Origin of the sequence: Oxalicibacterium sp., from assembly GCF_035565035.1 — a bacterium.
Taxonomy (GTDB): domain Bacteria; phylum Pseudomonadota; class Gammaproteobacteria; order Burkholderiales; family Burkholderiaceae_D; genus Oxalicibacterium.
Genome location: NZ_DATMTD010000008.1, coordinates 1 through 51,101, shown reverse-complemented (window position 1 = coordinate 51,101; position 51,101 = coordinate 1). Strand labels below are relative to the sequence as shown.

Sequence of the window (51,101 nt, the reverse complement as noted above, 5' to 3'; positions counted from 1 at the left end):
ATCTTCGGCCCCACGCGCGAAGCCGCGCAACTGGAAAGCTCGAAGGATTTCGCCAAGGCCTTCATGAAGCGCCACGGCATTCCGACCGCCGAATACCAGACCTTCTCCGAGGTCAATGCCGCGCACGACTACATCAATCAGAAAGGCGCACCGATCGTGATCAAGGCCGATGGCCTCGCTGCCGGCAAGGGCGTGGTGGTCGCGATGACGCGCGAGGAAGCGCACGACGCGGTCGAGATGATGCTGTCGGATAACAAGCTGGGCGACGCCGGTGCGCGCGTCGTGATCGAGGAATTCCTGGCCGGCGAGGAAGCCAGCTTCATCGTGATGGTCGACGGCAAGAACATCCTGCCGCTGGCCACCAGCCAGGATCACAAGCGCCTGCTCGACAAGGACGAAGGCCCGAACACCGGCGGCATGGGCGCCTATTCGCCGGCCCCCATCGTCACGCCGGCGCTGCATGCGCGCGTGATGCGCGAGATCATCCAGCCGACCGTGCAGGGCATGCACAAGGACGGCATTCCGTTCACCGGTTTCCTGTATGCCGGCCTGATGATCGACGAAAAGGGCAATCCGAAAACGCTGGAATTCAACTGCCGCATGGGCGACCCGGAAACGCAGCCGATCATGGCGCGCCTGAAAACCGATTTCGTCACCGTGGTCGAGCATGCCATCGGCGGCACGCTGGATACGATCGAGCTCGAATGGGACCGCCGCACCGCGCTCGGCGTGGTGATGGCGGCGCATGGCTACCCCGATGCGCCGCGCAAGGGCGACATCATCACCGGCATCGCCGATGAAACGCCGGACAGCGTGACCTTCCACGCCGGCACCGTGCTGGAAGGCGACAAGCTGAAAGCTTCCGGCGGGCGCGTGCTGTGCGTGGTCGGCCTCGGCGACAGCGTGAAGACGGCACAAAAGAAAGCGTATGACGCGGTCGACCGCATCCATTTCGACGGCATGCAGTTCCGCCGCGACATCGGCTGGCGCGCGATGAAACGTCCCTGATGCTCCAGCGCGCCAGCGGAAAGACATTCCCGTGCGCGGCGCTGGCGTTTCTCCTTGCGCTGGCTGCTTGCGGCAAGCAGGCTGGGGAATCGAGGCTCGAGAATGCCGCAAGCGGCGACGCGATCGCCGGCAAGAAGGTGTTCAACACTTGCGCAAACTGCCACCAGGTCGGGCCGTCCGCGCGCGGCGGCTTCGGGCCGCAGCTGAACGGCATCATCGGCCGGCCGGCAGGATCCACATCGGACTACCGCTATTCGGCGGCAATGAAGGACGCCGGCTTCGTCTGGACCGAAGACAAGCTGCGCGCTTTTCTGCGCGATCCGGATACGGTCGTGCCGGGCAACAGGATGCGCTTTTTCGGCATCCGCAGCGAGCGCGACATGAAGGACTTGCTCGCCTACCTGCGCAGCGTTTCCTGACCGGCGCATGTGCGGCGCAGAGTACAATCGACGCGATAACGATCATCTTCCGAACACCGTGACACTCTCCCCCGTATCCGCCCAGGCCGTATTCGACTATCTGCAGGACTTGCAAACGCGTATCGTCTCCGCGCTGGAAGCCGTGGACGGCAAGCCCTTCCTGCGCGACCAATGGCAACGCGCCGAGGGCGGCGGCGGCATCTCGCGCATCATCGAGGAAGGCAATGTGTTCGAGCGCGGCGGCGTCGGCTTCTCGCACGTGCTCGGCAAGAACCTGCCGCCCTCCGCCGCGGCGAACCGCCCCGAGATCGCCGGCCGCAACTGGGAAGCGATGGGCGTATCGCTGGTGCTGCATCCGCGCAATCCGTATGCGCCGACCGTGCACATGAATGTGCGTTTCTTCATCGCCACGGCAGAAGGCAAGGAACCAATCTGGTGGTTTGGCGGCGGCATGGATCTGACGCCGTATTACGGCTTCGAGGAAGATGCGCAGCATTTTCATCAAACCTGCCGTGACGCGCTGCAACCATTTGGCGACGACCTGCATCCACGTTACAAGAAGTGGTGCGACGAGTATTTTTATCTGAAGCATCGCAAGGAACCACGCGGCGTCGGCGGCATTTTCTTCGACGACCTGAACGACGGTGGCTTCGAACGCTGCTTTGCCCTGCAACGCAGCGTCGGCGATCGTTTCATCGATGCCTATCTGCCGATTCTGGAACGTCGCAAGGACGCGCCTTACGGCGAACGCGAGCGCGATTTTCAGGCTTATCGCCGCGGCCGCTATGTCGAATTCAATCTGGTGTTCGATCGCGGCACGCTGTTCGGCCTGCAATCCGGCGGACGCACCGAATCGATCCTGATGTCGATGCCGCCGATCGTGAAGTGGCGTTACGACTGGCGGCCGGAAGCAGGTAGCGCAGAAGCACGCCTGTACTCCGATTTCCTGATTCACCGTGACTGGGTCTGATGTGCCGGCAGACATGAAGAATGCAGCGGGCGAAAAACGTTGCGTGGCGCTCCTGGGCGGCAGCTTCGATCCGGTGCATAACGGGCACGTCGCACTTGCCGATTATTTCGTCAATCTGTTGCAACCGGATGAACTACGCATCATCCCGGCCGGCGATCCGTGGCAAAAACATGGTTTGCAGGCATCCGGCAACGACCGGATGGAAATGGTGCGCCTTGCCTTCGATACGCAACAAGTACCGATCAGCATCGATCCGCAGGAAATTCTGCGCAGCAGCGCAACCTATACGATCGACACCTTGCGCGCCGTGCGTGCCGAACTGGGGCCCGACGTTTCCATCGTGTTCCTGATCGGTGCAGACCAGTTGCAACACTTGCATACCTGGCAGGAGTGGCGGGAGATGTTCGACTATGCGCACCTATGCGCGGCATCCCGTCCCGGCTTTGCGATGGATACCGCACATGTACCGGGTGATGTCATGCAGCAATTCGCATTGCATGCCGGTACGCCGGAGCAGATTCGCAACACGACACACGGGCTGGCCTGTCTTGCTCCCGATCTGGCGGTCGATATTTCGGCCACCGACATCCGCGCTGCGTTGCAGCGTGGCGACCACCCGATTTCGCTGGTGCCTGACAGGGTGCTAGACTATATCGAACAACACCATCTCTACAGAAACTAATGGACATCAAAAAACTGCAAGCACTGGTCATCGACGCGCTGGAAGACGTCAAGGCACAAGACATCCAACTGTTCGACACCACGCATCTGACCAGCCTGTTCGATCGGATTGCCGTAGCGTCCGGTACATCGAATCGCCAGACCAAGGCGCTCGCGTCATCCGTTCGTGACAAGGTCAAGGCCGCCGGCGGCAATATCGTCAGCATTGAAGGTGAAGACACCGGCGAATGGGTCCTCGTCGACCTGGGCGACATGATCGTCCACATCATGCAACCGGCCATCCGCGCCTACTATCGACTGGAAGAAATCTGGGGCGAAAAGGAAGTCAAGTTTGGTGCCGCAAAACGCACGTCCAAACGCGGTAACGACGAGGATGCGCCGAAAAAAACGACCGGCCGCCATCTGGCCGCCAGCCAGGCCTCACTGAACGACGACGAACCGAAAAAACCGGCGCGCAAAACAGCTGTGAAGAAATCGGCAGTCTCCGCAAAGAGCGCGGCGAAAAAAGCACCTGCCAAGAAAGCCGTCGGCAAAACCATCAAGGTTGCAGCGACCAAAACCGCCGCTGCATACAAAAAGGAAAAAGCGCCTGCCAAAAAAGCAGCTGCGAAAGCACCTGCGAAAAAAGTGGTCGCAAAACGCGCACCGGCCAAGAAATCAGCAGACTAAGCCGCCGTCATTGTCATGCAGCTCGTCATCGCTGCCGTCGGTCACAAGATGCCGGCGTGGATCGAAAACGGATTCGGCGAATATGCGAAACGCATGCCGCCCGACTGCCGCATTCTCCTCAAGGAAATCAAGCCCGTCGAACGTTCCGGCAGCAAGACTGCCGAAACCGTGATGGCGCTTGAACGGACGAAGATCGAGGCGGCGTTGCCAAAGGGGGCGCGCATTGTTGCGCTGGACGAACGCGGCAAGGACCTGACGACGATGCAGTTGTCGCAATCGCTGACGCAATGGCAGCAGGATGGCCGCGATGTCGTCTTCGTCATCGGCGGTGCCGACGGCCTCGATCCTGAATTGAAGCGCAATGCCGACATGCTGATCCGCATTTCCAGCATGACATTGCCGCACGGGATGGTGCGCGTATTGCTGGCGGAACAGTTGTATCGCGCCTGGTCGATCACGCAGAATCATCCTTATCATCGCGTGTAACGAACAAAACCAGCCAACAGACCGGTCGAAAACCACTGCGTACCATATGACGTCATGAAACCGATCCCGCAGAAAATCTACCTCGCCTCCAAAAGTCCGCGCCGGCGTGAATTGCTGCGCCAGATCGGCATCGAGTTCGAACTGCTGCTGTTGCGTGATCAAACGCCGCGCGGGCCGGAAGTGACCGAAATCGTGCTGCCGAATGAACGTGCCGAAGACTATGTCGCGCGCGTCACGCTGGAGAAAGCGCAGTTCGCGCAAAAGACGATGTGGTGGCGCAAGCTGCCGCTGCGTCCCATTCTTGCCGCCGATACCACTGTCGTGCTCGATGGCCGCATTCTCGGCAAGCCGGTCGATGCGACGGAAGCAACCGACATGATGCGTGCACTGTCCGGTCGCACACATCAGGTGCTGACACATATTGTCGTGCTGCACGACGACAAGACCTATCAGACCACACAGCGCTCGGACGTCGCCTTCACCGCATTGACCGACGAAACGATCCGCGCCTATTGCGCAACCGCAGAACCATACGACAAGGCAGGCGGCTATGGCATACAGGGCCAGGCCGCGCTGTTCATCCAGGATATCGCCGGCAGCTATTCGGGCATCATGGGCCTGCCGCTATTCGAAACCGGACAACTATTGAAGCAGGCTGGCCTGCACATCCTATGAGCGAAGTCATTCTCGTCAACGTTACCCCGCAGGAAACCCGCGTCGCACTCGTGTTGCAGGGTGCCGTGCAAGAACTGCACGTCGAACGCACGCTATCGCGCGGCATGGCCGGCAACATCTACGTCGGCAAGGTCGTACGCGTATTGCCCGGCATGCAATCGGCCTTCGTCGATATCGGTCTCGAACGCGCGGCCTTTCTGCACGTCGCCGACATCTGGGACGCGCGTTCACACGCCGGACCGCCGACCACACCGATGCCGATCGAACGCATGCTGCACGACGGTCAGTCGATCACGGTGCAGGTCATCAAGGATCCGATCGGCACCAAGGGCGCGCGACTGTCGACGCAGATCTCGATCGCCGGTCGCATGCTGGTTTATCTGCCGCAGGAATCGCACATCGGTATTTCGCAACGCATCGAGAACGAAGCCGAACGCGAAGCATTGCGTGAAAAAGTGCAAAGCCTGATGCAAGCCGGTGAAAAAGGCGGCTTCATCATTCGCACAATGGCAGAAGACGCGTCCGATGCCGATCTGCAAGCGGACATCGAATATCTGCGCAAGACGTGGAACAACATCACGCAACTGGCAAAAACCAAACCGGCACCGTCGCTGCTGTACCAGGATCTGGATCTGGCGCAACGCGTGATGCGCGATTTCGTCAACGATGAAACGGCGATCATCCAGGTCGATTCGCGCGAGAATTTTTTGAAGATCAAGGCGTTCGGCGAACTGTACACGCCGTCGGTGTTGTCGAAACTGGTTCACTATCCGGGCGAGCGTCCGCTGTTCGACCTGTACGGTGTCGAGGAAGAAATCCAGCGGGCCCTCGGTCGTCGCGTCGATCTCAAATCCGGCGGCTACCTGATCGTCGATCAGACCGAAGCGATGACGACCATCGACGTCAACACTGGCAGCTTCGTCAACGGTCGCAACTTCGACGACACGATTTTCAAGACCAATCTGGAAGCGTCACACGCGATTGCGCGCCAGTTACGGTTGCGCAATCTCGGCGGCATCGTCATTCTCGACTTCATTGACATGGAGAACGAGGATCACAAGACAGCCGTCTTGAACGAGCTGAACCGTGCACTGGCACGCGACCGTACCAAGGTGTCGGTATCGGGATTCTCTGCGCTGGGGTTGGTGGAAATGACGCGCAAACGTACGCGTGAATCGCTGTCGCACATTCTTTGCGAACCGTGCCCGGCATGCAGCGGCAAGGGACAGGTGAAAACCGCACGCACGATCTGCTACGAAATCCTGCGCGAACTGACGCGTGAAGCCAAACAGTTCAATCCGCGCGAATTCCGCATTCTCGCATCGCAGGTGGTGATCGACATGTTTCTTGAAGAAGAATCGCAGCATCTGGCAATGCTGAGCGACTTCCTCGGCAAGCCGATCTCATTGCAGGTGGAAACGATCTATCACCAGGAACAGTACGACGTTATTCTGTTGTAACGCTAGCCCTGTACTAAACGGCGGCGAACGACCGATTCAGTTACCGCCATAGCGTTCCAGTACCACATCAAGAAATGCCCGCAGACGACGCAGCCCGCGTAAATCGCGATGGTAGCCCAGCCATACATCGCGCCCCGGTGGCGACTCGCCGAGATCGATTCGTTTCAAATTCGGAATGAGATCGCCCAACGGACGCGGCAGGACGGCCAGACCGGCGCCCTGGGCGCACATCATGGCCTGCGCATCGCGGCTGTTGCTGCGAAACACGATATTTGCTTTCGGTAACAGCCGATGCAGCCACTGCACATCCGGAAAATCCTCGAACGCGCTGTCGAGCGTGATCAACGAACAACCGGTGCCCTCGTCTTTCAAGGGATTGTTCTGTCCGGCAGGTCCATACAACCCGTAATCGATGTGCATCAACTTGCGCTGAATGATATCCGGCTGATCGAACGGCTGGATACGAAAGACCAGATCGGCCTCCCGTCGGGATAAGTTGAACAAGCGTGCATCGGTCAGAAGTTCCACCGTGACATGCGGATGTGCAAGCGAAAAGGCGTGGCAAACCGGCGTCAGCATATGGACGCCAAACCAGTCGGACGAAGACACTCTGAGTACACCGCTCAGTTCATTGCGCTGCCCTGCCAGTTCTCGTTCGAACGCCAGTGTTTCCTCTTCAACACGCTCGGCATGCCGCAATACTGCCGCCCCTTCGTCGGTCAGGATAAAACCGTCACTGGTCCGCTGAAATAGCATGTGTCCGACTGCTTCCTCCAGAGCGCGCAAACGCCGCCCCATGGTCGGCTGCGTCTGGCCGGTCAGGCGCGCTGCACCGCCCAGCGTACCGGCACGCGCAATTGCCAGGAAAACTTTCAGGTCGCTCCACTCCATTTTCACCTCATTCATTTTTGAATGGACGTTATTCAATAACATCTATTTTCGAACAATTCTGCATGACATACGATGCAAACGTCAATCGACAAATAGTCAGCCGGAAAGTCCGGCAGCAGAACGAAAAAGGAAATCATCATGAACCACACCATGCGCGCACTGATTCTCGAACAGCATCAAAGCCCTTTTGCATTACGCACTGTTTCGCGCCCTGCGGCGGGAAAAGGCGAACTTCTGGTGCGCATCCATGCCAGCGGCGTCAATCCGCTTGACGTCAAAGTGCGTAGCGGCGCTGCCGGTCATGCGAAAACCACATTGCCCGCCATCCTGGGCATGGATGTCGCCGGTGTTGTGGAAGAAATCGGTGACGACGTGTCGGGATTTCGCATCGGCGATATGGTCTACGGCATGGCTGGCGGTATTGGCGGCATACCAGGTTCGCTGGCGGAATTCGGCGCATTCGATGCCAACTTGCTGGCAAGGAAGCCGGACAACTTCAGCATGCGTGAAGCGGCCGCTCTGCCCCTGATTTTCATTACCGCATGGGAAGGTCTGGTCGATCGCGCCAATGTGAAGGCCGGACAGAAGGTGTTGATCCACGGTGGCGCAGGCGGCGTCGGCCACATTGCGATCCAGATTGCCGTCGCACGCGGTGCAAAAGTGTATGCCACCGGTAGCGCAGCACAGAAGGAATTGATCGAAAGTCTGGGAGCGACCGCCATCGATTATCGCAACATGTCGGTGGAAGACTATGTGCAGCGCTATACAGATGGAGAAGGTTTCGACGTGATTTACGACACCGTCGGCGGCGCAACACTGGATGCATCATTTGCGGCGGCACGCGCTTACACCGGCCATGTCGTCAGCTGCCTGGGATGGGGAACGCATAGTCTGGCGCCACTGTCGTTCCGTGCTGCGAGCTACTCCGGCGTGTTCACGCTATTGCCGATTCTGAGCGGAAAAGGCCGCGCGCATCATGGAGACATCATGCGCGAAGCCACCGCGATGGCAGAAAAGGGAAAACTGCGGGTGATCGTCGATCCGACGCGCTTTGATTTCGACAATGCGACAGAAGCGCATATCGCTATCGAGAATCGCACCGCCAAAGGAAAACTGGTCGTCGAGATTGTCTGATCACTCCGTCGCGAACTGCAGGTTGTACAGGTTGGCATATACGCCGCCCTGTTCCAGCAGTTCGCGATGTGAACCGATTTCGACGATGCGGCCTTCCGACAGCACCGCAATGCGGTCGGCGCGTTCGATGGTCGACAAGCGATGCGCAATCACCAGCGTCGTGCGACCGCGCATCAATTCATCCAGCGCGGCCTGTACTGCACGTTCCGATTCGGAATCCAGTGCAGAGGTCGCTTCATCCAGAATCAGGATAGGTGCATCCTTGTAGATCGCGCGCGCAATTGCCAGACGCTGACGCTGACCGCCGGACAAACGATTGCCATTGTCGCCAACGATCGTCTCCAGTCCCTCCGGCAAACCGGCGATCACATCGTCCAGATGCGCTGCCTTTGCCGCGGCAACGATGCGATCGCGATCCGGCGTGGCATCACCGTAGGCAATGTTGGCCGCGACCGTGTCGTCGAACAGCACGACGTGCTGGCTGACCATTGCGATCTGTTGGCGCAAACTGATCAGTGCAATCTCTTCGATCGACACACCGTCAAGACGCAGTTCGCCATCCTTGATCGGGTAAAAACCCGGCACCAGATTGACCAATGTCGATTTGCCGCCGCCGGACATGCCGACGAATGCCACGGTCTCACCCGGATTCACGGTCAGGTTGATATCGTGCAGCGCACGTTGCTGATGGCCGGGATAGGAGAAGCCGAGCTTGCTGAACTCCAGCTTGCCGGCAGCACGTTCCGACAGAACGCGACCGTTGGTGCGTTCCGGCATTTCATCGATCAGGCCGAACACGGCTTCCGCCGCCGTCAAGCCGCGCTGCAGCGGGCCGTTCACTTCGGCAATGCTTTTCAGCGGCGACAGCAGCATCAGCATCGCCGTGATGAAGGAGACAAATCCACCAACCGTTGTCTGGTTGTCCCCCGACTGGATCAGCGCAATCACGATCACGATGGCGACAGCGCACGATGCCATGATCTGCGTCAGCGGCGTGGTGGCTGCGAGCGATGTCACCATGCGCATCGTATAGCTGCGCAACTTGTCAGCGCGTTTTTCAAAGCGATCCTGTTCGTATTGCTGACCGCCGAAAATCTTGATGACCTGGCTGGCGCGCGTGGTTTCCTCGATCACCTGCGTCAGTTCGCCATTGACCTTCTGGTATTCACGCGTCAGGCGACGCACGCGCTTGCCGGTCAGGCGTACGACCGTTGCGATCAGCGGCAGCAGCACGAACGCGACCAGCGTCAGTTGCCAGTTGAGCCAGAGCAGAAAGCCCAGCAGACCGATCACCGTCAACGTATCGCGGATCAGCGGCACCAGAATCTTGGTGATCATTTCGATGACCTGTTGTACCTCGAACATCATCGAATTGATCACGCGACCTACCGGATGCGCATTATAGAAACCCAGCGGCACGTCCAGCATGCGGTTGAACATCTGCTGGCGCAATGTGCTCAACAGGCGAGACGTGATCCACGTCATCGTGTAGTTGGTGGCGAACGTCGAGAGACCGCGCACAAGGAAGATGCCGACGATCGCCGCCGGTACCAGCCACAGCGAAAAGCTCGGCTTGCCGGTGAAACCCTTGTCCAGCAGCGGGCGCATGATCGCCGGGAACATCGGCTCCGTCGCTGCCGTGACGATCATGCCGAGAAAGGCCAGCACCAACCGGTTCCGGTAAGGCGTCAGCATGCCCAGCAGGCGTTTGATATGCGGAGGAAATTTCATGACTTGCGTCTCTCAGTACGGCTTGATTCCGGCGACGTCCGGATTCTGTTGTTATGGACAGGCACGTCAAACATGCCGTTATTCGTAAGCGATCTGCACGTTCTGTTCGGAATACAGATCGATGAGCTTTTGCCGGATGTTGTCGTCCGGATTGATGCGCCACTGTTCACCCAGGCGCAGTTCCGACACGCCTTTCGGATTACGGTATTGCACGACAACCGGACTGCCATCGGGACGGACCGCACCCTGCAGCGTCGCCATCAATGCCTTCACATCGGCTGTGGCCTGCAACGAAATGGTTACGGCCTTCGCATACTGGATGCGTGCCGAAGCGATATCCATCACCTTTTCCGCAGTGACACGCAGGCCGCCGGAGAAACGGTCTTCCGATACCTTGCCCTGCACAGCAAGGAATTCGTCTTCCTTGAACAGATTGCGGTTGGCGTCGTAGACCTCGTTATAAATGGTGATATCGACCGTCGCACTGCCGTCGTCCAGCGTGACGATCACCATGCGCCCGCGTTGCGTCATCTGCGTACGCAAACCCGAGATCACGCCGGCAATCATCCGCGGCTCGCGTGACGGCTCCAGATTCGCCAGCTTGGTACGCGCAAAACGTCGCGCCTCGTCCGCGTAGTAATTGAATGGATGGCCAGACAGATAAAAACCCAGTGCAGCCTTCTCTTCAGTCAGCTTTTGCTTTTCGCTCCAGGGCGCCGTCTTCACATATTCCGGTGGTGTTTCCAGATCGCTGTCATCGCCGCCAAACAGGCTGACCTGATTGGCCGCAGCTTCCGCCTGCTCCGCACCTTCCATCGCGAAGCTGACCGATGCCAGCAAAATGGCACGATCGACGTTGAAGCAATCGAACGCGCCGCCACGGATCAGCGATTCGATCGTGCGTCGATTGATCTGTTTCTTATCGACGCGTTTGCAGAAGTCGAACAGGTCGGTGAACGGTTTACCCTGCCGGGCCACCACGATTGCATCAATCGCACTTTTTCCCGAGCCTTTGACCGCACCCAAACCGTAACGGATCTGCGTGGCTTTCTTGCCCGGTACGCCGACCGGGGTGAAGCGATAATCGGACTCATTGATATTCGGTGGCAGCAGCGTCAGGCCGCAGACATCGATCGCGTCCTCGACGAGAATCTTGATCTTGTCGGTGTCGTCCATCGCGAGCGACAAGTTGGCTGCCATGAACGCGGCCGGGTGATGCGCCTTCAGATAGGCGGTGTGATATGACAGAAGTGCATACGCCGCAGCATGCGATTTGTTGAAACCGTAACCGGCAAATTTCTCCATCAAATCGAAAATCTCGTCGGCCTTCTCTGCCGACAGGTCGTTCTTCGCCGCACCTTCGCGGAACAGCTCGCGATGCTTGGCCATTTCTTCGGCCTTCTTCTTGCCCATCGCACGGCGCAGCAAATCGGCGCCGCCGAGCGAGTAACCGCCGATGACCTGCGCCATCTGCATGACCTGTTCCTGATAAACCATGATGCCGTAGGTCTCGGACAGAATGGCCTCGGTACGCGGATCCGGATATTCGAATTTTTCACCGTGCTTGCGTCGGCAGAAATCGGGAATCAAATCCATCGGACCCGGACGGTACAACGCCACCAGCGCGATGATGTCCTCGAACCGATCCGGACGTGCATCCTTCAGCATGCCTTGCATGCCGCGGCTTTCAAGCTGGAACACAGCGACCGTTTTGGCCTTGGTCAGCAACTCGTACGACGGCCGGTCGTTGAGCGGCAATTTCTCCAACGAGAAATCGGCCATCGCCGGATCGAGCTCCTTGATGTAACGCACCGCGCGATCGAGAATCGTCAGCGTGGTCAGCCCCAGAAAGTCGAACTTCACCAGGCCGACCGCTTCGACGTCGTCCTTGTCGTACTGCGACACCACGCCGGCATCGCCACCCTGCGTATACAACGGGCAGAAATCGGTCAGCTTGCCCGGAGCGATCAATACGCCACCCGCGTGCATGCCGATGTTGCGCGCAATGCCTTCGACCTGCTGCGCGAGATCGAGTAGTTGCTTGACCTCCTCTTCCTTTTCCATGCGCTCGGCCAGCATCGGCTCTTCCTTGATCGCATCGGAAATCGTCACCAGCTTGCCCGGCTTGAACGGAATCAGTTTTGAAATGCCATCGCAGAAGTTGTAGCCGAAATCCAGCACACGACCGACGTCACGCACCGCACCTTTCGCGGCCATCGTACCGAACGTCGCAATCTGCGACACGGCATCCTTGCCGTAGGTATCCTTCACGTACTGAATGACGCGATCGCGCCCTTCCTGGCAGAAATCGATATCGAAGTCGGGCATCGATACGCGTTCCGGATTCAGGAAGCGTTCGAACAGCAGGTTGTATTGCAACGGATCGAGATCGGTAATCAGCAACGAATAGGCGACCAGCGAACCCGCACCCGACCCGCGACCCGGCCCGACCGGCACGCCGTTGTTCTTTGCCCACTTGATGAAGTCGGCCACGATCAGGAAGTAGCCGGGAAACTTCATCTTGATGATCGTATCGGTCTCGAACTTCAACCGTTCCTGATAACGCGGTCGTTGCTTTTCGCGTTCTGCGGCATCGGGATACAGATGTTCGAGCCGCATCGCCAGACCGCGTTCGGCTTCCTGCACCAGGAATTCATCGATCGACACACCGCCCGGGGTCGGAAAATTCGGCAACTGCGGCTTGCCAAGTTCCAGCACCAGATTGCAGCGCTTGGCGATTTCGACGGAATTGCGCAACGCGTTTGGCATGTCGGCAAACAGTTCGGCCATTTCGGCCTGCGTGGTAAACCGCTGCTGTTCATTGAAGCGCTTGACGCGACGCGGATTGGCAAGGATTTCGCCCTCGGAAATACAGGTGCGCGCCTCGTGCGCAATGAATTCTTCCTGCGATAAAAACTGTACGGGATGCGTGGCGACAACCGGCAATCCCAATTTGGCGGCGAGGACGGACGCCTGCCGCACGTGCGCATCCATGTTCGGCTGCCCCGCACGTTGCACTTCAATATAGAAATGCCCGGGAAACAATGCCGCCCAGCGTTGCGCACAGCGTTCTGCGCCAGCCAGATTGCCATTGTCGATCGCAATGCCGACATCGCCGAAATGCGCGCCGGACAGGACGATCAATCCTTTTTCTGCAGCGGCTGCGATTTCTTCCAGCCATTCCGGCCTGATTTCAGCCCGGCCACGATGAATATTCGTCAGCCACGCACGCGACAGCAGATCGCACAGCTGCAGATAACCGTGACGATTCTTTGCCAGCAGCAACAGGCGCGACGGCTTGTCGCGATCGTTGTCGTTCGTGATCCAGACATCGCAGCCAACAATCGGTTTGATGCCTTTCGAGCGCGCTTCCTTGTAGAACTTGACCATGCCGAACAGGTTGGCCAGATCGCTGATCGCCAACGCCGGCTGGCGGTCTGCCGCGGCCGCCTCGATCACATCATCGATACGGACCAGGCCATCGACGATCGAATATTCGGAATGCAGGCGGAGATGAATAAATTGCGGTGAAGTCATGGCCGGTATTCTACCGCGCCCTCCCGACGATCCGGCAGTCTGCCCGCGGCAAAGTTTATAATGTCGCCTTGATTCAGCCAGACCAGGACGCCACACCGCCGGCACGCAATGTCGGAGGCACTGTTGTCCGAATCGCAAGGCGATCCTCACCGACTCACGCACCATGCAACCGACTTCTTCGTTCGTCAACATCGCGGCATACAAATTCGTCAGCTTCGACGACACGGCCGAAAAACGCCCTGCTTTTCTCGCCAAATGCAACGCTCTGGCGTTGAAAGGCACGATCCTGCTCAGCCCGGAAGGCATCAACCTGTTTCTCGCAGGCAGTCGCGCGGCGATCGACGATTTTCTGTCATGGTTGCGCGCCGACCGCCGTTTCAGCGACCTGGAAGTGAAGGAAAGTCTGTCCGGCGAACAGCCGTTCAACAAGATGCTGGTCAAACTGAAGCGCGAAATCATCACGATGAAGCATCCGCTGATCAAGCCGGAAGAAGGCCGTGCGCCGGCCGTCGACGCCGCCACGCTAAAACGCTGGCTCGATCAGCGACACGACGACAACGGCAAGCCGGTCGTCATGATGGACACACGCAACGCGTTTGAAGTCGATGTCGGCACGTTCGACAACACATTGGATTACCGCATCGAAAAATTCAGCGAATTCCCGGACGTGGTCGCCGCGCACAAGGACGAGTTGAACGACAAGACCATCGTCACGTTCTGTACCGGCGGCATCCGCTGCGAGAAAGCGGCAATCCACATGAAGAACATCGGCTACGACAGCGTGTACCAGCTGGAAGGCGGCATTCTCAAATACTTCGAGGAAGTGGGCGGCGACCACTACACCGGCGATTGCTTCGTGTTCGATCACCGCACCGCGCTGAATCCGAAGCTGGAGCCGAGTACCGCACCGACGACCTGCCCGACCTGCAACGCGCTTGTATCGCCACGCGAGCAGCTGGCACCGGAATTCGTCGCAGGCTCGTCCTGCGCGCACTGTAAAAAATAAACCGTTGCGCGCATGCGCAATCCATCGCAACACGACAACTCAAGAGACAACACATGATCAACATCGGTGACATCAAGGTCGATAACAGCCTGCCCTTCGTCCTGTTCGGCGGCATCAACGTGCTGGAATCGCGCGATCTGGCGATGAAGTCATGCGAAGAGTACGTGCGCGTGACGCAGAAGCTTGGCATTCCGTACGTGTTCAAGGCATCGTTCGACAAGGCCAACCGCTCATCGATCCATTCGTATCGCGGTCCGGGCCTGGACGAAGGTTTGCGCATTTTTGAAGACGTGAAAAAAGCCTTCGACGTACCGCTGATTACCGACGTACATGAACCGCATCAGGCTGCGCCGGTCGCGGAAGTGGTCGACGTGTTGCAACTGCCGGCCTTTCTCGCGCGCCAGACTGACCTGGTCGTCGCGCTAGCCAAGACCGGTCGCGTGATCAACATCAAGAAACCGCAGTTCCTGAGTCCGTCGCAGATGGGCAACATCGTCGAAAAATTCAGGGAAGCCGGTAACGAACAACTGATCCTGTGCGATCGCGGCAGCAATTTCGGCTATGACAATCTGGTGGTCGACATGCTCGGTTTCGGCGTGATGAAAAAAACCTGCAACAACCTGCCTGTGATCTTCGACGTCACGCACGCGTTGCAACAGCGCGATCCGGGCGGCGCGGCGTCCGGCGGTCGTCGTGAACAAGTGCTCGATCTGGCGCGTGCCGGCATGGGCGTCGGTTTGGCGGGCTTGTTCCTCGAAGCACATCCTGATCCAAAAGTCGCAAAGTGCGACGGCCCAAGTGCGCTGCCGCTGGCGAAGCTGGAGCCATTTTTGACGCAGCTGAAACAACTGGATGATTTGGTTAAGTCGTTTGAGCCGCTGGATATTGACGCGTAGTTTTTTCAGATGATCTGTAGTCAGTAACAGGCAAATAGATAAGCGCGGCGTCTTTGGACGTCGCGCTTTTTATTAAGTCCTATATGATTAGTTTTTGGTCGCAAATGTAGTTGCTGACCGACGCTCAGATGCCGGCAGCGCCCCCGAATATGAGCATCATTGATGAGACAGAATCAATCAATAAAAAGCGCGACATCTTGTGAATGCCGCGCTTTTTTTAGATCAAGGTTAATCAAACCAAATCGAATACCAGCACTTCCGCCTGCTGACCATTTGCAATCGTCAAGGTATCGGTATCCGACACCTTCAGCGCATCACCGGTACGCAACGCAACGCCATTTACTTCTACCGCGCCGCGTGCAACGTGCACATAGGCAAGGCGGCCTTCTGCCAGCCCCAGCGATGCGGTTTCACTGCCGTCGAACAACCCGGCATACAGCTTCGCATCCTGATGAATCAGTACCGATCCATCAGCACCATCGGAGCTAGCGATCAGACGCAGGCGACCGCGTTTTTCTTCCGCCGAAAAATGCTTTTCTTCATAACTCGGCGGAATCCCGTTCACGTTCGGCTGGATCCAGATTTGCAGGAAATGCGTCGTCTGATCCTGCGAATGATTGAATTCCGAATGCCGCACACCGCTACCGGCGCTCATGCGTTGCACATCGCCCGGACGAATCACGCTGCCGGTGCCCATGCTGTCCTTGTGCGCCAGTTCGCCTTCCAGCACATAGCTGATGATTTCCATGTCGCGGTGGCCGTGCGTGCCGAAACCCTCACCGGCGTTGACGCGGTCTTCGTTGATCACGCGTAGCGGGCCGAAACCCATATGCTCTTCGTCGTAGTAATTGGCGAACGAAAAGGTGTGATACGAATCCAGCCAGCCATGGTTTGCGTGACCGCGGTCTTCACTTTTGCGAATTTCGAGCATGATGTTTCCTTTCGTTGAGTTTTATTGCATGACATGCGTCACTGCATAAATCACACTATAGATGCTCGAAACGCTTTAAATAAGGGCATAATTCCGCATAAGTCATTCAAAATATTTGAATATTGGAAATCGACCATGAATCTGACACTGGAAGCCATCCGCATTCTGGACACCATCGACCGCAAGGGCAGCTTCGGCGCGGCGGCGGTTGCGCTGGACCGCGTGCCGTCCGCACTGACTTACAGCGTACGCAAGCTGGAAGAAGACCTCGATGTGCTGCTGTTCGATCGTCGCGGCCATCGCGCCAAGCTGACGCCTGCAGGGCAGGAATTGCTGAACGAAGGTCGCCATCTGCTGCGTGCCGCCAGCGAACTCGAACAACGCGTCAAGCGCACCGCCAGCGGCTGGGAAGTCGAATTGCGCATCGTGCTGGATGCGCTGATTCCTTTTGAAAACATGATCCCGCTGATCGACGAATGCGACTTGCACAGTGCCGGCACGCAGTTGCGTTTTTCGACGGAAGTATTGTCTGGCACATGGGAAAAACTGATCAATGGCGAAGCCGACCTGGCGATCGGCATCTCCTACGACGGCCCGGATCTGGTACGCGGCTCCGGCGGTTTTCGTGCGAAGCCGCTGGGCGATGTCGATTGGGTTTTCGCCGTCGCGCCACATCATCCGCTGGCAAACATGGAAGAACCGCTGGCGGCGAATATCGTCCAGCAGCATCGCGCGATCGCCGCCGGCGACAGCGGCCGTCTGCTGCCCAGCGTTACGTCCGGCCTGCTGACAGGACAATCGACGCTGACCGTGCCAACGGTGCGCGACAAACTGGCGGCGCAGGTTGCTGGCCTCGGTTGCGGTCATCTGCCGCGCAAATGGGCGCAACCGTATCTCGATAGCGGCGCATTGATCGAGAAGCAAACCAGCGAAACCAAACCCGACGGCGCCTTGCAATATGCGTGGCGCACCGATGCACGCGGCAAATGCCTGAAATGGTTTCTGGGCAAACTGGCCGATCCGGACGTGCATAAAAAACTACTTGCGGAGTAAGCAATGGCTAACAAGAAGAACAACAACTACACAGGCCGTTTCGCCCCGTCACCCAGTGGCCCACTGCATGCCGGTTCGCTGGTCGCCGCAATGGCCAGCTATCTCGATGCGAAATCGCATGACGGGAGTTGGCTGGTGCGCATCGAAGACATCGACGAGGCGCGTACCGTGCCCGGCGCGGCCGACGCCATCACGCAGGCGCTGTCGATATTCGGCATGCGGCACGATGGCGAGATTGTCGTGCAAAGCCGGCGCAAGTCTCTTTATCAAGCCGCATTCGATCGTCTTGCCGGACACACTTATGCATGCGGTTGCACCCGCAAGGAAATCGCCGATTCGCGTCTCGCCACCGGACTCAGATTCGCCGCCGATGGCGCAGCTATTTATCCGGGGACTTGTCGCAACGGATTAGGTGTCGGAAAAATTGCACGCGCCTTGCGTCTGCGCGTGCCGGAGATTGGCGAACAGAACGAATCAATCACATTCGACGACCGCTGGCTCGGCCCGTTGACGCAGCATCTGGCAACCGAGGTCGGCGACTTTGTGTTGAAGCGTGCGGATGGATTCTGGGCGTATCAGATCGCCGTCGTCGTCGACGATGCAGATCAGGACATCACGCATGTGGTACGAGGTACCGACCTGCTGGAATCGACCGGACGGCAGATTTACCTGCAACGTCTGCTGGGATTGCCGACGCCGTCCTACATGCACGTGCCGGTCGTTCTGAATGAGGTGGGAGAAAAGCTGTCGAAGCAGACGGGAGCGAAGGCGCTTGATCTGGACAATCCACTCAGCGAACTATTGCGCGCCGCGCGCTTTCTGCAATTGAATATCGATCATGCGGATTCGATTGCAGAATTCTGGCAAAAGGCCATCGCCGCCTGGAGACAGCGCTTCGTCGGAAACGACGGAAAGTAAACTGCGTATCAGCGCGTGTTATTCGCTGCAGCTTCGACCTGCGCAATATCGATCTTCGTCATCGACATCATCGCCTTCATTGCGCGTGCCGCCTTGCTCTTGTCGGGATCGGTAAACAACTCCATGAGGCGACGCGGCGCAGTCTGCCACGACACCCCGAATTTATCCTTCAGCCAGCCGCACTGACTGGTGCTACCGCCTTCCGACAGACGTGTCCAGTACATGTCGACTTCCTGCTGATCGGCGCAGTCGATGCTCAATGAAATCGCTTCGGTAAATGGAAAATCCGGACCGGCGTTCAATGCCAGTATCTGCTGTCCCTTCAATTCGAACAGGATGGTCAGCACCTTGCCATTGTGCGCAGGCACGGCCTCGCCGTAGTGCGATATCTCAAGAATGCGGGAATCTTCGAAGATGTCGAGATAATGCCGCACAGCTTCCTCGGCATTGAAGTCGAACCACAGGCAGGGAATGATTTTCTGGCGTTCCGTCATGATTGATCTCCTTGATTTCCTTGTTGATGAAGGCATACAGGGAACAACACTTCCGTACCGCTATTTGCGCCTTGCGGCGCACGTGTTCAGCGCTTGAATGCGCCGCCCAGCAACGCAGCAACTTTCTGCTTGCCCGGCTTGATCGATTTGTTGTCGGCCTGCTTGTTGTCGGTAACGGTACCGGCCGATGGTTCATACGGCTTGAGGAAGAACGGATCGACCGCTTCCTTGCGTGGCGCGCCGGCATAGGCGCTGCGACTGTGAACAGTCTTGTTGTCGTGCGACGTATTGCTGCGTTCGGAACGGCCACGCGAAGCTGAATCGTCACGACGTGGCGGACGATCGGACGACGAACGCTCGCGACCTGCTGCACGCGGAGCGAAACCGACGAGATCGCCCGGTACGCATTTCTGCTTGATCAGTTTTTCGATATCCACCAGCAGACGCGCATCCTTGTCGGAATACAGCGAGATTGCATCGCCGGTTGCACCTGCACGACCGGTACGACCGATGCGATGCACGTAGTCTTCCGCGTTGTACGGCAGATCGAAGTTGATCACGCACGGCAGTTCGGCAATGTCCAGACCACGCGCGGCGACGTCGGTCGCGACCAGCACTTCGATCTCGCCCTTCTTGAACTGCTCCAGCGCCTGCATGCGTTCACCCTGCGACTTGTCGCCGTGAATCGCAGACGCCTTGATGCCTTCGCTTTCCAGCTGGCGTGCGAGACGCGAGGCGCCGATCTTGGTATTCGAAAACACGATCACCTGTTTCAATCCGCGTTGGCGAATGATGAACGACACCGCATCGCGCTTGGCTTCCTCTTCCACCTTGTAGATGATCTGCGTGACATTCTCGTTCGTCGCATTGCTGCGCGCGACTTCGATCGTGACGGGATTCTTCAGGAAGGTGTTGGCCAGCTTCTTGATCTCCGGCGAGAAGGTCGCGGAGAACATCAGGTTCTGGCGTTGCTTCGGCAACAGGTTGATGATGCGCTGCAAGTAGGGCAGGAAGCCCATGTCCAGCATGCGGTCGGCTTCGTCCATCACCAGAATCTGCACCTGGCCGAGACTGATGTTTTTCTGTTCAACGTGATCCAGCAGGCGGCCCGGCGTGGCGATGACGATCTCGACGCCCCCCTTCAGGATCACGGTCTGCGGCTTCATGTCCATACCGCCAAACACCACGGTCGAACGCAGCGGCGTGTGGCGCGAATAGGCCTTGACGTTTTCCGCCACCTGATCGGCCAGCTCGCGCGTCGGCGTCAAAATCAGTGCACGCACCGGATGACGCGCAGGCGAAGCGCTGCTGTTCGCGTGCGCCATCAGCAACTGGATGATCGGCAGCGAGAAGCCGGCGGTTTTACCGGTACCGGTTTGCGCGGCACCCATCACGTCGATACCTTTCAGCACGACGGGAATCGCCTCGGCCTGGATCGGCGTCGGGTGCACATAACCCTGATCGTTCAGCGCGCGCAGGATTTCCGGCGCGAGACCGAAATCCTGAAAGCGGATGGCAGGTGCGGCTTCGGCCTGTGCGATTACCGTCGTTGGGAGAGCGGGCGTTTCTGACTGAATGTCGGACATGATGTACAGCAGGTCTTACGTATGGGGTACCGCTATTGGAGCATGGAAAAAAGTCACGCTCGTGACGATCCGGAAGAGACCTGACTCTTTCGATAGTTGAATAAATACAGAATGATCAGAAGCGGAATGCGTCCGTCGGCACCGACGACAAACTGCATCGTCTGGAGCGCCGCGCAATGCTCCGATGAAAGCCGACATTATACGCCTGACGGCAGAAACACGTGATTTATCAACGGCTTGGATGAAAATGGCAGGCTGTTGGCGAAATGCCATCGAAAGAATTGCCGAACGTTTCCGTCCGGTCTTCCTGTTTACGACGAGCAAAGCACTGCGATGCCGCGCCATTCTTCCAGCCCGTTCAAGAAGCCGAAATCGACAGCGTGTATCTCGACGACTCTCCACGAAGCGCCACGGCGCGATCGAGATAGATGCGGATGATGTATTTGCCGCCATCCTGGATCTGTTGCTGCCACGCTTTCCCGTCGTGCGTTTCACCGACGAACAATGCTTCGTCGCTTTCCTGCCGCACTAAATCGAAATAAGTCCATGAGAACTTGTCGGCGTCCAGCGCGACTGAAAGCGTCTGCCCTTTCTTCACATGCACGACATAATCGCGGGTGCTGTTGTCGGGTCCTTTCAACTTTCCCTTCAGTTTGTACAGCACTGCTGCCGGGCAGATCGATGGAATGGCTGGGGATGGCGCCTTGCGCAAACACCGGCTGGCTAAACATCAGCAAAAAGAAACTCGCCGTGGCAACCAGGATTTTTATCGAACGCATTTTCTTCTTTCGTATCAAATTCAATGCTTGCATCGATGCAAAACACGACAGGGTTCGCATGGATTGCAAGATTACCAAAACGCCTTTTTCCTTCCGGAAAACAATTTCTCGAAAGAAGCATTCCACACCAAATTATTTCCTTGATGCACTCATTTCACCCCTTTATTGAGATGAAATTACCCGATTTTTAATCAGGTAACGTTTTCTTACAAATTGTCGCGGCAGTGTCTGATTCGCCTTTTCAGCGCGGTTCGGTAAGGTGGACTCCCGAAACCAAACAACATGCAGCCCGCTCTTTTTCGCCGCCGCATTTTTCCAAGGGGAAAGTCAAATGATGCCGCAACCACGCGTTCTTCTCGTCACCTCAGAAGCAATTCCTCTTGTAAAAACAGGCGGATTGGCAGATGTCATCGGCGCACTGGCTTCCTCATTGTCCACGCTGGACGTCGACGTCACGATCCTGCTTCCCGGTTATCCGACAGCGGTTGAAAAGACAAGCGGCCTGAAAAAAATCGCCGACCTCGTCGGCCTGCCTGGTGGCGATGCCGAACTGTTTCTCGGCAAGATGCCGGACACCGGCGTCAAGGTATTGGTGCTGTGCTCACCGCTTTTCGACAAGCGGACAGTCAATCCTTACGTTGATCACACCGGTCACGAACTGGACGACAATGCAATTGCGTTCGCATCGTTGGCCCACGCTGCCGTGCGCGTGTGCGCCGGCAAGGCAAATTATCCGGTGCCGCACGTGGTGCAAGCCAACGACTGGCATGCCGCGCTGATTCCAGCATTGTTGAAACTGGAAAAAATCACCGACGTCGGTACGGCACTGACGATCCACAACCTCGCATTCCAGGGTAACTACCCGACCGATATTGCACCACAGATCGGCATTCCGGCCGAAATGATCGATGAGAACGGCATGGAGTTCTGGGGCAAGATGAGCTACCTGAAAGCAGGTATTGCGTACTCGGACAGCATCAGCACCGTCAGCAATACGTATGCAAAGGAAATCCTGACCGAACGCTTCGGCTACGGCTTCGAAGGCATCCTGAATCGCCGCAAGTCGGTGCTGCAGGCGATTCCGAACGGCGTCGATCTCGACGTCTGGAACCCGTCGACCGATCCGCTCATCAAGCGTAATTTCAGCGACGCCAACATGAGCGGCAAGGCTGCCTGCAAACGCGACCTGCAAAAACTGTTCAACCTGCCGATCCAGCAATTCACGCCATTGATGGCGATCGGCAGCCGGATCACGCACCAGAAAATGGCTGACCTGATTCTCGATGCGATGCCACGCATCCTGCAGGACCATCCGCATCTGCAAATCGCGATCCTGGGCTGCGGCGATCCGCAATACGAAAACCAGTTCAAGCAACTGGCAGCCGAGCATCCCGATCGTATCGGCGTCTTCATCGGCTACGACGAACATCGTGCCCATGCGCTGCATGCCGGTGCCGACATCCTGCTGCACCCGACGCGCTTCGAACCGTTCGGCCTGACGCCGATCTATTCGATGCTGTACGGCACGATTCCTGTCGCGTCGCGCGTCGGCGGTTTGTGCGACACCATCGTCGATGCCGGACGCGAACTGCTGCCTGCCGACGATGCCACCGGGATCCTGTTCGATGGCGAAGAAACCGACGACCTGGTCGACGCGATCGCACACGCATTGCGCCTGTATGCGCGTCCCGCCGCATGGCAGACGATGCAGCGTCGCGCGATGCAAGGCGATTATTCGTGGACCAATCCGGCACTGGCATACATCCAGATGTATTCGCGAATTGCGCCACCGACGGGAAGACAGCTGTTCCTCGACTTGCTCAAACCCAAGGCAAGCAAACCATCCGTCAATCCGAATCACTACAAGCTGACTGCATGAGGAGAAAAAGTCCGCAGCTTCCTGTATCAACGACGGTCGGTCCGCAGGATCGACCGATTGTTGTTGGCGGCCTTTCGCTTCACGTTGCAGCGCTGTTCCGTTCCACCTTTTTTCCATCAACTGAAACGGTCTGACCATGCAAAGCCGTACCGTTTCGGGCTGTTGCCCGCCGCGCATTCATTGCATCGCTGCCGCTGATATCGTTCGCGACGACGATTGGCAATCGCTGTTCGCTCGTGTCTCCGCCATGCAGTTCGATTCGATCCTGCTGGCCGGCTGTGCGTTATCGTCGTTCGGTGAACCTTCTGTCCAGGATGCAGGCGAGCAATCTGCGCTTGCCCGCTTTGCGCAAGCCTGTCGCAAGGCCGAACTGAAGCTGCTGCTCGATCTCGAAATAGACCGCTTCCCCGTTGCAGACCCTTTTCATGTCGCGCTTGAAGAAAACTTCTTCCTGCCGGAACAGGATGTGCACGCCCTGCCCGATCCGCGCTTCGGCACGGTCCAGCGGGACGATCGTCGCATGCAGCTGCGACTCGATGCGAATGGTACGCAGCTGGCACTCGCTTACTGGCAAACGCAACTGACACAATGGGTGAAAATCGGTGTGGGCGGTTTTCGCTGTCTCGGCATCGCACGCATCTCGCCTTATGTATGGCAGACGCTGATTGCACAAACGAAAGCGGCTGACCGGCACGCGCCGGTTTTTCTCGCCTGGACGCCCGGCTGCACGCCGGAACAATTGACGGCGATCGCCGATTGCGGCTTCGATGCCGTATTTGCATCGGACGCATGGTGGGACTATCGCTCCAGCTGGCTGGCAGAAGAACATCGTCGACTCTCCGCCATCGCACCCGTCATCGCCGCACCGGAAGATCCGTTTGGCAGCCGGCTGGCTCATCGCCTGCATCTCGACGATGCCGATGCAGTTTTTCGCGCCAGCCGGCGTGCCGTGCTGGTGGCGGCCATCGTCGGCGACGGCATGATGCTGACGGAAGGATTTGCGCAAGGTGCCGACGCCGTGCTCGCGGACCTGCATCGGGACAGGCGTTGGCTGCTGCAACCGTTATTCGATCTGACTACAGTCATTGCCGACGCGAACCAGCGTCTGCACGCCAGCGCCGGTGCCGCCGAACTGCGTCAACCGTTGCACATGCTGTCCTCGCCGCACGCCGATGTCGGCTTGCTGTTGCGCCAGACGGAACCGTTTGCTTCGTCGTCGGCGCTGCTGACGATCGTCAATGCAGACAGCCACCATGAACATGCAATTTCCGCCGCACTGTTGCGTGATCGCCTGAACGACTGGGCATTGCCGCAATCGCTGATGCAATCGGGCGCAATGCTTGCGCCATCCGATGTGCAGTTCGTTGTGCTGCAACCGGCCAGGCCGGTCATCGTTCCCACGCCGGCCGGCAAAACCGCCGTAAAGCGCGCAGCGAACAGCGCGCGCATCGCGATCGAACAGATTGCGCCTGCCGTCGAACACGGACGCTTCGCCGCCAAACGGATTGCCGGCAGCCTGATCGATATCGAAGCGGACATCTATAGCGACGGCCATGACAAACTGGCTGCAGCCGTATTGTGGCGCCCCGCCGATGAAAAGGAATGGCAGGAAGTGCCGATGCAGCCGACCGTCAACGATCGCTGGCATGCGGTCCTGCCGTTGCAGCGGGTCGGTCGCCATGTCTTTGCCGTTGCGGCCTGGCGCGACGACTTCGCGACCTGGCGCGATGAATTGCAGAAAAAACTGCAGGCGGGCCTCGACGTTTCGCTGGAACTGCAGGAAGGCCGCCTGTTGCTGGACAATACGCTCGCCGGACAGGATGAGGGCAGTCCGCATGCAAGCGCACTGAAAAAACTGCTGAAACAGTTGCCGGCGAAAAGCAAAAAGAAAACGGCAGAGACCGGTCGCGACACGTATCGCGACGCCATCGACCTGTTGCTATCCGCCGAGACGACGCGACTGATGCATGTCGCCGACCTGCGCAGTTTTTTCACACGCAGCGACGACTATCCGCTCGACGTCGAACGACGACAGGCCGAATTCGCCAACTGGTACGAACTGTTCCCGCGATCGCAAAGCGGCGACCCGTCCCGTCACGGCACTTTCGACGATGTGATCCGGCGCCTGCCCGCAATCCGCGACATGGGATTCGACACTCTGTATTTCCCGCCCATTCACCCGATCGGCAGCAAGAACAAGAAAGGCAAGAACAACAGCCTGACGCCCTCGGAAGACGATCCCGGCAGTCCGTACGCAATCGGTTCCCCCGAAGGCGGTCACGATGCGATTCATCCGCAACTCGGCACGCTGCAGGATTTCCGTCGCCTGCTGGTCGCCGCCGCCGAACACGGCATGGAGATCGCGCTCGACTTCGCGATCCAGTGTTCGCCCGATCATCCCTGGCTGCAACAGCATCCGGAATGGTTTGCATGGCGACCTGACGGCACGATCCGCTACGCGGAAAATCCGCCGAAAAAATACGAAGACATCGTCAACGTCGATTTTTACGCGGAGGATGCGATTCCGGACTTGTGGATTGCATTGCGCGATGTGGTGCTGCTGTGGGTGCGCGAAGGCGTGCGCGTGTTCCGCGTCGACAATCCGCATACCAAGCCGCTGCCGTTCTGGGAATGGATGATCAACGATGTGCGCAGTCGTGCGCCGGACACGATCTTCCTGTCGGAAGCGTTTACGCGACCGAAGCCGATGTACCGGCTGGCTAAAGTCGGCTTTTCGCAGTCGTACACCTATTTCACCTGGCGCCACACCAAGCAGGAATTTATCGACTACCTGACCGAACTGACGGCAACGGGGCCCGGCGCACCGCGCGAATTCTTCCGGCCGCATTTCTTCGTCAATACACCGGACATCAATCCGCGTTTCCTGCAGCGATCCGGGCGCCCGGGGCATTTGATTCGCGCTGCGCTGGCAGCGACATTGTCCGGCCTGTGGGGCGTGTACAGCGGATTCGAACTGTGCGAGGCGCAGGCTGTCACAGGAAAAGAGGAATATCTCGATTCGGAAAAATACGAAATCCGTGCGTGGGACTGGAATCGCCCCGGCAACATCGTGCGCGAAGTTGCCCTGCTGAATCGTCTGCGCAACAGCAACCCGGCATTGCAGTCCCATCTGGGAATCCGTTTCCTGCAGGCGTCGAACGAGCAGATTCTGTATTTCGCCAAATCGACACGCCACGAGAACGACGGTGAACGTTTTGGGGACAACACGTTGCTGGTCGCCATCAATCTCGATCCGTTTGCCGCGCATGAAGCGGCGATCGATGTGCCGCTGTGGCGCTTCGGTCTGCCCGATGACGGAAGCGTGCAGGTGGAGGAACTGACGAGCGATGCGCATTTCAGCTGGCAGGGCCGACAACAGTTCATCCGGCTTGATCCGCAGCAACTACCTTTCGCCATCTGGCGCATTCGTCCCGCATAACGCGAACGTAAAACAGAACACGACTCGCAGCAACGCGACCGCAGAAGAACAGGAAAAACATGACGAACCCGCTCACTGCACAACTGGCCGAACAAGATATCGCCGCGCCGTCGATGCCGTTCACCGACGACCCGTTGTGGTACAAGGACGCGGTCATCTATCAGTTGCACATCAAGTCCTTCTTCGATGCGAACAATGACGGTGTCGGCGATTTCGCCGGGCTGATCGATCGCCTCGACTACATCGCGCAACTCGGCGTCAACACGATCTGGCTGCTGCCGTTCTATCCTTCGCCGCGTCGTGATGACGGATACGACATCGCCGCCTATATCGGCGTCCATCCTGATTACGGCACGATGGAAGATGCACGCCGCTTCATCGACGAAGCGCACAAGCGCGGCCTGCGCGTCATCACCGAACTGGTCGTCAATCACACATCGGACCAGCATCCGTGGTTCCAGCGTGCGCGCAATGCGCCGGCCGGCTCGCCGGAACGCGATTTTTACGTGTGGGCGGATACCGATGTCGGCTACGAAGGCACACGCATCATCTTTCTCGATACCGAAAAATCCAACTGGACCTGGGACCCGGTCGCCAACCAGTACTTCTGGCACCGCTTCTATTCGCATCAGCCGGATCTGAACTACGACAATCCGGAGGTGCTGAAAGCCGTACTGGAAATCATGACCTACTGGCTCGATCTCGGCGTCGATGGCCTGCGCCTTGACGCAGTGCCGTATCTGATCGAACGTGAAGGCACCAGTAACGAGAACCTGCCGGAAACGCATGCCATCCTGAAAAAAATCCGTGCACACATGGATACGCATTTTCCCGATCGCATGCTGCTGGCCGAAGCCAACATGTGGCCGGAAAGCGTGCAGCAGTATTTCGGCGACGATGACGAATGCCACATGGCCTTCCACTTCCCGCTGATGCCGCGCATGTACATGGCGCTGGCGCAGGAAGACCGTTTTCCGATTACCGACATCCTGCGGCAGACGCCGGACATTCCGGCCGACTGCCAGTGGGCGATCTTTCTGCGCAATCACGACGAGCTGACGCTGGAAATGGTGACCGACCGCGAGCGCGATTACCTGTGGAATCACTACGCATCCGACAAGCGCGCACGCATCAATCTCGGCATTCGTCGCCGCCTCGCGCCGTTGCTGGAACACGATCGACGCCGCATTGAACTGCTGCACAGTTTTCTGCTGTCGATGCCGGGCACGCCGGTCATGTATTACGGCGATGAAATCGGCATGGGCGACAACATCCATCTCGGCGACCGCGACGGTGTACGTACACCGATGCAATGGACCTCGGATCGCAACGGCGGTTTTTCGCGCGCCAATCCGCAAAGCCTGGTGCTGCCGGCGATCATGGATCCGCTGTACGGCTTTCAGGCAATCAATGTCGAAGCGCAGAACGACGATCCGTATTCGCTGCTGAACTGGATGCGTCGCATGCTGCAGGTGCGCAGCAAGCACCGCGCGTTCGGCCGCGGCTCGCTGCGCCTGATGTATCCGAACAATCGCAAGATCCTTGCCTACCTGCGCGAATACGATGCCGGAGAAGGCATGGAAACCATCCTGTGCGTCGCTAACGTGTCGCATGCATCGCAGGCAGTTGAAATCGATCTGTCCGCTTTTGCCGGCAAGGTACCGGTCGAAATGCTGGGCGGCGTCGCCTTCCCACCGATCGGTCAGTTGCCGTATTTGCTGACACTGCCGCCTTTCGGCTTTTACTGGTTCATGCTGGCGACGGAAACCAGCATGCCCGGATGGTATGTGCCGCAATCGACACCGTTGCCGGATTACCAGACGCTGGTGTTGCCGAACGGCGCAGCCGATCTGGTACGCGGTGCGGCGCGCATGACGCTGGAACGGGACACGCTGCCGCAGTATCTGCAACTGCGCCGCTGGTATGCCGGCAAGCAAAAAAAACTGGAATCGGTGCAGATCGCATTGGCAACCGCACTGCCGGTGCCAAGCGGCAGCGCGCCGATGATGCTGACCGAACTGGTCACCGGTTCCAACGGCGACAGCGACCGCTATTTCCTGCCGCTGGGTGTGTATGCCGACGACGGCGGGACGTCCGGCCTGCCGCAACAACTCGCACTGGCCCGCGTGCGGCGCGATCGACGCGTCGGCATGCTGACCGATGCCTTCTCGCTCGACACCTTCGCGATGCTGATCCTGCATCTGATCCGCGAACAGGCCGTCATCGAAACAGCGGACGGCCAGATCCGCTGCAGTACCACACCGCTGATCGAAAAAATCGACATGCCGCCGCAGGCCGAGGTACGCCGCATGTCGGTCGAGCAGTCGAACAGTTCGCTGACGATCAACGACACCGTTGTCGTGAAGGTCATTCGCCACCTGACAGCCGGCATTCACCCGGAACTGGAAATCGGTCGTGTGCTGACCGCGCGCGGCTATGCAAATGCGCCGACGATTCTCGGCGACATGACACGCGTCGCGGCCGACGGCACACCGCATACCCTGATCGTGCTGCAGGGCTTCATCCACAGTCAGGGCGATGCGTGGCGCTGGACGCTCGACACGCTGGCGCGCACCGCCCAGCAATCGGACGATACGGAAAGGGAAACGCCGGAAATGTCGGAGATGGCCGATCCGATCATCGACCTGCTGGATTTTGCGGGCAAGCTCGGCACGCGTCTCGCCGAACTGCACGCAGTGCTGGCGCAACCCTGCGACGACCCGGCATTCTCTCCGGAACGCGCGACCGAAGCCGATTGTGCGCATCTCGCGCAATCGGTACGGCAGCAGCTTGATCGCGCACTGTCGGTATTGCAGGACGGCAGCAGTCATATCGACGACGTCGATGACATGACGGCGCGGCTGGTATTGCAGAAGGACGCGCTGTATGAATTGATCGATCGCCTTGCCGCGAGTGCGGTCGGTGCACTGCGTACACGGATTCACGGCGACTTCCATCTTGGTCAGGTGCTGGTGTCGTCCGGCGATGTCTACCTGCTCGACTTCGAAGGCGAACCGGCACGCACGCTGGAAGAACGCCGCGAGAAAAACAGCCCGTGGCGCGATGTCGCCGGTTTGTTGCGTTCCTACGATTACGCCGCCTATTTTTCCGCCAACAGCGCACCGCCCGATCTCGGCGAAGTGGCACGCGCACGCCGCCAGAAAATCCTGCAGCGTTATGTGCCGGAATCCCGCGATGCATTCCTGTCCGCCTATCGTGCCGCGGCGCCCGACGTCACCGCATGCGATGCGTTGCTCGATCTGTTCACGCTTGAAAAAGCGACTTACGAAATCTGTTACGAAGCGGCAAACCGGCCGACCTGGCTGCCGGTCCCGTTGCGCGGACTGACCGAACTGGCAGCGCGCCTGCTGCACCCCGACAGGAAAGAAGGATGAAGATGCCTGATGTATCCACCGTATTCCCCGTATCCACACCTCATCGCGAGGACGCATGCGACGAGACGATTCGCGCATTGACGCAGGGTCGCCTCACCGATCCGTTCGCCTTTCTCGGGCCGCATCAAGTTGACGACGCCATCGTCGTTCGCACCTATCAACCTGGTGCATCGAGCGTATGGCTGTGTACCGGTTCCGGCAAACGGGAAATGAACCGCATCGGCGACAGCGAGGTATTCTCGGACGTGCTGTGCGGCGTCAAAGAGAAGCGCCCTGCCTACACGCTGCAGATCTCATGGCCTCAAGCGGATGGCAGCCAGACCGTGCAGCAGACGGAAGACCCGTACGCATTCGGGCTGCTGCTCGGCGATCTCGACCTGCATCTGCTGGCCGAAGGCCGGCATCGCGAACTCGGCCGTTGTCTCGGTGCGTTGCCGATGACGATCGACGGCGTTGCCGGCACGCGCTTTGCGGTGTGGGCACCGAACGCACGTCGCGTCTCCGTCGTCGGCAATTTCAATGCGTGGGACGGCCGTCGTCACCCGATGCGCCTGCGCCAGTCGGCCGGCGTGTGGGAGTTGTTCATTCCAGGCATTGTTGCCGGCGAACGCTACAAATACGAACTTCTCGACGCGCACGGTCATTTGCTGCCGCTGAAGGCCGATCCGGTCGCACGCGCTACCGAACTGCCGCCGGCCACCGGCTCCGTCGTTGCACCGGCCACTCCGTTCCGCTGGAACGATGACGCATGGATGAAGGCGCGCAACGAACTGCGCCCCTATTCGGCGCCTCTCTCGATCTACGAAGTTCACGCCGGTTCCTGGCTGCGTGTACCCGAAGAGGAATGCCGCAACCTCGACTGGCACGAACTGGGTGACCGCCTGATTCCGTACGCGGTGGAAATGGGATTCACGCATCTGGAATTCCTGCCGGTGATGGAACATCCGTTCGCCGGTTCGTGGGGTTATCAACCGCTGGCGCAGTTCGCGCCGAGTGCGCGTTTCGGCACGCCGGCAGCCTTTGCCAATTTTGTCGACCGCTGTCATCAGGCCGGACTCGGCGTGATCCTCGACTGGGTACCGGCGCACTTCCCGTCCGATGCGCACGGCCTCGCGCAATTCGACGGCACGCATCTGTACGAACATGCCGATCCGCGCGAAGGTTTTCACCAGGACTGGAACACGCTGATCTACAACCTCGGCCGCAACGAAGTGCGCGGCTTCCTGATCGCCTCTGCACTGGAATGGCTGGAACATTTCCACGTCGATGGCTTGCGTGTCGATGCGGTGGCGTCAATGCTGTATCGCGACTACAGTCGCAAGGAAGGCGAATGGGTGCCGAACGTCTACGGCGGTCGCGAGAATCTGGAAGCCGTTGCCTTCCTGAAGGAACTGAATGAAACGGTTGCTGCACGCTGTCCTGGTGTGCTGATGATCGCGGAAGAGTCGACCGCATGGCCCGGCGTTACCGCACCGGTGAAAAACGGCGGCCTCGGTTTTTCGTACAAGTGGAACATGGGCTGGATGCACGATACATTGCGCTACATCGAATACGACCCGATCCACCGTCGCCATCATCATCACGACATGACGTTCGGCATGGTGTATGCCTATTCCGAACATTTCGTGCTGCCGATCTCGCACGATGAAGTCGTCCACGGCAAGGGTTCGATGTACGGCAAGATGCCGGGCGACGACTGGCAGAAACTGGCCAACCTGCGCGCCTACTTCGGTTACATGTGGGCGCACCCGGGCAAGAAACTGCTCTTCATGGGTAACGAGTTCGGTCAGGTCGGCGAATGGAATCACGACGCCTCGCCGGAATGGCATCTGCTCGACGACCCGCGTCATCGCGGAATGCAACGCTTGGTACGCGACCTGAATCGCCTCTATGTGGGCGAACCTGCGCTGCACGAAAGTGATTGCGAACCGACAGGATTTCGCTGGCTGATCGGCGACGACATGAAGAACAGCGTGTTCGCCTTCCTGCGTATCAGTGCAAATGCCGCGCCACTGATGGTTGTCTGCAACATGACGCCGGTGCCGCGCAGCGATTACCGGATCGGCATTCCCGAACTGTTCGACAGTTCGCACGCCGACGACGCCCATTCCGGTACATGGAAGGAAATCCTGAACACCGACGCCGCCGTCTATGGCGGCAGCAATCTCGGCAACGACGGTTGTGTCGAGATGACATCCCAACCAGCCAATGGCCATCCGCATTCGATTTCGCTGATGCTGCCACCGCTCTCCACCCTAGTCTTCAGAAAGGATGCCTGATATGGCGCAAGCCCAGCAACGCACGCGCATCCAGACCGGCGCGCCTTATCCGCTTGGCGCCACGCCGGACGGATTCGGTACCAACTTCGCCATCTTCTCGGCCAACGCAGAACGTATCGAGCTGTGCCTGTTCGACGCTGCAGGTCGCCATGAAATTGCGCGCCATACGCTGCCGGAATGCACGGATGAAATCTGGCACGGCTATCTGCCCGGCGTTCAGCCGGGACAGTTGTACGGCTATCGCGCGCATGGTCCGTATCAACCGGAACACGGACATCGTTTCAATCCGCACAAACTGCTGCTCGATCCTTACGCCAAACGATTGCACGGCCAGTTGCGCTGGACCGATGCGCTGTACGGCTATCGTGTCGGCTCCACACGCGCCGATCTCACCTTCGACCGACGCGACAGTGCACCGGCGATGCCGAAAGGCGTGGTGGTCGACGACGCGTTCAACTGGGGCAGCGACAGTCCGCTGCACACCTCGTGGGACCAGACGGTTTTTTACGAGGCGCATGTGAAAGGCCTGACGATGAAGGCCGATGCGATTCCCGCGCATGAGCGCGGCACTTTCGCCGCCCTCGCCGATCCGTATGTCATCGATCATCTGCTCAAGCTCGGCGTGACCTCGCTAGAACTGCTGCCGGTACACGCGATCGCGCAGGACCGGCGTCTCATGGAAAAGGGATTGCGCAATTACTGGGGTTACAACACCTTGTCGTACTTTGCGCCGGAACCATCGTATCTTTCCGACGGTTCGCTGAACGAAATGCGCCGTGCCATTCGCCAGCTGCATCTGGCCGGCATCGAAGTGATTCTCGACGTCGTCTACAACCACACCTGCGAAGAAAGCGAACTCGGGCCGACGCTGTCGTTCCGCGGACTCGACAACGCAAGTTATTACCGTCTGCTGCCGGACAATCCGCGTCACTGCATCAACGACACCGGTTGCGGCAACACGGTCAACATGTCGCATCCGCGCGTGATCCAGATGGTGATGGATTCGCTGCGCTATTGGGTACAAGCCTTCCATGTCGACGGCTTTCGCTTCGATCTGGGTGTCACGCTGGGTCGCGAGGCAACCGGTTTCGATCCGGGCTGCGGCTTCTTCGACGCCTTGCGACAGGACCCGGTACTGTCGCGCACCAAGCTGATTTCCGAACCATGGGACATCGGTCCCGGCGGCTATCAGATCGGAAATCATCCGGCCGGTTTTGCCGAATGGAACGGCCGCTTCCGCGACGATGCACGACGCTTCTGGAAAGGCGACTCCGACTTGCGGCCGGCCATTGCATCGCGCATGCTCGGCTCGGCCGACCTGTTCGCGCATCATCGCCGCCGCCCGTGGGCGTCGGTGAATTTCATCACCGCACATGACGGCTTCACGTTGCAGGATCTGGTGAGCTACAACGACAAGCACAACGAGGCCAACGGCGAAGACAATCGTGACGGCGGCAACGACAACGAAAGTTTCAACTGGGGAGCCGAAGGCCCGACCGACGACGAAGGCATCCTCGCGACGCGCGAGAAGGTCAAGCGCGCCATGCTGATGACGCTGTTCTTTTCGAACGGGACGCCGATGCTGCTGGGCGGAGATGAATTCGGCCGCACGCAACAAGGCAACAACAATGCGTATTGCCATGACGACGATCTGTCGTGGATCGACTGGGCAGTGGCGGACGGCGATGCGGGGAAACTGCTGATCGAATTCACCGCACGCTGCATCCGTGCACGACGTGAACGGCCGACGCTGCATTCGCCGCACTTCTATACAGGCGACAATGAAATCCTGCCAGGCCTGTACGACACCAGCTGGTTCGACGAAAGCGGTGCCTACATGGATCAGGAAAAATGGGGCTTTGCCGAAGGCCGCCTCCTCGCGTTGCGCCGCGTCGCCCGTTCGGAAGAGAAACGCGGCGCGGAAGGTGAAGTGTCGGCATCGCTGCTGCTGGTGAACGCCCATTCCGAAGACCGCGAATTCATCCTGCCGGAACCGGTTCTCGACTGGATCGTGCTGATCGATGCAGCAGAATCTGCCGAAGGTCCAACCGTGCGCAAGCCGCAGGACAATCGCATCACGGTTGCATCGCACAGCGCGCTTCTTCTGGTGGCCGATCATGTACAGCTTTGAGCCATCGTTCGGCGCGCAACTTCTGCAGGATGCGCAAAACGGCCACACGCGCTTCCGCCTGTGGGCGCCGAGTGCACGCGCCGTCAACGTCGTCATCGACCAGGTTGCCTATCCGTTGCAATCCTTGCCGGACGGCTGGTACGAGGCGACGATACGCTGCGGTGCCGGCACGCAATACCGTTTCGAAACGATTGCCGAAAACGGCGACATCCTGCAATGCGCCGATCCCGCGTCGCGTGCACAGGCCGGCGATGTGCACGATGCCAGCATCGTCGTCGACCCGCATGGCTATCGCTGGCTGTATCCGCTGTGGCGCGGACGTCCGTGGCATGAGACGGTACTGTATGAGGTGCATGTCGGTGCCTTCGGCGGATTCGAAGGCGTCACGAGACAGTTGCCGGCGCTTGCCGAACTCGGCGTGACCGCAATCGAACTGATGCCGGTCGCAGACTTTCCCGGTGCACGCAACTGGGGGTACGACGGTGTGCTGCCCTATGCGCCGGATGCCTCCTATGGCACGCCGGACCAATTGAAAGCGCTGATCGATACCGCACACGGTCTCGGCATGATGGTTTTTCTCGATGTGGTCTACAACCACTTCGGGCCGGATGGCAATTATCTGGGCGCGTACGCCAAACCGTTCTTCCGCGACGACATTGATACCCCGTGGGGACAGGCCATCGATTTTCGCCGTCGTGAGGTACGCGACTTCTTTACCGAGAATGCGCTGTACTGGCTGACCGAGTATCGATTCGACGGCCTGCGCTTCGACGCCGTGCATGCGATCAGCGAACAGGACTGGCTGGCGGAAATGGGCGCACGCATCCGTTCCGTCATCGGCGAGGAAACACACAATGCACGCCATGTTCATCTTGTGCTGGAACACGACGGCAATGCCGCACGGTTCCTGATGGATGGAAAGACGACAAACCCGGATGCGCCGTTCGACGCGCAATGGAACGATGACGGTCATCATGCATTGCATGTTTTGCTGACCGGTGAACGCGATCACTACTATCGCGATTATTGCGAAGAGCCTGAACAAAAACTGGCGCGCTGTCTGGCAGAAGGGTTCATCTATCAGGGCGATCCCTCCCCTTTCCGCAATGGCGAAAAGCGCGGCGAGCCGAGCGCCCAGTTGCCGCCGTCGGCGTTCGTGCTGTTCCTGCAGAATCACGACCAGATCGGCAACCGCGCCTTCGGCGAACGACTGACGACGCTGGCGCGACCGTCGGCACTGCGCGCGGCAATGGCACTCGTGCTGCTGTCGCCGCAGATCCCGCTGCTGTTCATGGGCGAGGAAATCGGTGCGACGCAACCCTTCCTCTACTTCACAAGCTATGACGAACCGGCATTGGCGAATGCCGTGCGTGACGGCCGTCGCCAGGAGTTTTCCGGCTTTGCCGCATTCGCCGATCCGCAACAACGCGAACGCATTCCCGATCCGAATCAGCCTGCGACGTTCGAAGCGTCGATTCCGGTTGCGGACGATCGCGCCTCCGAATGGCATGCCTGGACGCACGCGCTGTTGACAGTGCGTCGAGTACAACTGATGCCGCATCTGGCCGGTTGCCGCGCCATCGATTCCTGCGTACTTGGTCCGGGCAGCGTCGCCGCACGCTGGCGACTCGGTAACGGCAGCGTGCTGGCGATGGCAGTCAACCTGTCGGAAAACGATCTTGCCGTCACGCTCGACGATATTGCGAAAACCGGCGGCGCCGACCTGTTGTTCGAGACGTCCGGCACGCTTGCCGCGCTGGGACGCGACTGCCTGCCCGCCGATTCCTTCATCGCATTGCTGGAGCCCGCAGCATGAGTGCACAAGCCGACTCGCACAGACAGGACATGAACGAAACGCACACCGGTTCCAACGTCGACGTCAGCGATGCCTTGCGCAGGCTGGCGCAAGCCGCAGACATCGCCATCGAATGGACCGATGCATTCGGCAACCAGCAGCAGGTGCCGTCTGCAACCTTGCGCGCCGTGCTGCAGGCACTGCAGCTTCCTTGCGAAAGCGACGCCGATTGCGAAGCCGCCATCGCCGCTCTCGCACAGGAAGAAATCATGCTGGCGATTCCGCCATTGATTACCGCGCAAGTCGGGCGTGAAACCGAACTGTCGCCTTACGCGCATGTGCACGGCCAGCCATATCGCATCGCGTTCGAGGATGGCGAACTGGCGGACGGCTATCTGTCCGACGATCGCACTCGCCCCGCACGCCTGCCGGCGTTCGAGCGCGTCGGTTATCACCGTCTTTACATCGGCGAACATCACAGCGTGACGCTGGCGGTTGCGCCGTTATGCTGCTTCACCGTGGCCGATGCCGTCGGCGATGATGAAACAACATCGCCTCGTCTGTGGGCATTGGCGGCGCAACTGTATTCACTGCGCAAGGAAAACGACGATGCCGGCATCGGCGATTTTTCCGCGCTTGAAATACTCGTGCGGTCTGCCGCCCATCGCGGCGCGTCGGCCATCGCCATCAGTCCGGTGCACGCGATGTTCAGCGCCAATCCCTATCAGTACAGCCCGTACGGGCCATCGAGCCGTCTGTTCTTCAACGTGCTGCATATCGATCCCGCCGCGATCAGCGGCAGAAAAGCCCTGGCCGACGCCATCGAGCGACTGGAAGCAGACAGCGAACGGCAACGCCTGCGCGATTGCGAACTGATCGACTGGCCGGCAGCGGCACGCTGGCGACTCGCTGTATTGCGCGAACTGTTCGACCATTACGACATTCGCAGCGACGAATGGAAGGAATTCGAAGCCTTCCGTCTCGAAGGCGGCGTTGCACTGGAAGATCACGCACGCTTCGAAGCGTTGCATGCAGCGATGCGTGAGAAAGGTGTGGAAGGAAGCTGGCGCAGCTGGCCCGAGCCTTACCGCGATCCGCGCAGCGACGGTGTGCTTGCGTTCGCCGAAGCGCATGACAACGACATCATGTTTCACGTTTTCCTGCAATGGCAGGCAGCACGCGGCCTGCGGCATGCGCAGCAAAGTGCACGGGCGGCAGGCATGCGCATCGGCCTGATCACCGATCTGGCCGTCGGTGCGGAGGGCGGCGGCAGCCAGTCATGGAGTCGCCAGCACCAGATGCTCACCGGCCTGTCGGTCGGCGCACCGCCCGATGTGCTTGGCCCGCGCGGGCAAAACTGGGGACTCGCGGCTTTTTCGCCGCGCGCATTGCGCCAATACGGCTTTCAGGCCTACATCGAAATGCTGCGTGCTGCCTTCCATTACGCCGGCGGTGTGCGCATCGATCACATTCTCGGATTGAGACGATTGTGGCTGGTACCGGAAGGGTCGGACGGCAGGCATGGTGCGTATCTCACGTATCCGTTTGACGATCTGATTCGGCTGATCGCGCTGGAAAGCCATCGCTACAAGGCCGTCGTCATCGGCGAGGATCTCGGTACCGTGCCGGCGGGATTCGGCGATGCGCTGGCGGATGCCGGATTGATGGGCATACGGGTTCTGTGGTTCGAGCGTGAAGGCGATCATTTCAAACCGCCTGCGCGCTGGTCACGCCATGCCATCGCCACCACCGATACGCACGACCTGCCGACCGTGGCCGGTTGGTGGCACGCCCGCGATATTGCATGGCGCCAGCAACTCGACCTGCTGGCACCGGGCGCCGATACTGACCATGAATACCGGATGCGCGCGCATGAACGCGGGATGCTCGCGCATGCGCTGAATGCCGCGCACCCGCACGCCCATGTCGATGGCAACAGTCCGCACCCGCCAATCGATGACATCCTGCAATTTGTCGGCGGCACGCCTGCGCCGCTTGTCATCGTGCCAGCGGAAGACATTCTCGGCGTCGAAGAACAACCGAATCTGCCGGGTACCGTCGACACCCATCCAAACTGGCGCCGCCGTCTGCCGGTTTGCGTCGATACCATGCTGGACAGCGACATCGCGACAGCGCGCCTGCGCATCCTGCAACGCGCGCGTTCGCAGAAGGAAACAACCTGATGAGTATTCCCCGCGCCGCTGCGCGTCTGCAATTGCATCAACATTTCACACTCGACGATGCAGCACAGACGGTCGACTACTACGCCGCACTCGGCATCAGTCATCTGTACCTGTCGCCCATCCTGACCGCACGCCCCGGATCGACGCACGGTTACGACATCGTTGATCCGACCCGCATCAATCCGGAACTCGGCGGCGAACCGGCATTGCGACGCCTGGTGCAGACGGTGCGTGCTGCCGGCATGGGACTGATCGTCGATATCGTTCCCAATCACATGGGCGTCGGCGGCGCCGACAATCCCTGGTGGCTGCATGTACTGGAGTGGGGACATCACAGTCGCTATGCGCGCTGGTTCGACATCGACTGGCAATCACCCGATCCGACGCTGCATGGAAAAATCCTGCTGCCTTTTCTCGGTGACCAGTACGCACAGACGCTGCGTTCCGGCGATTTGCGCCTGCAATTCGATGAAGAAAGCGGCAGTCTGTATTTCGGTTACTTCACGCACCGCTTTCCGCTCGCGCCGTGGACTTACGATCGCGTACTGCGGCATGGCGGACCGGCGTTGCGCAGTGCGGCTTCCGACTATCCGGAAATCGATCCGCAAAACGAGAATGCCTCTTACCGCCACGATGAACGCGGCGAATTGCTGCGCGAGATCGGCAGCACCGAAGAAGGACGCGAAGCCATGGCGCAGGCTCTGGCCTCCGTGGCACCCGATACGCCCGGCGGCCTGAAACGCCTGCATCGCCTGCTGGAACGACAGAGCTACAAGCTGACATGGTGGCGTAACGCCGCCGAGGAAATCAACTGGCGGCGCTTTTTCGAAGTCAGCGATCTGGCCGGCGTTCGCGTCGAACTGGATGACGTATTCGACGCCACGCATGCATTGATCTTTCGCCTGTATGCGGAAGGGCTGATCGACGGCGTGCGTGTCGATCATGTCGATGGCCTGGCCGATCCGATCGCCTATTGCCGCAAGTTGCGCGCGACGTTGACGCAATTGTCGACGCAACGTCCGCCGGAAGCGCCGGACAACCATCCCTACATCATCGTTGAAAAAATCCTCACGCGCGGCGAAGCATTGCGCACCGACATGGAAATCGACGGCACCACCGGCTACGAATTCATGGATCAGGTCGGCGCATTGCTGCACGATGTCGACGGTGTGGCGGCATTGAGCAAGATGTGGCTTGAACTGACCGGCGACAACGACGCCTTCGCCACCCACGTTGTCAATGCGCGTCGCCAGTTGCTGCGCGAAAATTTCGTCGGCGAATTTGCCGCGCTGACGCGCGCCGTGCACGCGGTCGCCCGCACCGAACTCGAGACGCGCGACATTTCCCAGGCCGCGATCGCTCGCGTGCTGACCGAGTTGCTGGTCGCGTTCCCCGTCTATCGCACCTACTGGTCGGAAGATGGCCGCAGCGATGAAGACCATGCCGTCGTCGAGCGTACCGTCAATGAAGCGCGCCGCAATCTCGCGCCGCAGGATCTGCCGCTGCTCGATACGCTGATTTCGATGTTCGATACCGACAACATCGATCCCGATGCCAGCGCCGATGCACCGGAACTGCGTCGTCTCGCCGTACGCCGCTTCGAACAGCTGACGCCGCCGCTCGCCGCAAAATCGGTCGAAGACACCGCCTTCTATCGTTACGGCCGCTTGCTGTCGCGCAATGAAGTCGGATCGGATCCGGAATATTTTTCCTCTTCGCTGGCTGATTTTCATGCGTTCAACCAGCAGCGCGCGGCGACTTTTCCCCATACCCTGCTGGCGACCGCAACGCACGATCACAAGCGTGGCGAAGACGTACGCGCACGCCTTGCCGTCCTGAGCGAGGCGACCGAGGAATGGGATGAAAGCGTGCGTCGCTGGAAGCGCCTGCATACCGATCTGCGCGTGCGTCTGCAGACGGAAGACGAAACGGTCGAACTGATCGCCCCGGCGCTGGACGACGAAATCATGCTGTATCAGATGATCGTCGGTGCATGGCCGTTTGAATTGCGTGCAGACGATGAAGAAGGACTGCAAGCCTACGCGGAGCGGTTGGCGGCGTGGCAGGAGAAGGCGTTGCGCGAAGCAAAACGTTACTCCAGCTGGGCGTTGCCGAATACCGATTACGAACAGGCGTGCCGGCAATTCCTGACAGCCCTGTTCGACCGCGAGAAAAGTGCAGGTTTCCTCGACGAAGTGGCGGCATGGGTCGACCGCATCGCTGCCGCCGGCGTCGCCGGCAGCCTGACGCAGACACTGCTGCGGCTGACCTCACCCGGCGTGCCGGACCTGTATCAGGGAACGGAGTTCTGGGATTTCAGCTTGGTTGATCCGGATAACCGACGGCCTGTCGATTACGCATCGCGTCGTATACAACTGCAGCAATCAATGCCTCTCCTCGCACGATTGCAGCAACCGGCCGGCTGGCACGACCGCCAGTTGAAACAGCAGCTGATTCACAGCGTCCTCATGTTGCGCCAGCGCGAATCGCAATTGTTCTCGGATGGCGTCTATCTGCCGCTGCAGGTGGAAGGACCGCTGGCTAGTCATGTCGTTACGTTTTTGCGCCAGTACCGGAACACCACAATCATGGTTGCCGCATTGCGCATGACCCTGAAGATTGTCGACAGCAATCTGGCTTTGAAAACGGACGGCATCGCCACAGAAGCAGGCAGTATCGTCCTGCCTGAACGTTATTCCGATGCCGTCAACCTGCTGACCGGGAAAACCGTCGATCTCAATCGTCCGCGACTCGACGTGGCAGAGCTGCTGGCAGATCTGCCAGTGGCGTTGATCGAATGCACCGTGCGTTGATGCGGTATGCATCAACGCACGATGATCAGCGTTCGCGTTTGCGCGCCAGCAGGTAATAGGCGATCCCTGCGACCGCCGCACCGACGGCAACCTTGCGTGCGAACCCGGCAGGATTGTGCTTCAGTTCGGCCTTGATTCCCATCTCGGCAAAGACATTCGGCACATGCCCCTGGCCCAGATCTTCGCCGATTCCTTCCACGGTATTGATGCGGTCGGCCACCATCAGCATCAGCCAACGGCGAATATCGTTTTCGCTGAACTTGTAGGCCCAGCTGCGCAACCTGCCGCTGCATCCCTTCGGCGGCACACTGGTACCGAATACCGGCGTGATGCCCGGGCGCTCCGTCGAGTGATAGATTTCCATGTGCACCGGCTGTTGCGCAGGGTGATCCCAATGCACTCCCTCGAGTCGCGGCGGCGTTCTTTCCATCGGATAAGCGGGACGGTTTGCATGATCGAGGTCGGCGCCCCACCCCTGTATGTGCGAAAGATCGCGGTGCGGCTTGGCGATTTCCCAGGTTTCTCTTTTCCGGTTTTCATCGGTGTCGATGGACGGTTTCATCTTGTCGCTCCTTGAATTCGTGTATTTCCTCACACTTCGATCTGGAACCGCGACGCGGCGGGCGGAATCAGCACGGTCTTGATGCAGTTGTCGAGCTTGCTGGAAAAGATGTGATACGCGTCGGCCACTTCTTCCAGTGGCACGCGATGCGTGATGATGTCCTTCGGCGAAATGCGGCCGGCCTGTATGTGTTCGATCAGACGCGGCAGGTGACGCTTGACGCTCGCCTGGTTCATTCGCAGCGTCAAGCCCTTGTTGATTGCGTTGCCGATCGGGATCGCATTGAAGGTCGGGCCATACACACCGACGATCGATACCCTGCCACCCTTGCGCACGCAGTTGATGCACCAGTGCAGTACGGTGGCGGCGCCAGCCTGCAGCTTCAGATATCGACCGGTGATGCTTTGTGCGACATTGCCGACCGCCTCGCAACCGACACAGTCGATGCAGACGTCAGCTCCCAGTCCGTCGGTCATTTTCTTGATGTGGATCGCCATGTCGCGCACTTCCTTGAAGTTCAACACCTCGCACTGCGCGTAATTCCTGACAAACTCAAGCCGGTATTCAAGATGGTCGACGACGATGACGCGTCCTGCGCCGAACATCCATGCCGACTTTGCAGCAAAGATGCCGATCGGACCGGCACCGAAGATGACAACGGTGTCGCCCTCCTCGATGTCACCCATTTCCGCGGCCTGATAGCCGGTCGGCAGGGCATCGGTAAGCAGCACCGCATCGTCCTCGTCCAGATCGGGCGGGATGACAGTCGGCCCGACGTCCGCCATCGGTACACGGACATATTCGGCCTGGCCGCCATCGTACCCGCCGGCTGTATGTGAATAGCCGTAGATGCCGCCAACCGCGGTCGCTTCGGGATTGGTGTTGTGGCAATTGCTGTAGAGCTCGCGCTGACAGAAATAGCAGGAGCCGCAAAAGATGTTGAACGGCACCAGCACGTGATCGCCGACCTTCAGGTTTTGCACCGATGAACCGATCTCTTCGACGACGCCGATGAATTCATGACCGAAGGTAGTGCCGACACGTGTGTCCGGTACCAGGCCGTGGTACAGGTGAAGATCCGAACCGCAGATGCAGGAGCGCGTCACGCGCACGATCGCGTCGTTCGGATGTTCGATCTCCGGTTCCGCCTTTTGCCGCGCGCGCACACGATATGGTCCTCTGAAATCCATTGCCAGCATGATGTTCTCCCGTCTTGTCCAACCTGCATGATCGCCAACACGGCCCGTCATGCGGTATCAGAAAATCGTGTCGAAAGCTGTAGGAATAACTACAGGCAGGTTGACAAGCGGCAAGAGCAAAAGTAACTCGCTCTCGTGCGCCGCAAGCTTCTTTTTCCGACATCAGAAACGCTTCCTTGCCTATTCGCATTGGCGTCAGTACATGCAAAAATTTGCGGCCCTGTTCGTTTTTCTGGAGGAGTTTTCCCATGAAGCATGTTCTCTTCATCTCGTCGATGATGCTGCTTGCCGGTTGCGGCGGTGAAAATTCCGATTCCAACGTTGCGGCACCGGGTAGTGCAGAAACCGCGAAGACGAAAATCCTGGAGAAAGGTGCGGACGTCCTGCAGAACAAGCCGCCGATCGAGGCACTGAATGCCTATCTCGACGGCTTCCACTTCTATAGCGGCAACATGCAGGGGCAGATGGAGGCACATCATTACTGTTCGATCGTTAATGAAGACGTCACACAGTGCGTGATTTATGACGGCAATACGTCCAGCGCAAAGATCATGGGGGTCGAATACATCGTCAGCGAAAAACTCTTCAAGACACTTCCATCATCGGAGAAGGCGCTGTGGCACAGCCACGTCCATGAAGTAAAATCCGGCAGCCTGATCGCACCAGGCATTCCCGTTTTCGCAGAAAAGGAATTGATGAAGAAGCTGGTGACTACTTATGGCAAGACCTGGCACACCTGGCATACCGATCTGCAAAAGGAATTGCCGCTCGGCATACCGCAACTGATGATGGGCTTCACGGCGGACGGACAGGCAGATCCGGGAATGATCGCTGCTCGCGACAAGAACTTCGGCATATCGAGCGCCGACAAGCGCGCAGATCGCGCGGACATCGTTGCGCCGCCGATCGATCCCGGTGCGGATGCATGGCAACACAGTCCTCCCGTTCAACTGACCGATCCGACGGGGTTTGAACATCGCCATCCGCACGGCGCCCAGACCAATTTGCCAGCTCCTGCATCGTCGAGAGCGACAACCGGAAGCGAGGCCCGACAATGACAATGACGCCTGCGTCATTGTCCGGACCGACATACCCAACGACATTCCCGGCTGCGTTACTTTTTCATGATGCTGATTGTGCCGTCCGATTCGAGAATTGCGCATTTCATTTCCGCCAGCTCGCAGTCGGATTCACGCAACGCTTGCTCCACGTCGGCCACGCCCACGCGCAATTTCTTCAACGTATCTTCAAATATCCTGCCGTCGCGTCCGACGAGCGTCGGCGTACCGTCCACCAGATCGGCGGCCTTTCTGCTGTGTGCGGTCATCCATGCAACGCCCAGGTTCAGCGAGACCAGCGTGACCGCCACCAGCAGTCCGCCGACCAGCGATTCGTCCCCGCCGGTCAGCGAATTACTGACGCCTTCGCTCAGCAACATGACGACCAGCAAATCGAATGGCGTGAATTGTCCGACCGTCCGCTTGCCGGATAACCGCACGATGACCAGCAGCACCAGATAGACAATTGCGCCACGCACTATAAATTCCCACCACGGCATGTCGAGATCCAGCATGATGCCCTCCACATTTTATCGAGTTGTTCTTTCGTCGATTTGCTCACTCTTCTGTTATTTCACATGCCCGCCGGTGCCGTGCACGCGCCCGCTCGCGCTCGGACGGTACAAGGCGCCGTCCGGTTTTCGGGGTGGCTCGTCATATTGCTGACGGCTCGCCTGTCTGGCTGACATTTTTTCGGCTAGCGTCGGCATCAGTTTTTCCATCGCCGTGTTCAGTTTCGACATCATGCCGACCTTGATATCGTGCGTCGGGTTCGTCGCTGCATCCAGAATGGCATTGGCCACCTTGAAAGGATCGATTTGCGGTGTCGGCAGCTTGGGCTCATGCTGCATGTAGTTCTTTGCGTTTTGCGGAAACGGTGTGTTGACGGCGGTCGGCTGAATCAACGTGATCGATATCGGCGACTTGTCGACTTCCTCTATTTCCACACGCAATGCGTCGGTAAAGCCTTTCACTGCATGCTTGGATGCCGAGTACATGCCTTGCAACGGCACCACGGCATCCGATACCTCGCTGCCCAGATTGATCAGTGCACCGCCGCTTTTGATCAGGTGCGGCAAGGCGACCAGCGAACCGTTGACGACACCCCAGAAATTGATATCGAACAGACGACGGTGGTCTTCATCGCTGACTTCATGCAGCCGACCGTATATGGACAGGCCCGCATCGTTGACCCAGGTGTCGATACGGCCGTAACGATCAATCGCCGTGCGTGCAATATTTTCCACCTGCGAACGGTCGCTGACATCGGCAATCACACAGATGGCGTCACCGCCATCGGCATTGATGTCGGCGACGACCTGATTCAAGACGTCCTCGCTGCGCGCCGCAAGAACAACGCGTGCGCCTTGTGCGGCAGCGGCTTTTGCCGTGGCCAGCCCGATTCCGCTGGATGCGCCGGTAATGACCATGACTTGCTGATCGATGGGTTTAAGTGAGTGGGACATAAGTTGCTCCTCGAAATGTCTGGTTTAAAGGCTGACGTGCACCGCGACATTCTCGACATCGCGTTATGCATAGACAGGGATTTGTCGCAGACATTCCTCTTCTCGAATCCGGTATTCATCCGGCGGGCGCTAGTTTAATTTTCTTTGCAGCCTTGCTTTCCTCTCGCTGCGGTTCCTATTCTGCGAATGAGAAAAGCGGACCATATGGTCCGCTTCGTCTACGTAATGGCACAACAGATAAGGCTGCCATCCGTTGCGTTACTTGTCGTTCTTGTGGCTCTGCTTTCCTGCGGCCGAATGCTGCTCGGAAGAACCGCCACGTGTGCCGGATGAGCCCTTGTTGCTGGCGCTCGGTTGCGTTTTCGATGAATTACTTCCGCTGTTTTTCTGACTTTGCTGACCTGCCTGTGAATGCTGCTGGGAGCTGCCTCCACGCGTATTGCTCGACTGGTTTGCCATGATGCTCTCCTTAGGTTTGTATGAATGGATTGCACGGCAGATTCACATCGTGAGATGCGCGATGCAAATCGACCGAAGTTTCATATTGCCTCGCACCGATGCGTCACGATATCGGTCCATTCTGAATTTTAAGTAGGAATTCCTTTAATTGCCCCAGTGATGCATACAGGAAAATCAACATCCTGAACACGGGATTACGGTTTTATGTGCGTCGTCCCACAGACGCAGCCCTGCCACAGCCCGTATCGTGACGTTCATCTTCCATACACGCGAGAACGACTTTCACAGCCATGCAGATACTGATCGTCGAACATTTCCCCGTCGTGCGGGCAGGCATACGCCAGTGGCTTTCGGCAACTCCCGATCTCGTGATTGCCGGCGAAACGGCATCCGCGCGCGAAGGCGTCAGCATGGCAGCGAGTCTGCAACTCGACATCGTGCTGCTGGATATCGCGACACCTCACAAGAACGGCTATGAGGCATTGCTCGCCTTCAAGGAAACCAGACAGACCTTGCCGGTACTCATCATCAATGGTCATCCCGAACAATTCCATGCTCTGCAATTGATGAACAGCGGCGCCAGTGGCTGCTTTCCGGCAAACGGTGAAAGCGACGAGTTGATACGCGCCATTCGTGCAGTCGGGAGCGGCAAGCACTATCCGGAAGAGATCGCACCACGGCGACAAGTGGAGCTGGATGGCGAACCGCGTGCGCTGCACGAAAAACTGAGTCCGCGCGAATATGAAATTTTTCACAGCATCTGCCGTGGCGAACGATTGACGGAAACGGCCGACCGCTTGTCGCTCAGTCTTTCCACCGTCAACCGCTATCGCAAACAAGTGCTGGTCAAAATCGGCGTGGAAGATATTCCAGGCCTCATCCGATACGCCGTCCATCAGGGCATCGACGGCTTTCAGTATTGAACGTTTTCCGTTCGCGGCACTCTTTCTTTCATCCAGGGAATATTTCCCTCGTCTAAACTTAGCGATGGCAGAATTGTCTGTGACAGGACAACTCTCGTGAATCGTATGCCTTCCGGAAAATCCATGCATTCCTCCTATCTCTGCGGCCTCGATATCGGCGGCACGAAAATGGCGGCAACCGTCGCCGATCGCAACGGCCCACTGGCCCGCGTCACCGAACCAACCGCCAAATCCGGCACCAATCGCGCGCCCGGCGAACAAGCCATTGCGTTGCTGAAGAAAGCCTGCAACGACGCCGGCGTGAATTTCGACGAAGTGGAGTCGGTCGGCGTCAGCTCATGCGGGCCATTCGTCAAGCATCAGGATCTGATTCAGATGGTCGCACCGAATATCTGCGGCGGTATCGGCAAGCAAGGCGACTTACCCAATACATGGACCTCGGTCCCGCTGGAAGAAGTGCTGCGCGAACATTTCCGCACAGTCACCATTGAAAACGATTGCGTTGCGGCTCTTGCAGCGGAACGCGCCTTTGGCAACCTGCAGGATATCGCCAGCTGCGCCTACGTCACCTGGAGTACCGGTATCGGCTTCGGCCTGTGTGTGGACGGACGCCTGCTGCGCGGCAAGAACGGCAACGCCGGACATGCCGGTCACATGCTGATGACCGATCAATCGACGGCACAGTGCGGCTGCGGCAATTTAGGCGATGTCGAAGCACTCGTTTCCGGCCGCAATCTGGAAATGCGCTATTGCCGTTCGCCTGAAGAATTGTTCAATGCTGCCAGAGACGGCGACGCAGAAGCGCACACCATCGTGGTCGAAGCAACACGCTGGTTCGGCCGCGCCTTGTTCAATGTGACGACGACGCTCGATATCAGCAAGTTCGTCATTGGCGGCAGCATCTGGCAGCATCACGGCGACTGGCTGGAGCCACTCGTTATCCACGAACTGTCTTCACACATGCCCGCACTGACCGCAGGCGTCACGCTTTCTTCGCCCGGCCTGAATGCGTTCGTCGCCGATATCGGCGCGCTTTATCTCGCCATGCCGGAAGACTGGCCCATCGGCTGGCGCGAGAGCAAACCATGGAAACACATGCCGCCGGAGAAACCCTGAGTGTCCGGACGGCAAGTCAGTTGCATCCATCGTCGCAACGTGTAAACTGATTTCAGGCGACGTTTCTCTCCGGGGTGCAAACCCGACCATCCGCATCATTCTGATCTGTGCAAAGTCGTTACTGCTGTTGAAACAGAATTCTCGTCTTCATGCTTCATTAACCATAAAGGGGAATTGACATGAGCAAGGCAAGCGGCGAAAAGGCTTCACTACTGGCCAGCCATCTGATTGAAGAGCAATTGCGCGTACTGCCAATGTCCGCGGCAATGATCCTGCAACCGATGCACAGCGATTTCGAAAGAAACGCGCAGGAAAATCTACTGCTTCGCAGAAAACGAACCACACTCAAGACAGGTTCGGGCGGCAACATCGTCATGGATTACGCGGAAGCAGGAACCGAACTCGATTTTCAGGGTTCGATCCGTGCGCTGCAGGACAATCCTGAACAGAAACTGACTTACCTGCGTGTCGTGGTCAGCAATGCGTTACTGGCAGTCGGCCTATTCCTCAGGGAACATCAGATGGCATCGATGCGCCTGCCGGAAATTCAGTTTCTCGGCCATGTCGTCGATGCGATCATGAACGCCAATATCTTCGACATTCGTGAAGACTATATTCCCATCGCCACCTTTGATGATCTCGTCATCGACAAGAGCCTGAACGGCTCACCGCTGTTCGGTGACGGCAAGACACAGGGCTTCATGGAATTCGGCGATGCCGTCGCGTTGCTGCAATGGCTTGCACAATATCTGCGTGGCGAAAGGAATTTCGTCAGTGGCGGTGATGCCGGCTAGATCAGCCGGACTGAAAACAAAAAAGGTTACGAAATTTCGTAACCTTTTTTATTGACCTGTCTGCGCTGTACTGCCGGACGCTATGCGGAAATTTACTTCAGATCGGTATCGATCTGGCCGATGACGTCACCGACCGCGACTTCGCTTCCCTCATCCTTCAATATCTTCACCAGCGTTCCTGTTGCAGGCGCGGTCACCTCGACGACGACTTTCGTGGTTTCCAGATCGGTCAGATTTTCACCCTCCGCGACTTTGGTGCCGACCTTCTTGCTCCAGTCCAGCATGATTGCCTCGGTAGCGCCTTCCGACAATTCCGGAACCTTGATATCGACCAGCATGAGTTTCTCCTCGATGTAATGTTTGACGAAATCCGACCGCATGAAACAGGGAAATCATACCTGTTTCGAAATCAATACTGATGACCAATCGATGAATTTGTTTCACCTGATTGCATGCGCGAACTCAGCCTGCAACTGCGACGGCACCGGGAGGAAATCCCTGAAAATCCGCAAGCTCTCCATTCCGATCAACCCAGCAATAATGCAAGGGAGCGGTCTGCCCCCTGCGAAGCGGATTGCGCGTGCAATATCGCGCATAGGCAGGATCGACAAAGCGATAGGGAAGATGCTCGTCTCTTCCTGCCGTGATGCCCAATCGGGTTGTCTGGATCAGAATCTCCGGCGACTCGCCTACATCGTCGACGAACAATTCGTCAGGATCGAATGAATGCGCGTCCCAGTCGGGCACACGTAACGCAAGCGATCGGCACAGCAACGTCTGCCCTGCGCAGAGGCGATGTATCGGCCGCACCGCGCCGGCGGCACCAGGATTTTGCGCCTGCATTTCTTCCAATGCTGCGGGACCAGCAATCGCGTCGATCCAGGGATAGCCCGATTTAAGCAGCACCGCATTACCCGGTCCGGCCGCACTGATATTGAAGGAGTCGCCACCGCGAGAGTAGTACATGTAAATCGTGCCGCCATCCATGAACAAGGCACGCCGTTTATGCGTGTAGCCGAGAGACGCATGACTTCCGCGGTCGTCCAGACGGTAGGCTTCCGTTTCAATGATGCGGGCGGACAGCCACTGATTCTTCCAGCGCCGGCGCAATACCTTGCCGATCAATGCACGCGCAAGCGCGGGACTGTCCCGGTTAAAGAAATCCTTGTCGAGCATGTGGAACGGCCCGATATCAGACACTGCGTTATGCATGTTGTGATTGTCCCCATCGCCGCAGCAGAAGAATTTTCTTTTTCATTCAACCTGTTCAATTTCAAACGGATTGTCACAAAATTACTTTATGTTGGCTATAGGAGTGTCTGAGTTTATGTCATCGTATTGATGTTGATCCCTGCAGGTTCAAGATTGAATTACTTTCGTAACCTTCAGCCAAACAGCCGCAATGCGGTCGCAGTCCTTATAGGAGTCTTCTGCAAGTTCCTCCCCAAATATGTCCGGGTCCAATTCCTCATATCGCCATACGCAATCCGGGCGATGAGTCAGTATTCTTTCCACTTCCTGCAACAGAAAATCCCGTCCACCAATCATCGGCGCACCGGTGTACATCAACAAAGTACCGTTCGGGGCCAGACGCTCAAGTGCCGCATCCAGAATCTTTAACGACAGATCGGCGCCGAGCGTGCCTCCACCATTTCTATACGTGCGTTGCCCGGGATCAACCAGATATGGAGGATTCGATACGATCAGATCAAATTTTCCCGATACGCCGGTAAGCAAATTGCTTTGGCATGTGACGACGTTGGACATTTCAGCGAGTTCTGCATTCACGGCGGTGATCTGCAGCGCAGCATCGTTGATATCGACGGCAAAGACCTCTGCTTGTCGATACAGTCCCGCGATCGTCAAGGCGCCAGGCCCGGCTCCACAACCGATATCCACGGCGCGCTGTACTGCAAGACTCGCGGTCAGATCCGATTTCAAGGCGCGAACGAAACGATACGTATCCGGGCCGAAGAAGACGGAATCTGCTTCCGTAGTCGGGTAGGCAGAATGAAAATACAAATTTCCATCCAGTGTAGAGGCGCGTAATGCACTGCGATATCCATCTTTAAACGACAGCAGAATGTCCGCTTCCTGCATGAGAACAAATATCTCGGAGAAATTCGGCGAATCGATATCCGTTACTTTGAACGGCCGACTCCATCCGAATATATCGGCGATGGACAACGACCATTCATTGCCGATGCGCGCATTGACCAACTGATGCGTAGCCGGGGTCACCGTAGTAAAACGATAACCGGCTTGCAGCAATTGCTGCCCCAATGT

General features: G+C 58.4%; 40 protein-coding genes. 25 read left to right on the top strand and 15 right to left on the bottom strand.

Features of this window, described 5'->3' with window-relative positions; translation table 11 throughout:
* From purD to rng, 8 genes are all read left to right on the top strand, one after another.
* Window positions 1-1,008, top strand: a 1,008-nt coding sequence (gene purD / locus VN114_RS00730; protein WP_325510973.1) for a phosphoribosylamine--glycine ligase, incomplete at its 5' end; no start/stop codon positions are given.
* Window positions 1,008-1,427, top strand: a complete 420-nt coding sequence (locus VN114_RS00725) for a cytochrome c family protein (protein WP_325510971.1) — start codon at window positions 1,008-1,010, stop codon at window positions 1,425-1,427. The genes purD and VN114_RS00725, both read left to right, overlap by 1 nt.
* A 58-nt stretch (window positions 1,428-1,485) precedes the next feature.
* Window positions 1,486-2,397, top strand: a complete 912-nt coding sequence (hemF, locus tag VN114_RS00720) for an oxygen-dependent coproporphyrinogen oxidase (RefSeq protein WP_325510969.1) — start codon at window positions 1,486-1,488, stop codon at window positions 2,395-2,397.
* Between the two features lie 13 nt (window positions 2,398-2,410).
* Entirely contained in the window at window positions 2,411-3,079 is a 669-nt protein-coding gene (gene nadD, locus VN114_RS00715; protein WP_325510981.1) for a nicotinate (nicotinamide) nucleotide adenylyltransferase, read from the top strand.
* Window positions 3,079-3,747 carry a ribosome silencing factor gene (rsfS, locus tag VN114_RS00710; RefSeq protein WP_325510967.1) on the top strand — a complete coding sequence of 223 codons (669 nt, stop codon included), beginning with the start codon at window positions 3,079-3,081 and terminating at the stop codon, window positions 3,745-3,747. Before nadD ends, rsfS begins: the two co-directional genes overlap by 1 nt.
* 15 nt (window positions 3,748-3,762) lie before the next feature.
* Window positions 3,763-4,233, top strand: a complete 471-nt coding sequence (gene rlmH, locus VN114_RS00705) for a 23S rRNA (pseudouridine(1915)-N(3))-methyltransferase RlmH (protein WP_325510965.1) — start codon at window positions 3,763-3,765, stop codon at window positions 4,231-4,233.
* Window positions 4,234-4,287: 54 nt separating this feature from the next.
* Entirely contained in the window at window positions 4,288-4,908 is a 621-nt protein-coding gene (locus VN114_RS00700) for a Maf family protein (RefSeq protein ID WP_325510964.1), read from the top strand.
* Complete coding sequence (rng, locus tag VN114_RS00695) at window positions 4,905-6,368, top strand: ribonuclease G (protein ID WP_325510962.1); 1,464 nt, start codon at window positions 4,905-4,907, stop codon at window positions 6,366-6,368. The genes VN114_RS00700 and rng overlap by 4 nt, the downstream gene beginning before the upstream one ends.
* 36 nt (window positions 6,369-6,404) lie before the next feature.
* Here the strand turns inward: rng and VN114_RS00690 are convergent, their stop codons facing one another.
* Window positions 6,405-7,274 (bottom strand): LysR family transcriptional regulator, encoded by an 870-nt coding sequence (locus tag VN114_RS00690; RefSeq protein WP_325510960.1) that lies wholly within the window; start codon window positions 7,272-7,274, stop codon window positions 6,405-6,407.
* Window positions 7,275-7,397: 123 nt separating this feature from the next.
* Between VN114_RS00690 and VN114_RS00685 the strand changes: the two genes are divergently transcribed.
* On the top strand, window positions 7,398-8,393 hold the full coding sequence (locus VN114_RS00685) for a zinc-dependent alcohol dehydrogenase family protein (protein WP_325510958.1): 996 nt from the start codon (window positions 7,398-7,400) through the stop codon (window positions 8,391-8,393).
* On the opposite strand, the gene msbA is transcribed toward VN114_RS00685, so the two are convergent.
* Together msbA and dnaE are read right to left on the bottom strand one after the other, a co-directional pair.
* Complete coding sequence (msbA, locus tag VN114_RS00680; RefSeq protein WP_325510956.1) at window positions 8,394-10,124, bottom strand: lipid A export permease/ATP-binding protein MsbA; 1,731 nt, start codon at window positions 10,122-10,124, stop codon at window positions 8,394-8,396.
* 78 nt (window positions 10,125-10,202) lie between these two features.
* A complete protein-coding gene (gene dnaE, locus VN114_RS00675; RefSeq protein ID WP_325510954.1) occupies window positions 10,203-13,661 on the bottom strand; it encodes a DNA polymerase III subunit alpha in 3,459 nt (1,152 codons plus the stop codon).
* A gap of 163 nt (window positions 13,662-13,824) precedes the next feature.
* Between dnaE and VN114_RS00670 the strand changes: the two genes are divergently transcribed.
* Entirely contained in the window at window positions 13,825-14,667 is an 843-nt protein-coding gene (locus tag VN114_RS00670; protein ID WP_325510951.1) for a sulfurtransferase, read from the top strand.
* Window positions 14,668-14,720: 53 nt separating this feature from the next.
* Window positions 14,721-15,563: a 3-deoxy-8-phosphooctulonate synthase gene (gene kdsA, locus VN114_RS00665; protein WP_325510949.1), complete on the top strand. Its 843-nt coding sequence runs from the start codon at window positions 14,721-14,723 to the stop codon at window positions 15,561-15,563.
* Between the two features lie 232 nt (window positions 15,564-15,795).
* Here kdsA and VN114_RS00660 read toward each other — a convergent pair whose 3' ends face one another.
* Window positions 15,796-16,494, bottom strand: a complete 699-nt coding sequence (locus VN114_RS00660) for a pirin family protein (protein ID WP_325510947.1) — start codon at window positions 16,492-16,494, stop codon at window positions 15,796-15,798.
* A gap of 135 nt (window positions 16,495-16,629) precedes the next feature.
* On the opposite strand from VN114_RS00660, the gene VN114_RS00655 reads away from it, so the two are divergent.
* Together VN114_RS00655 and gluQRS are read left to right on the top strand one after the other, a co-directional pair.
* Window positions 16,630-17,547 carry a LysR family transcriptional regulator gene (locus VN114_RS00655; protein WP_325510945.1) on the top strand — a complete coding sequence of 306 codons (918 nt, stop codon included), beginning with the start codon at window positions 16,630-16,632 and terminating at the stop codon, window positions 17,545-17,547.
* Between the two features lie 3 nt (window positions 17,548-17,550).
* Window positions 17,551-18,465 (top strand): tRNA glutamyl-Q(34) synthetase GluQRS, encoded by a 915-nt coding sequence (gluQRS, locus tag VN114_RS00650; protein ID WP_325510943.1) that lies wholly within the window; start codon window positions 17,551-17,553, stop codon window positions 18,463-18,465.
* 8 nt (window positions 18,466-18,473) lie between these two features.
* On the opposite strand, the gene VN114_RS00645 is transcribed toward gluQRS, so the two are convergent.
* The 3 genes from VN114_RS00645 to VN114_RS00635 all read right to left on the bottom strand — a co-directional run bounded on the left by VN114_RS00645 (window position 18,474) and on the right by VN114_RS00635 (window position 21,257).
* Window positions 18,474-18,959 carry a VOC family protein gene (locus VN114_RS00645; protein WP_325510941.1) on the bottom strand — a complete coding sequence of 162 codons (486 nt, stop codon included), beginning with the start codon at window positions 18,957-18,959 and terminating at the stop codon, window positions 18,474-18,476.
* An 86-nt stretch (window positions 18,960-19,045) separates the two neighbouring features.
* Window positions 19,046-20,545, bottom strand: coding sequence for a DEAD/DEAH box helicase (locus VN114_RS00640; protein WP_325510939.1), 1,500 nt, complete (start codon window positions 20,543-20,545; stop codon window positions 19,046-19,048).
* Between the two features lie 358 nt (window positions 20,546-20,903).
* A complete protein-coding gene (locus tag VN114_RS00635) occupies window positions 20,904-21,257 on the bottom strand; it encodes a hypothetical protein (RefSeq protein WP_325510937.1) in 354 nt (117 codons plus the stop codon).
* A 398-nt stretch (window positions 21,258-21,655) separates the two neighbouring features.
* On the opposite strand from VN114_RS00635, the gene glgA reads away from it, so the two are divergent.
* The 8 genes from glgA to treY all read left to right on the top strand — a co-directional run bounded on the left by glgA (window position 21,656) and on the right by treY (window position 41,238).
* On the top strand, window positions 21,656-23,203 hold the full coding sequence (gene glgA / locus VN114_RS00630) for a glycogen synthase GlgA (protein WP_325510935.1): 1,548 nt from the start codon (window positions 21,656-21,658) through the stop codon (window positions 23,201-23,203).
* 136 nt (window positions 23,204-23,339) lie between these two features.
* Window positions 23,340-26,642, top strand: a complete 3,303-nt coding sequence (locus VN114_RS00625) for an alpha-1,4-glucan--maltose-1-phosphate maltosyltransferase (RefSeq protein ID WP_325510933.1) — start codon at window positions 23,340-23,342, stop codon at window positions 26,640-26,642.
* 59 nt (window positions 26,643-26,701) lie between these two features.
* The gene (gene treS / locus VN114_RS00620) at window positions 26,702-30,037 is read left to right on the top strand and encodes a maltose alpha-D-glucosyltransferase (RefSeq protein WP_414694173.1); all 3,336 of its coding nucleotides are present in this window, start codon (window positions 26,702-26,704) and stop codon (window positions 30,035-30,037) included.
* Window positions 30,034-32,316: a 1,4-alpha-glucan branching protein GlgB gene (gene glgB, locus VN114_RS00615; protein ID WP_414694172.1), complete on the top strand. Its 2,283-nt coding sequence runs from the start codon at window positions 30,034-30,036 to the stop codon at window positions 32,314-32,316. Before treS ends, glgB begins: the two co-directional genes overlap by 4 nt.
* 1 nt (window position 32,317) lies before the next feature.
* Window positions 32,318-34,447, top strand: coding sequence for a glycogen debranching protein GlgX (glgX, locus tag VN114_RS00610; RefSeq protein ID WP_325510931.1), 2,130 nt, complete (start codon window positions 32,318-32,320; stop codon window positions 34,445-34,447).
* Window positions 34,434-36,263, top strand: coding sequence for a malto-oligosyltrehalose trehalohydrolase (gene treZ, locus VN114_RS00605; protein WP_325510929.1), 1,830 nt, complete (start codon window positions 34,434-34,436; stop codon window positions 36,261-36,263). The genes glgX and treZ overlap by 14 nt, the downstream gene beginning before the upstream one ends.
* Window positions 36,260-38,425 (top strand): 4-alpha-glucanotransferase, encoded by a 2,166-nt coding sequence (malQ, locus tag VN114_RS00600; protein WP_325510927.1) that lies wholly within the window; start codon window positions 36,260-36,262, stop codon window positions 38,423-38,425. Before treZ ends, malQ begins: the two co-directional genes overlap by 4 nt.
* Window positions 38,425-41,238, top strand: a complete 2,814-nt coding sequence (gene treY, locus VN114_RS00595; protein ID WP_325510925.1) for a malto-oligosyltrehalose synthase — start codon at window positions 38,425-38,427, stop codon at window positions 41,236-41,238. The genes malQ and treY overlap by 1 nt, the downstream gene beginning before the upstream one ends.
* Window positions 41,239-41,263: 25 nt before the next feature.
* Here treY and VN114_RS00590 read toward each other — a convergent pair whose 3' ends face one another.
* Entirely contained in the window at window positions 41,264-41,800 is a 537-nt protein-coding gene (locus tag VN114_RS00590; protein WP_325510923.1) for a hypothetical protein, read from the bottom strand.
* A 29-nt stretch (window positions 41,801-41,829) separates the two neighbouring features.
* Entirely contained in the window at window positions 41,830-42,999 is a 1,170-nt protein-coding gene (locus VN114_RS00585; RefSeq protein WP_325510921.1) for a zinc-dependent alcohol dehydrogenase, read from the bottom strand.
* Window positions 43,000-43,247: 248 nt separating this feature from the next.
* On the opposite strand from VN114_RS00585, the gene VN114_RS00580 reads away from it, so the two are divergent.
* Window positions 43,248-44,057 carry an OBAP family protein gene (locus VN114_RS00580; RefSeq protein ID WP_325510919.1) on the top strand — a complete coding sequence of 270 codons (810 nt, stop codon included), beginning with the start codon at window positions 43,248-43,250 and terminating at the stop codon, window positions 44,055-44,057.
* Window positions 44,058-44,113: 56 nt separating this feature from the next.
* On the opposite strand, the gene VN114_RS00575 is transcribed toward VN114_RS00580, so the two are convergent.
* The 3 genes from VN114_RS00575 to VN114_RS00565 all read right to left on the bottom strand — a co-directional run bounded on the left by VN114_RS00575 (window position 44,114) and on the right by VN114_RS00565 (window position 45,982).
* On the bottom strand, window positions 44,114-44,572 hold the full coding sequence (locus VN114_RS00575; protein ID WP_144102475.1) for a DUF421 domain-containing protein: 459 nt from the start codon (window positions 44,570-44,572) through the stop codon (window positions 44,114-44,116).
* A 54-nt stretch (window positions 44,573-44,626) separates the two neighbouring features.
* A complete protein-coding gene (locus VN114_RS00570) occupies window positions 44,627-45,523 on the bottom strand; it encodes an SDR family oxidoreductase (protein WP_325510916.1) in 897 nt (298 codons plus the stop codon).
* Window positions 45,524-45,781: 258 nt separating this feature from the next.
* Window positions 45,782-45,982, bottom strand: coding sequence for a hypothetical protein (locus VN114_RS00565; RefSeq protein WP_144102477.1), 201 nt, complete (start codon window positions 45,980-45,982; stop codon window positions 45,782-45,784).
* 290 nt (window positions 45,983-46,272) lie between these two features.
* Here VN114_RS00565 and VN114_RS00560 point away from each other — a divergent pair, with 290 nt between their 5' ends.
* The 3 genes from VN114_RS00560 to VN114_RS00550 all read left to right on the top strand — a co-directional run bounded on the left by VN114_RS00560 (window position 46,273) and on the right by VN114_RS00550 (window position 48,815).
* Window positions 46,273-46,905 carry a response regulator transcription factor gene (locus tag VN114_RS00560; protein ID WP_325510913.1) on the top strand — a complete coding sequence of 211 codons (633 nt, stop codon included), beginning with the start codon at window positions 46,273-46,275 and terminating at the stop codon, window positions 46,903-46,905.
* Between the two features lie 123 nt (window positions 46,906-47,028).
* Window positions 47,029-48,021 (top strand): ROK family protein, encoded by a 993-nt coding sequence (locus VN114_RS00555; RefSeq protein WP_325510912.1) that lies wholly within the window; start codon window positions 47,029-47,031, stop codon window positions 48,019-48,021.
* Window positions 48,022-48,200: 179 nt separating this feature from the next.
* Window positions 48,201-48,815, top strand: coding sequence for a hypothetical protein (locus tag VN114_RS00550; RefSeq protein WP_325510910.1), 615 nt, complete (start codon window positions 48,201-48,203; stop codon window positions 48,813-48,815).
* Between the two features lie 92 nt (window positions 48,816-48,907).
* Here the strand turns inward: VN114_RS00550 and VN114_RS00545 are convergent, their stop codons facing one another.
* The 3 genes from VN114_RS00545 to VN114_RS00535 form a co-directional block, all read right to left on the bottom strand.
* Entirely contained in the window at window positions 48,908-49,153 is a 246-nt protein-coding gene (locus tag VN114_RS00545) for a biotin/lipoyl-containing protein (RefSeq protein WP_325510908.1), read from the bottom strand.
* Between the two features lie 124 nt (window positions 49,154-49,277).
* Window positions 49,278-49,991 (bottom strand): DNA-3-methyladenine glycosylase, encoded by a 714-nt coding sequence (locus VN114_RS00540; protein ID WP_325510975.1) that lies wholly within the window; start codon window positions 49,989-49,991, stop codon window positions 49,278-49,280.
* Window positions 49,992-50,174: 183 nt separating this feature from the next.
* On the bottom strand, window positions 50,175-51,101 hold a 927-nt coding region (locus VN114_RS00535), incomplete at its 5' end, for a class I SAM-dependent methyltransferase (protein WP_325510906.1).

Excerpts from the sequence above, each read along its gene's own strand:
- VN114_RS00725 (WP_325510971.1), top strand. The coding sequence starts at position 1,008 with ATGCTCCAGCGCGCCAGCGGAAAGACATTCCCGTGCGCGGCGCTGGCG.
- nadD (WP_325510981.1), top strand. The coding sequence starts at position 2,411 with ATGAAGAATGCAGCGGGCGAAAAACGTTGCGTGGCGCTCCTGGGCGGC.
- rsfS (WP_325510967.1), top strand. The coding sequence starts at position 3,079 with ATGGACATCAAAAAACTGCAAGCACTGGTCATCGACGCGCTGGAAGAC.
- rlmH (WP_325510965.1), top strand. The coding sequence starts at position 3,763 with ATGCAGCTCGTCATCGCTGCCGTCGGTCACAAGATGCCGGCGTGGATC.
- VN114_RS00700 (WP_325510964.1), top strand. The coding sequence starts at position 4,288 with ATGAAACCGATCCCGCAGAAAATCTACCTCGCCTCCAAAAGTCCGCGC.
- rng (WP_325510962.1), top strand. The coding sequence starts at position 4,905 with ATGAGCGAAGTCATTCTCGTCAACGTTACCCCGCAGGAAACCCGCGTC.
- VN114_RS00690 (WP_325510960.1), bottom strand. The coding sequence starts at position 7,274 with ATGAATGAGGTGAAAATGGAGTGGAGCGACCTGAAAGTTTTCCTGGCA.
- VN114_RS00685 (WP_325510958.1), top strand. The coding sequence starts at position 7,398 with ATGAACCACACCATGCGCGCACTGATTCTCGAACAGCATCAAAGCCCT.
- msbA (WP_325510956.1), bottom strand. The coding sequence starts at position 10,124 with ATGAAATTTCCTCCGCATATCAAACGCCTGCTGGGCATGCTGACGCCT.
- dnaE (WP_325510954.1), bottom strand. The coding sequence starts at position 13,661 with ATGACTTCACCGCAATTTATTCATCTCCGCCTGCATTCCGAATATTCG.
- VN114_RS00670 (WP_325510951.1), top strand. The coding sequence starts at position 13,825 with ATGCAACCGACTTCTTCGTTCGTCAACATCGCGGCATACAAATTCGTC.
- kdsA (WP_325510949.1), top strand. The coding sequence starts at position 14,721 with ATGATCAACATCGGTGACATCAAGGTCGATAACAGCCTGCCCTTCGTC.
- VN114_RS00660 (WP_325510947.1), bottom strand. The coding sequence starts at position 16,494 with ATGCTCGAAATTCGCAAAAGTGAAGACCGCGGTCACGCAAACCATGGC.
- VN114_RS00655 (WP_325510945.1), top strand. The coding sequence starts at position 16,630 with ATGAATCTGACACTGGAAGCCATCCGCATTCTGGACACCATCGACCGC.
- gluQRS (WP_325510943.1), top strand. The coding sequence starts at position 17,551 with ATGGCTAACAAGAAGAACAACAACTACACAGGCCGTTTCGCCCCGTCA.
- VN114_RS00645 (WP_325510941.1), bottom strand. The coding sequence starts at position 18,959 with ATGACGGAACGCCAGAAAATCATTCCCTGCCTGTGGTTCGACTTCAAT.
- VN114_RS00640 (WP_325510939.1), bottom strand. The coding sequence starts at position 20,545 with ATGTCCGACATTCAGTCAGAAACGCCCGCTCTCCCAACGACGGTAATC.
- glgA (WP_325510935.1), top strand. The coding sequence starts at position 21,656 with ATGATGCCGCAACCACGCGTTCTTCTCGTCACCTCAGAAGCAATTCCT.
- VN114_RS00625 (WP_325510933.1), top strand. The coding sequence starts at position 23,340 with ATGCAAAGCCGTACCGTTTCGGGCTGTTGCCCGCCGCGCATTCATTGC.
- treS (WP_414694173.1), top strand. The coding sequence starts at position 26,702 with ATGACGAACCCGCTCACTGCACAACTGGCCGAACAAGATATCGCCGCG.
- glgB (WP_414694172.1), top strand. The coding sequence starts at position 30,034 with ATGAAGATGCCTGATGTATCCACCGTATTCCCCGTATCCACACCTCAT.
- glgX (WP_325510931.1), top strand. The coding sequence starts at position 32,318 with ATGGCGCAAGCCCAGCAACGCACGCGCATCCAGACCGGCGCGCCTTAT.
- treZ (WP_325510929.1), top strand. The coding sequence starts at position 34,434 with ATGTACAGCTTTGAGCCATCGTTCGGCGCGCAACTTCTGCAGGATGCG.
- malQ (WP_325510927.1), top strand. The coding sequence starts at position 36,260 with ATGAGTGCACAAGCCGACTCGCACAGACAGGACATGAACGAAACGCAC.
- treY (WP_325510925.1), top strand. The coding sequence starts at position 38,425 with ATGAGTATTCCCCGCGCCGCTGCGCGTCTGCAATTGCATCAACATTTC.
- VN114_RS00590 (WP_325510923.1), bottom strand. The coding sequence starts at position 41,800 with ATGAAACCGTCCATCGACACCGATGAAAACCGGAAAAGAGAAACCTGG.
- VN114_RS00585 (WP_325510921.1), bottom strand. The coding sequence starts at position 42,999 with ATGCTGGCAATGGATTTCAGAGGACCATATCGTGTGCGCGCGCGGCAA.
- VN114_RS00580 (WP_325510919.1), top strand. The coding sequence starts at position 43,248 with ATGAAGCATGTTCTCTTCATCTCGTCGATGATGCTGCTTGCCGGTTGC.
- VN114_RS00575 (WP_144102475.1), bottom strand. The coding sequence starts at position 44,572 with ATGCTGGATCTCGACATGCCGTGGTGGGAATTTATAGTGCGTGGCGCA.
- VN114_RS00570 (WP_325510916.1), bottom strand. The coding sequence starts at position 45,523 with ATGTCCCACTCACTTAAACCCATCGATCAGCAAGTCATGGTCATTACC.
- VN114_RS00565 (WP_144102477.1), bottom strand. The coding sequence starts at position 45,982 with ATGGCAAACCAGTCGAGCAATACGCGTGGAGGCAGCTCCCAGCAGCAT.
- VN114_RS00560 (WP_325510913.1), top strand. The coding sequence starts at position 46,273 with ATGCAGATACTGATCGTCGAACATTTCCCCGTCGTGCGGGCAGGCATA.
- VN114_RS00555 (WP_325510912.1), top strand. The coding sequence starts at position 47,029 with ATGCATTCCTCCTATCTCTGCGGCCTCGATATCGGCGGCACGAAAATG.
- VN114_RS00550 (WP_325510910.1), top strand. The coding sequence starts at position 48,201 with ATGAGCAAGGCAAGCGGCGAAAAGGCTTCACTACTGGCCAGCCATCTG.
- VN114_RS00545 (WP_325510908.1), bottom strand. The coding sequence starts at position 49,153 with ATGCTGGTCGATATCAAGGTTCCGGAATTGTCGGAAGGCGCTACCGAG.
- VN114_RS00540 (WP_325510975.1), bottom strand. The coding sequence starts at position 49,991 with ATGCTCGACAAGGATTTCTTTAACCGGGACAGTCCCGCGCTTGCGCGT.